This window comes from Chromatiales bacterium (assembly GCA_014323925.1).
In the GTDB taxonomy this organism is placed as follows: domain Bacteria; phylum Pseudomonadota; class Gammaproteobacteria; order Poriferisulfidales; family Oxydemutatoraceae; genus SP5GCR1.
In genome coordinates this window covers 1-57,671 of the sequence record JACONC010000006.1, presented here as the reverse complement: position 1 = coordinate 57,671, position 57,671 = coordinate 1, and the positions used below count along the sequence as shown (strand labels likewise).

The 57,671-nt window shown below is 43.4% G+C and carries 56 protein-coding genes and 3 tRNA genes (1 of these 59 running past the window's edge); 35 read left to right on the top strand and 24 right to left on the bottom strand.

All coding sequences use genetic code 11. The annotated features are described in order from the left end of the window. On the top strand, positions 1–705 hold the 3' portion of the coding sequence (gene xerD, locus GDA45_03950; protein MBC6414071.1) for a site-specific tyrosine recombinase XerD. It extends 195 nt beyond the left edge of the window; the window shows 705 of its 900 coding nt (coding positions 196–900); its start codon lies off the left edge, out of view; it ends in the stop codon at positions 703–705. A 2-nt stretch (positions 706–707) separates the two neighbouring features. Next, positions 708–1,424: a DsbC family protein gene (locus tag GDA45_03945; protein ID MBC6414070.1), complete on the top strand. Its 717-nt coding sequence runs from the start codon at positions 708–710 to the stop codon at positions 1,422–1,424. Here the strand turns inward: GDA45_03945 and GDA45_03940 are convergent. After that, on the bottom strand, positions 1,370–4,738 hold the full coding sequence (locus tag GDA45_03940) for a UvrD-helicase domain-containing protein (protein MBC6414069.1): 3,369 nt from the start codon (positions 4,736–4,738) through the stop codon (positions 1,370–1,372). The genes GDA45_03945 and GDA45_03940 overlap by 55 nt on opposite strands. 328 nt (positions 4,739–5,066) lie before the next feature. On the opposite strand from GDA45_03940, the gene GDA45_03935 reads away from it, so the two are divergent. After that, entirely contained in the window at positions 5,067–5,984 is a 918-nt protein-coding gene (locus tag GDA45_03935) for a haloacid dehalogenase-like hydrolase (protein MBC6414068.1), read from the top strand. A gap of 53 nt (positions 5,985–6,037) precedes the next feature. Here the strand turns inward: GDA45_03935 and GDA45_03930 are convergent, their stop codons facing one another. Further along, complete coding sequence (locus tag GDA45_03930; GenBank protein ID MBC6414067.1) at positions 6,038–7,897, bottom strand: TonB-dependent receptor; 1,860 nt, start codon at positions 7,895–7,897, stop codon at positions 6,038–6,040. 508 nt (positions 7,898–8,405) lie between these two features. Here GDA45_03930 and rpoZ point away from each other — a divergent pair. The 4 genes from rpoZ (at position 8,406) to recG (ending at position 13,616) form a co-directional block, all read left to right on the top strand. Beyond that, positions 8,406–8,804 carry a DNA-directed RNA polymerase subunit omega gene (gene rpoZ / locus GDA45_03925; GenBank protein MBC6414066.1) on the top strand — a complete coding sequence of 133 codons (399 nt, stop codon included), beginning with the start codon at positions 8,406–8,408 and terminating at the stop codon, positions 8,802–8,804. Between the two features lie 46 nt (positions 8,805–8,850). After that, on the top strand, positions 8,851–11,022 hold the full coding sequence (locus GDA45_03920) for a bifunctional (p)ppGpp synthetase/guanosine-3',5'-bis(diphosphate) 3'-pyrophosphohydrolase (GenBank protein MBC6414065.1): 2,172 nt from the start codon (positions 8,851–8,853) through the stop codon (positions 11,020–11,022). A gap of 106 nt (positions 11,023–11,128) precedes the next feature. After that, positions 11,129–11,512 (top strand): RidA family protein, encoded by a 384-nt coding sequence (locus GDA45_03915; protein ID MBC6414064.1) that lies wholly within the window; start codon positions 11,129–11,131, stop codon positions 11,510–11,512. Between the two features lie 31 nt (positions 11,513–11,543). Continuing rightward, a complete protein-coding gene (gene recG, locus GDA45_03910; GenBank protein ID MBC6414063.1) occupies positions 11,544–13,616 on the top strand; it encodes an ATP-dependent DNA helicase RecG in 2,073 nt (690 codons plus the stop codon). A gap of 379 nt (positions 13,617–13,995) precedes the next feature. On the opposite strand, the gene GDA45_03905 is transcribed toward recG, so the two are convergent. Further along, complete coding sequence (locus GDA45_03905) at positions 13,996–14,190, bottom strand: hypothetical protein (GenBank protein ID MBC6414062.1); 195 nt, start codon at positions 14,188–14,190, stop codon at positions 13,996–13,998. 313 nt (positions 14,191–14,503) lie between these two features. Between GDA45_03905 and GDA45_03900 the strand changes: the two genes are divergently transcribed. From GDA45_03900 to GDA45_03880, 5 genes are all read left to right on the top strand, one after another. Continuing rightward, positions 14,504–15,457 carry a hypothetical protein gene (locus tag GDA45_03900; protein ID MBC6414061.1) on the top strand — a complete coding sequence of 318 codons (954 nt, stop codon included), beginning with the start codon at positions 14,504–14,506 and terminating at the stop codon, positions 15,455–15,457. Positions 15,458–15,515: 58 nt separating this feature from the next. After that, a tRNA-Leu gene (locus GDA45_03895) sits at positions 15,516–15,602 on the top strand. A 473-nt stretch (positions 15,603–16,075) separates the two neighbouring features. Then, a tRNA-Ala gene (locus GDA45_03890) sits at positions 16,076–16,151 on the top strand. Between the two features lie 382 nt (positions 16,152–16,533). Further along, positions 16,534–17,892, top strand: coding sequence for a nucleotide sugar dehydrogenase (locus tag GDA45_03885; GenBank protein ID MBC6414060.1), 1,359 nt, complete (start codon positions 16,534–16,536; stop codon positions 17,890–17,892). Positions 17,893–17,949: 57 nt separating this feature from the next. Then, entirely contained in the window at positions 17,950–18,936 is a 987-nt protein-coding gene (locus tag GDA45_03880) for an SDR family NAD(P)-dependent oxidoreductase (protein ID MBC6414059.1), read from the top strand. A 73-nt stretch (positions 18,937–19,009) separates the two neighbouring features. Here GDA45_03880 and polA read toward each other — a convergent pair whose 3' ends face one another. The 7 genes from polA to GDA45_03845 form a co-directional block, all read right to left on the bottom strand. Next, on the bottom strand, positions 19,010–21,706 hold the full coding sequence (polA, locus tag GDA45_03875) for a DNA polymerase I (GenBank protein MBC6414058.1): 2,697 nt from the start codon (positions 21,704–21,706) through the stop codon (positions 19,010–19,012). 120 nt (positions 21,707–21,826) lie between these two features. Next, the gene (locus tag GDA45_03870) at positions 21,827–21,967 is read right to left on the bottom strand and encodes a hypothetical protein (GenBank protein MBC6414057.1); all 141 of its coding nucleotides are present in this window, start codon (positions 21,965–21,967) and stop codon (positions 21,827–21,829) included. Positions 21,968–22,177: 210 nt separating this feature from the next. Beyond that, a tRNA-Phe gene (locus GDA45_03865) sits at positions 22,178–22,253 on the bottom strand. 46 nt (positions 22,254–22,299) lie between these two features. Further along, a complete protein-coding gene (locus GDA45_03860; protein ID MBC6414056.1) occupies positions 22,300–22,572 on the bottom strand; it encodes an oxidative damage protection protein in 273 nt (90 codons plus the stop codon). Further along, positions 22,562–23,620 carry an A/G-specific adenine glycosylase gene (mutY, locus tag GDA45_03855; protein ID MBC6414055.1) on the bottom strand — a complete coding sequence of 353 codons (1,059 nt, stop codon included), beginning with the start codon at positions 23,618–23,620 and terminating at the stop codon, positions 22,562–22,564. Before mutY ends, GDA45_03860 begins: the two co-directional genes overlap by 11 nt. A 132-nt stretch (positions 23,621–23,752) precedes the next feature. Beyond that, on the bottom strand, positions 23,753–24,139 hold the full coding sequence (locus tag GDA45_03850) for a hypothetical protein (GenBank protein ID MBC6414054.1): 387 nt from the start codon (positions 24,137–24,139) through the stop codon (positions 23,753–23,755). Between the two features lie 29 nt (positions 24,140–24,168). Beyond that, the gene (locus GDA45_03845; GenBank protein MBC6414053.1) at positions 24,169–24,807 is read right to left on the bottom strand and encodes a ParA family protein; all 639 of its coding nucleotides are present in this window, start codon (positions 24,805–24,807) and stop codon (positions 24,169–24,171) included. 107 nt (positions 24,808–24,914) lie between these two features. Between GDA45_03845 and GDA45_03840 the strand changes: the two genes are divergently transcribed. The 8 genes from GDA45_03840 (at position 24,915) to GDA45_03805 (ending at position 33,288) form a co-directional block, all read left to right on the top strand. Continuing rightward, positions 24,915–25,493 (top strand): HNH endonuclease, encoded by a 579-nt coding sequence (locus tag GDA45_03840; GenBank protein MBC6414052.1) that lies wholly within the window; start codon positions 24,915–24,917, stop codon positions 25,491–25,493. Between the two features lie 13 nt (positions 25,494–25,506). Beyond that, the gene (locus GDA45_03835; protein ID MBC6414051.1) at positions 25,507–26,598 is read left to right on the top strand and encodes a ferrochelatase; all 1,092 of its coding nucleotides are present in this window, start codon (positions 25,507–25,509) and stop codon (positions 26,596–26,598) included. 33 nt (positions 26,599–26,631) lie between these two features. Further along, positions 26,632–27,639: a glycosyltransferase family 2 protein gene (locus GDA45_03830; protein ID MBC6414050.1), complete on the top strand. Its 1,008-nt coding sequence runs from the start codon at positions 26,632–26,634 to the stop codon at positions 27,637–27,639. Positions 27,640–27,724: 85 nt separating this feature from the next. After that, entirely contained in the window at positions 27,725–28,927 is a 1,203-nt protein-coding gene (locus GDA45_03825; protein ID MBC6414049.1) for a glycosyltransferase family 25 protein, read from the top strand. Then, positions 28,924–29,841: a glycosyltransferase family 2 protein gene (locus tag GDA45_03820; GenBank protein ID MBC6414048.1), complete on the top strand. Its 918-nt coding sequence runs from the start codon at positions 28,924–28,926 to the stop codon at positions 29,839–29,841. Before GDA45_03825 ends, GDA45_03820 begins: the two co-directional genes overlap by 4 nt. A gap of 56 nt (positions 29,842–29,897) precedes the next feature. Beyond that, on the top strand, positions 29,898–30,806 hold the full coding sequence (locus GDA45_03815) for a glycosyltransferase family 2 protein (GenBank protein MBC6414047.1): 909 nt from the start codon (positions 29,898–29,900) through the stop codon (positions 30,804–30,806). A 15-nt stretch (positions 30,807–30,821) separates the two neighbouring features. Then, complete coding sequence (locus tag GDA45_03810) at positions 30,822–32,672, top strand: ABC transporter ATP-binding protein/permease (GenBank protein MBC6414046.1); 1,851 nt, start codon at positions 30,822–30,824, stop codon at positions 32,670–32,672. Continuing rightward, on the top strand, positions 32,659–33,288 hold the full coding sequence (locus GDA45_03805; GenBank protein ID MBC6414045.1) for a DNA-3-methyladenine glycosylase 2 family protein: 630 nt from the start codon (positions 32,659–32,661) through the stop codon (positions 33,286–33,288). Before GDA45_03810 ends, GDA45_03805 begins: the two co-directional genes overlap by 14 nt. Positions 33,289–33,306: 18 nt before the next feature. Here GDA45_03805 and GDA45_03800 read toward each other — a convergent pair whose 3' ends face one another. Continuing rightward, positions 33,307–34,815, bottom strand: coding sequence for an FMN-binding glutamate synthase family protein (locus GDA45_03800; GenBank protein MBC6414044.1), 1,509 nt, complete (start codon positions 34,813–34,815; stop codon positions 33,307–33,309). 48 nt (positions 34,816–34,863) lie between these two features. Then, entirely contained in the window at positions 34,864–35,529 is a 666-nt protein-coding gene (gene rpiA, locus GDA45_03795; GenBank protein ID MBC6414043.1) for a ribose-5-phosphate isomerase RpiA, read from the bottom strand. Between the two features lie 68 nt (positions 35,530–35,597). Between rpiA and ilvA the strand changes: the two genes are divergently transcribed. Next, a complete protein-coding gene (gene ilvA / locus GDA45_03790) occupies positions 35,598–37,154 on the top strand; it encodes a threonine ammonia-lyase, biosynthetic (protein MBC6414042.1) in 1,557 nt (518 codons plus the stop codon). On the opposite strand, the gene GDA45_03785 is transcribed toward ilvA, so the two are convergent. Then, complete coding sequence (locus tag GDA45_03785; GenBank protein ID MBC6414041.1) at positions 37,151–37,438, bottom strand: hypothetical protein; 288 nt, start codon at positions 37,436–37,438, stop codon at positions 37,151–37,153. The two genes, ilvA and GDA45_03785, sit on opposite strands and share 4 nt — an antisense overlap. 331 nt (positions 37,439–37,769) lie before the next feature. On the opposite strand from GDA45_03785, the gene GDA45_03780 reads away from it, so the two are divergent. From GDA45_03780 to GDA45_03755, 6 genes are all read left to right on the top strand, one after another. Continuing rightward, the gene (locus GDA45_03780; GenBank protein ID MBC6414040.1) at positions 37,770–38,774 is read left to right on the top strand and encodes a glycosyltransferase family 25 protein; all 1,005 of its coding nucleotides are present in this window, start codon (positions 37,770–37,772) and stop codon (positions 38,772–38,774) included. 69 nt (positions 38,775–38,843) lie between these two features. Further along, on the top strand, positions 38,844–39,293 hold the full coding sequence (locus tag GDA45_03775) for a DUF2244 domain-containing protein (GenBank protein MBC6414039.1): 450 nt from the start codon (positions 38,844–38,846) through the stop codon (positions 39,291–39,293). Between the two features lie 13 nt (positions 39,294–39,306). Beyond that, positions 39,307–40,104, top strand: a complete 798-nt coding sequence (gene coxB / locus GDA45_03770; protein MBC6414038.1) for a cytochrome c oxidase subunit II — start codon at positions 39,307–39,309, stop codon at positions 40,102–40,104. 35 nt (positions 40,105–40,139) lie between these two features. Next, positions 40,140–41,714, top strand: coding sequence for a cytochrome c oxidase subunit I (gene ctaD, locus GDA45_03765; GenBank protein ID MBC6414037.1), 1,575 nt, complete (start codon positions 40,140–40,142; stop codon positions 41,712–41,714). A gap of 103 nt (positions 41,715–41,817) precedes the next feature. Further along, positions 41,818–42,384 (top strand): cytochrome c oxidase assembly protein, encoded by a 567-nt coding sequence (locus GDA45_03760; GenBank protein MBC6414036.1) that lies wholly within the window; start codon positions 41,818–41,820, stop codon positions 42,382–42,384. 14 nt (positions 42,385–42,398) lie between these two features. Further along, positions 42,399–43,268 carry a cytochrome c oxidase subunit 3 gene (locus GDA45_03755; GenBank protein ID MBC6414035.1) on the top strand — a complete coding sequence of 290 codons (870 nt, stop codon included), beginning with the start codon at positions 42,399–42,401 and terminating at the stop codon, positions 43,266–43,268. 25 nt (positions 43,269–43,293) lie between these two features. Here the strand turns inward: GDA45_03755 and GDA45_03750 are convergent, their stop codons facing one another. After that, positions 43,294–43,506 (bottom strand): twin transmembrane helix small protein, encoded by a 213-nt coding sequence (locus GDA45_03750; GenBank protein MBC6414034.1) that lies wholly within the window; start codon positions 43,504–43,506, stop codon positions 43,294–43,296. A gap of 49 nt (positions 43,507–43,555) precedes the next feature. Between GDA45_03750 and GDA45_03745 the strand changes: the two genes are divergently transcribed. The 4 genes from GDA45_03745 to GDA45_03730 are packed head-to-tail and all read left to right on the top strand — an operon-like array spanning position 43,556 to position 46,764. After that, a complete protein-coding gene (locus GDA45_03745) occupies positions 43,556–44,278 on the top strand; it encodes an SURF1 family protein (GenBank protein ID MBC6414033.1) in 723 nt (240 codons plus the stop codon). Then, positions 44,275–44,865: a hypothetical protein gene (locus tag GDA45_03740; GenBank protein ID MBC6414032.1), complete on the top strand. Its 591-nt coding sequence runs from the start codon at positions 44,275–44,277 to the stop codon at positions 44,863–44,865. Before GDA45_03745 ends, GDA45_03740 begins: the two co-directional genes overlap by 4 nt. 16 nt (positions 44,866–44,881) lie before the next feature. Further along, positions 44,882–45,865 (top strand): COX15/CtaA family protein, encoded by a 984-nt coding sequence (locus tag GDA45_03735; GenBank protein ID MBC6414031.1) that lies wholly within the window; start codon positions 44,882–44,884, stop codon positions 45,863–45,865. A 26-nt stretch (positions 45,866–45,891) separates the two neighbouring features. After that, the gene (locus GDA45_03730) at positions 45,892–46,764 is read left to right on the top strand and encodes a protoheme IX farnesyltransferase (protein ID MBC6414030.1); all 873 of its coding nucleotides are present in this window, start codon (positions 45,892–45,894) and stop codon (positions 46,762–46,764) included. Positions 46,765–46,768: 4 nt separating this feature from the next. On the opposite strand, the gene GDA45_03725 is transcribed toward GDA45_03730, so the two are convergent. Both GDA45_03725 and gmd read right to left on the bottom strand, forming a co-directional pair. Next, positions 46,769–47,740: a GDP-L-fucose synthase gene (locus GDA45_03725; GenBank protein MBC6414029.1), complete on the bottom strand. Its 972-nt coding sequence runs from the start codon at positions 47,738–47,740 to the stop codon at positions 46,769–46,771. Positions 47,741–47,764: 24 nt separating this feature from the next. Next, complete coding sequence (gene gmd, locus GDA45_03720) at positions 47,765–48,820, bottom strand: GDP-mannose 4,6-dehydratase (protein ID MBC6414028.1); 1,056 nt, start codon at positions 48,818–48,820, stop codon at positions 47,765–47,767. 438 nt (positions 48,821–49,258) lie between these two features. On the opposite strand from gmd, the gene GDA45_03715 reads away from it, so the two are divergent. Then, a complete protein-coding gene (locus GDA45_03715; GenBank protein ID MBC6414027.1) occupies positions 49,259–49,585 on the top strand; it encodes a S24 family peptidase in 327 nt (108 codons plus the stop codon). A gap of 14 nt (positions 49,586–49,599) precedes the next feature. Here the strand turns inward: GDA45_03715 and GDA45_03710 are convergent, their stop codons facing one another. Both GDA45_03710 and gmk read right to left on the bottom strand, forming a co-directional pair. Then, entirely contained in the window at positions 49,600–49,938 is a 339-nt protein-coding gene (locus tag GDA45_03710) for an iron-sulfur cluster assembly accessory protein (GenBank protein ID MBC6414026.1), read from the bottom strand. Then, on the bottom strand, positions 49,935–50,570 hold the full coding sequence (gene gmk, locus GDA45_03705; protein MBC6414025.1) for a guanylate kinase: 636 nt from the start codon (positions 50,568–50,570) through the stop codon (positions 49,935–49,937). The genes GDA45_03710 and gmk overlap by 4 nt, the downstream gene beginning before the upstream one ends. A 197-nt stretch (positions 50,571–50,767) precedes the next feature. Here gmk and GDA45_03700 point away from each other — a divergent pair, with 197 nt between their 5' ends. Next, complete coding sequence (locus tag GDA45_03700) at positions 50,768–51,415, top strand: OmpA family protein (GenBank protein MBC6414024.1); 648 nt, start codon at positions 50,768–50,770, stop codon at positions 51,413–51,415. Between the two features lie 142 nt (positions 51,416–51,557). On the opposite strand, the gene GDA45_03695 is transcribed toward GDA45_03700, so the two are convergent. The 3 genes from GDA45_03695 to GDA45_03685 all read right to left on the bottom strand — a co-directional run bounded on the left by GDA45_03695 (position 51,558) and on the right by GDA45_03685 (position 53,872). After that, complete coding sequence (locus tag GDA45_03695) at positions 51,558–52,061, bottom strand: hypothetical protein (GenBank protein ID MBC6414023.1); 504 nt, start codon at positions 52,059–52,061, stop codon at positions 51,558–51,560. A gap of 153 nt (positions 52,062–52,214) precedes the next feature. Continuing rightward, a complete protein-coding gene (locus GDA45_03690; GenBank protein ID MBC6414022.1) occupies positions 52,215–52,799 on the bottom strand; it encodes a 2OG-Fe(II) oxygenase in 585 nt (194 codons plus the stop codon). Positions 52,800–52,828: 29 nt separating this feature from the next. Next, positions 52,829–53,872: a hypothetical protein gene (locus GDA45_03685; protein MBC6414021.1), complete on the bottom strand. Its 1,044-nt coding sequence runs from the start codon at positions 53,870–53,872 to the stop codon at positions 52,829–52,831. 99 nt (positions 53,873–53,971) lie between these two features. Here GDA45_03685 and GDA45_03680 point away from each other — a divergent pair, with 99 nt between their 5' ends. Both GDA45_03680 and GDA45_03675 read left to right on the top strand, forming a co-directional pair. Beyond that, entirely contained in the window at positions 53,972–54,529 is a 558-nt protein-coding gene (locus tag GDA45_03680) for a hypothetical protein (GenBank protein ID MBC6414020.1), read from the top strand. A 5-nt stretch (positions 54,530–54,534) separates the two neighbouring features. Next, entirely contained in the window at positions 54,535–55,281 is a 747-nt protein-coding gene (locus GDA45_03675; GenBank protein ID MBC6414019.1) for a sulfotransferase family 2 domain-containing protein, read from the top strand. A 66-nt stretch (positions 55,282–55,347) separates the two neighbouring features. On the opposite strand, the gene GDA45_03670 is transcribed toward GDA45_03675, so the two are convergent. Genes GDA45_03670 through GDA45_03660 form a run of 3 tightly spaced genes read right to left on the bottom strand, consistent with a single transcriptional unit; the run spans position 55,348 to position 57,494 of the window. Further along, entirely contained in the window at positions 55,348–55,545 is a 198-nt protein-coding gene (locus tag GDA45_03670) for a hypothetical protein (GenBank protein ID MBC6414018.1), read from the bottom strand. Between the two features lie 29 nt (positions 55,546–55,574). Continuing rightward, positions 55,575–56,687, bottom strand: coding sequence for an anthranilate phosphoribosyltransferase (locus GDA45_03665; protein MBC6414017.1), 1,113 nt, complete (start codon positions 56,685–56,687; stop codon positions 55,575–55,577). 9 nt (positions 56,688–56,696) lie between these two features. Then, positions 56,697–57,494, bottom strand: a complete 798-nt coding sequence (locus GDA45_03660; protein MBC6414016.1) for an inositol monophosphatase — start codon at positions 57,492–57,494, stop codon at positions 56,697–56,699. Positions 57,495–57,671: the final 177 nt, after the last annotated feature.

The following is a 57,671-nucleotide window of genomic DNA, read 5'->3' as shown; positions in this document are numbered from 1 at the left end:
CAAAATTATGCTATGCGTTCCAATGCGAGGTTATTATCAACTCTGCGCAAGTTCTATAACTGGATGATACAAAACAAAATGATAACGGCTAATCCTTGTGAGCAAATCCATTCAACTCGCCCAGGACATTATTTACCCCAAGTACTCAATGAAGAGGAAATCAATAGCTTGCTAGAAGCACCCGATGTTTCATCACCCGAAGGACTACGCAACAAAGCGATGCTGGAAATACTCTATGCCTGTGGATTGCGGATTTCGGAACTTGTTAATTTAATGTTCTCACAACTCTCTCTGGATGCCGGATATTTGAGGATTACCGGCAAAGGTAACAAGGAACGTTTGGTACCCATCGGAGAGCACGCTTGTGAATGCTTAGCGCGCTATCTAAAACAAGCTCGACCGCAACTGCTCAAAAACAATAAACATTGCGATTATGTCTTTATATCTGCGCGCGGCACCGGCATTACTAGACAAACTTTCTGGTACGCCCTCAAAAAACTGGCAAATGCGGCCAAAATTAACAAATCCTTTTCACCACATACGCTCAGACACGCCTTCGCCACCCATCTGTTAAACCACGGTGCCGACCTACGTGTAGTACAATTACTGTTAGGACATAGCGATTTATCAACTACCCAAATATATACCCATGTTGCTAAACAACGCTTAAAAGATTTACATCAACAACATCACCCAAGGAGCTAACTATGTATCGCATATTTTTTATTATCATTACACTACTGCTTTATGCCACGCCGGCAGTAACCGAAGAAATGACTACTGAAGAAAAACTCAAACAATCTCTTAGTAATAGTTTTCCCGGTACACTGGAGATTAACGACACCCCGCTGAAGGGCATCTACGAAATAGTGCATAACAAACGCAATGTTTTTTATACCGACGCAAGCGCCCAGTTCATAATGCAAGGTCCGCTGATTGATATCAAACAACGAAAAGACTTAACCGAAGAGAGACTAAAACTAGTACGACAGCAAACAATTGCCGAAATGCCAGCAAATCGCTTTATAGAGTTCGGTGACCCTGAAGCCGAACACGAGATTGTCGTGTTCACTGATGTCAATTGCGGTTATTGCAGAAAGCTCCATGATCAACGCGATAAATACATTGAAGGCGATATAAAAATTCGTTATCTCTTAACCCCAGTATTAGGGCCTGACTCTACCGCTAAAGCAACCAGCGTCTGGTGTGCCGATAACCGTCAGACCGCAATGACCACAGCGAAGAGCGGACAAGATATACCGGCGATTAGTTGTAATACCGAGTTGGATGAAAATATGGATCTTATTAGAGACTTCAATATACGCGGTACGCCGGCTATTTTATTAAAAGACGGTACATTACTCAGAGGCTATGTAGCGCCCGAAGATTTACTCGAGCAAATAGAGTTTTCTAAAGAAGGATAGTCATACAAAAAGCCACTTTTGGTAAACAGTAGCGATAACCTGATTGTTTTATTCGGAAATAACTTGGCGACTCCTTCTCGGTAGCATTGCATTTGCGGCAGATAGCGTGCCGCTAACTGCTGATAAAAACTATCGCGATTATGTTCGGGTAGGCGGTTGGTCTTATAATCTATAAGCCACACCTGATCTTTGGATACACATAATTGATCAACTTTGCCGCAAACGATCTGCGCTTTATCGTCAGCATACAATAACGGCATTTCATAGTAGCTTTTGCTATAACGAGTCTCGTCAAACAACTCTTTGAGTGCAGGGTTTTGCATTAACAGCCAGGCTTCTTCGGTGCACGCATTCGACATCTCGTCGCTGACACCCGTGTAAGCTGTAAATGCTTGTTGGAATGATCGATAATCGGCGTAAGATTGTCGGTTCAATAGTTCTAATGCGCGATGTATTATCACACCGCGTAGCCGGGCATCGGCAGATGCTGATGCCAGTGTAGGTGTATTTACATTTTCCACCAGTTGACTGGGTTCTATTTGTCGTTGCTGTGTGTTTGCCAGCACCGCATCGCTAAATAATTTTAAGTCAACCGAAGATTCGGTGGCGGTAGCGGTTTGCCTGTTCGTCGTGTATTGGTCTTTTATTTGTTTTAGCGGGTCATCGCCGAAAGTCTTTTGAGCACAGCATAATTGTTCAATTAAGCTATACCAATGCCCGTCGGATTTGCTCTTGCCACTGCCCGAAATAAAAAGATATTGCTTGGCGCGTGTCAATGCAACATACAATAAATTAATCTCTTCTTTTTGATTCCGCAGACGACGGGTTGCGGTCAGCTCAGATAACAATTCACTACGCTCTGCGGTCGGTGGCATTAGGATAAAATGTTTGGGGTTGCGACTGTAAGCCGGCCAATCAACCAGTACATCGTAGGTCTCTTTATTCGGTAATTTGAACGCACAATCAACCATAAAAACAACCGCCGCCTCCAGTCCTTTGGCACCGTGTATTGACATCATTCGCACACAATTTTGCTCCTGAGGCAACGGTTCTTCACGACCCTGAGCGAGATGTACATGGTCTAAAAAACGAGCGATATCGGGATAACGTCCACTATCGTAATCCAGCACATACTCTAAAAAAGCTTCCAGATGAAGCTGTACTTGTTCGCGTTCTTCTGCATGCACTGATGCCCTATAGCGACTGATCAAATTTTGTTGCTCATAAATCGTATAAAGCAAATCGTGTATAGGTAGACGGGCGCATTGTGCGCTCCATTCCTTGATATCGTTATATATCCCAGACCATAGTTTACCTTGGCTCGCGGCGTGCATTAACTTAGTGAAATAGTGCGAACCCTCTTGACTACTTAACTCGAGCAGATGTTGATCGCTCAATGCATAAATCGGACTGCGTAGCACTTGAGCTAATGCTAGATCGTCATACGGGTTATTCAATGCCGCTAACAGCTGTAGCATATCAATAACCTCTAAACGGCTTAATAATCCAGCATTGTGCGTACTCATTACCGGAATTCGCCGTTGACGCAATGCTCGAGTAAATACATCAAAATGGGTTTTCTGCCGAGCAACAATCAATATATCGCTATACTCTATGGGTCTGTATCCATCAGTGCCGGCTATGGCTAATTGATGTTGGTGTAGTAGTGCAATCGTTTGCGCCACGGTGGCTGCTTCTGTAGCATGCGAATTGGTCGTTGACAGCAACGGCTTACGCAAAGGATTGCGCCATTCCTCAGTATTATTGCTACGGCCATCAGTAGTTGCTTCAAATAAATCAAATATCCGTATGCCACCGTTGATATCACGCTTGGTTTGGTGGCACTTAAAGTTCGGTAAGGCATTATTTTTTTCAAAAATGCGATTGACAAAATCAATAATCGGCGGAGCTGAACGATACGACATATCAGCACTAGCTTCGTGCCCGGACAAACGCCGCTTCAGCCATTGCCCAGCTTCGACTTGTAGCTCCGGATCAGCACGGCGAAAACCGTAGATCGATTGTTTGCTATCTCCTACGATAAAAACGCTACCACCTTTTTGCGATGCGATCTCCTCCATCAAAGGTTGCAGTAACTGCCACTGTGTCGGGTTGGTGTCTTGGAATTCATCTATTAAGATATGTTCTATACGCGAGGCTAACCGGTATTGTATCCAACGGCTTCCATAATCGTCGCGCGTCAACAACTTGCTCGCAATACCCTCCAGATCGTTGAAATCGAGCAATCTATGTTGCTGCTTTAGCTCAGTATATATGTCCAATAAATGATGGCCGGCAATATACCACGCTTCGTTCAGACGATAATTGCTATGGCGATTTTTGCTCTCGCGCATGCGCATCACTGCAGAACTAATTTTGGCACTGAGTGCAATCAGTTGCTGCCCTTCAGCTTCACCAATCGCCTTCACTAGAGTTTTGGTCAATTTGCGCTGCCTGGGTTGACCAGCAGTGGTATGAATACAATGATTGAGCTTAACAAAATCGTCGTCGCTAAGCTCGTCTAAAATAGTAAGTTCTTTCAAACATTCGGCGTGTGCGACATTCTTTGTCGTCGGGTGTTCAGCTAATAAGGCGCGATAATCTATCACCGAAGCCTTGATGTCCTGCCATATCGTGTTTACCGGCACCGTCTCACTGATAGCCAGCTGCTTATATAGACGCAAGGTAGCCTGGTCGGCACCATCTACCCTATCGGAGATATAGTTCAGCCAATCGTTGTGCCGGTCTAAAAATGCGCTGAGTATGGTGCGCACATTATTCAGACTGTGCGTTTGGGCATACAGTAAATCAAGGGCAGCAGCAATTTTCTTATCCGCTAAAGTTGTTCTACTAAACAATATATCTACCGCTTTACTTTGCCATTCGGTTGCATTTTCGGCGATTTGAAAATCTAATGGAACATTGCTCTGCAGTGGGCATAAAGAAATTAGTTTCTGACAAAAAGCATGAAAAGTGGTGATTTGCATCTGATCAGTTGCATGTAATAGTTGCTCGTATAGACCAGGCGCCACTACGCGATACTTCTGAACATCGGTTATGCCGATTTCTTTAAGACTAGCTTCCAGTTGTTTAGGGCTTTGTGTGCTCCACTCAAAAATACGCTCAGCCACGCGGTCGCGCATTTCATCGGCAGCCTTGTTGGTAAATGTAATCGCTAATATAGAACTAGGATTCACCTGATCAAGCAACAATCTCAATAAACGGGAGATTAATAACCAAGTCTTGCCGGTACCCGCCGACGCATAGACGATGCCGCTGACCTCAGGCGATAAAAGTTTAAGCGCAGATTTCATTTAAGACGAATGGAAAATACAAGTAGCTAAAGAATAACCAATGGACGATCAACCACTGCTATCAAAACCCGCGGTGAGCACAACTGCGCAGGTATCAGTGATATATTTTTGATATTTACAGAATGATTGGGTATCCGTTTGCGGTGGTTGTATTGTCATATTGATGTTGCTTGGTATAACAAGGCACATATAATGGATGCGGTCTTGTGCCATATTAAAATACTGTTAAGCTAAACTACCGTTAAGCAAATAGCTAAACTTTGCGACTATAACGCTCCAGTTCCATAGTCCCTAACTTTGAGCCGTTATCGTCTATTATAATAGTATTATGCAACATATATCTCCACCAGTATTTCCACAAAACATCATTGCCATCATCTGGGATTTCGATGAAACCATGACACCTGAGCCTATGCAGAAAGTCTTATTTGATGCTTATGGCTGCGACAGTAAAACTTTTTGGGACGAGGTTAACCAGTTGCCGGAACAATACAAGAAAAAGGGCTGCCATCAGGTTTCCGAAACATTGGTATACCTAAATCATATACTAGACTATGTTCAAGAAGGTAAATTTGACGGTTTATCCAACGATAAACTTAAAGAGTTAGGCAAAGGTATCCAATTTTATCCGGGTATTGTTGAACTGCTTGAACATCTAAAAGGGGTTACCAAAGAACCCAAATACGCAAAATACGAATTAAATGTTGAACACTATGTGGTCAGTACCGGGCTGAGAAAGTTGATTGAAGGAAGCAGTGTGGCACCTAGTTTAGCCGATATATGGGGTTGTGAGTTTATTGAAAACGAACGCGGATATATAGAACGCGTTGCCTATGTATTACACGATACCACCAAAACACGAGCAGTTTTTGAAATCAATAAAGGTGTCAATATAGACAACAACATTGAAGTCAACTCATCGATTAAGGAGGAGCATCGACGCGTACCTATAGACCACATGATCTATATTGCCGACGGACCTAGCGATGTGCCGGTATTTTCAGTTATCAACAAGCACGGCGGTAAAACACTGGGCGTCTATAACCCTAACAAAGAGAAAAAATTCGATGATGCACGGCGACTGCAATTAGATCAGCGTATTAACCAAATGGTAGAAGCCGACTACCGCGCAAATACGCTAGCGGCGCGGTGGTTAGAGAAGGTCGTCCGCGAGATTGCCGATGTCATTGTCAAAAAGCGCGAGCAAAGCCGCGAGCAAAATGTTTCCCCAGCCCCTAAGCACTGAGCCAACTATCACTGCGGTCGGCACAAAGCAACTTTGCACCACAACAATATAGTCTACCTCAGTGATAAACCGATATGCGCATCTAGTCCGTTGCCACTATAACCATCCACTGGCTCATACGACTTATCAAATAGGTTGTTGATGCCGGCGTATAATGTCAGGTGCTCGTTGACAGTGTAGTTCAGGTTAATATTAGCCAATGTGTAGCCACCTTTGTTAATTGGTACGAATGTAGTCCTACCAAAGTTTTCTCTTTGTGACCCACGATAGTTAAAAGTAACACCGAAGTTCCAACCGGCTAGCATGCCGTGGTCGGAGGCGTAATCGATAGTTAAAAGCGCTTGCCGTACCGGCCTTCTTTCTAGTCGCCTATTGTCTTGATCATGCGCACTCGTCAATGTGTAATCCAATCGCATGTTAAGGGTTTTATTCGGCTGAAAGAAAATAAAACTCTCCAAGCCGCGTATGTTCGCTTGCCTCTGGTTGATAAGCGTTGATCCTGATGGAACAATTAAATCATCAATGTCGTTATTAAAATATGTGAGTCCGTAACGCCACTGCGACCAAGTTTGTTCAATGCCCACTTCCCAACCACGGCTGGTCTCAGGCCTCAAGTCAGAATTGGCGTAGAAATTAAATGCCGGAAAATCCTCAAATCTATCAGTCAACGAGGGTGCTCTAAATGCAGTCGCATAATTGATATGTAACCGAGTATTGAGGCCTGCGTGTAACACGCTACCGAATTGATAACTACGCTCGCTTGCGAAATCGTCAGAGTCATCGTTGCGCCAACCGAAGTTAACATACCAATCAGATGTCAGCGCATAGCGTAGTTCGCCATAAAATGCATTGTTGCGCGCATCGGCATCAAAACCATCATCCCTTCGCAACTGCTCGAGTTCGGTCTCTATGCCGAATGCGGCATTCAGGTCGCGGTGTGGTTGCCACACATTATGCCAGTTGAGCTTAAAACGTTCACCTGTACGTTTAGCGGAACCAGTGTCGCGGCTGTCGCGCTGGTAATAATCCATACGCCAAGTTGGACTCCAGATACCACCGAAATAATCCCCAGACATGGCTATCGTGGTCCGTTTGGTATAAGACGATTGTCGCAAATTATTATTACAAGTGTTTGAATTATCGTATTCCAAATCGACTTGGCTGTACTGCGACTTCACCGTCATCTTGGTATTCGTTTCCGGTATTAACAACCAACCAGCATTGACTTTGGCATTGCTATTCCTATAGCCGTCACGCTCCTCATTACTGGTGCAAGGAGCAAGCCGGCGGATGCGCAACGGCGCAAAATCCTCACCCTCAGTGTCAAAGTGTCGACCACTCAACGAGAAATCAAACCGGTCGTAAACTGCATCTATATCTATCGTTGCCGCCTGTCTATCAAAAGAACCGGTTTCTATACGGGCAGCGATATTGCTTTCAGTCGGACTACGCGTAATGATATTGATAATACCGCCCAGTGCCTCAGACCCATACTCGGCACTATAGTTGCCGCGTAGAACCTCAATACGCTCAACACCGTTCAACGACAGTTGCGAAAACTCATAACGATTACCGGCTGCTGGGTCGGAGACTTCCACACCGTCTATTAGGATTAACACATGGTCAGATTCACTGCCGCGTATAAAGACGGATGTCTGTGCGCCTATACCGCCACTTACAACAGTCGCCACACCCGGTACATCTTTCAATGCATCGCCGAGTACTCGATATTGCCGCCGCTCTATTTGCTCGGCGGTAATCACACTAAAACTACCACTAAACCTATCGCTATCAGTAGGTAGTCGCTTTGCGCTCACCACCATCACTTCGGTCAACTCTTGTTCTGCCATTATCGGCAATACTGCCACCATCAGCAAGAACCCGACTAGGCAATGTTTAAGTAGGAATGCCATTATTCAAACACTCGGGCTTAGCAGGATAACCTATTGCAGTAAACCGCTTGAGTGATAAAACTCACCATCGCAGATATGTCAATCATTCACCAAAAGTTATGCGTTGCTCTTTTTAATCGACCCAGTTAGGCTCAGTGGACATATCTTTTATATCCGCCGGCGCCACTACATCCTTCTGCGAACTTGCAACTGATACCGCCGCTTGCTTTTGACTCGTTAAGCCAAAGATTCAGTCTCGTTAATACACTATATAAAACTATCTCTGACATCTCTCTCCGTAGGTGATAGGCAAGTAGTGGCACCATAGTATGGGTAGCATCGCTCGCGTGTTAATGTCGGCACAAGCGACACAAGTATATTTAGATCCGTGCGGCGATTGCCTCCCAGACTGTCCTATGTGTGGCAGTACCACAAACGAATCTTGAACTTGTCCGTTATTATAAGGTATAATTATGTAAATTTCGCTTCATAACAGCGATTAGGGTAACCCGCATTTAAGAGGAGTATTATGGCAAGAGTCACTATAGAAGATTGTATAGAAAAAATCGGTAGCCACTTCAAGGTAGTTCAAGTTGCTGCCCACCGCGCACATCAGCTGGAGTTAGGTACCAAGCCTCAGGTTGAAAAGGAAAACGATAAATCGGTGGTTATCGCATTACGAGAGATTGCCGAGGACAAGATCGACGAAAAGATCCTCAGAAAACCTTTAGCCGAAAAGGAAGATTGGCAACAAAAAGAAAAATTTCTGTTAGAGCCCGGCGATGTCGGACAATCGGTTACTGATGTTGAACATTACAGCGACATCAATGAAGTAGAGGACGATAATGCCACCGATGAAAATAACACCGCTGATATTTCGCAACAGAGCCTTGCTTCAGAGGCCGATGAGGAGTCTAGCAAAAGCTAATCGCTATATCATTGCGACGGACTTTGCACTGAGCTTATAGTCCGCTATGGAGGCTTCAAAAACCAACACCCAAGATTTTCCTAACCAGGCTGATATTGTCTCATCTTATAGCCCAGCATTGATAAATAGTCTGGACGATGTCTTGGATAGTTATATGACTGCCGATGAAATTAGCCGCGTCCACAATGCTTATTGGTTTGGCGCCAATGCGCATTTAGATCAAAAGCGAATGTCGGGCGAACCCTATATTTATCACCCCGTACAAGTTGCAAAAATAATGGCGGAACTGCGTTTGGATGCAGTCACTATTTCGGCCGGCTTGTTACACGATGTGTTGGAAGACACCAATATTACTAAAAAGAAACTGTCTGAGAAATTCGGTAGCGCGGTAGCAGAAGTCGTTGACGGGGTCAGCAAATTACCCAAACTGAAATATAAAAGTGCGGAGATCAGTCAAGCCAAAAACTTCCAAAAAATGCTACTGGCGATGGCCAAAGACCCACGAGTGATACTGGTGAAATTATCGGATCGCTTGCACAATATGCGCACGCTAGAGCATCTACCCATAGATAAACAAAAAAGAATAGCGCAAGAGACACTTGATATTTACGCACCGCTTGCGCAACGCTTAGGTATAGATCAGGTTCGCCTAGAGTTGGAAGACTTGGCATTCAAGGTGTTATATCCGATGCGCTACGAAGTGCTTGAAAGAGCAGTCCGCAAATACGACAAACGCAAAGAGATGGTTGATAAAATGTTAGATAACCTTCGCCGCCATCTGGACTCTACCGAACTTTCATATCACATCTACGGACGAAGCAAGCATCTCTACAGCATCTACCGAAAAATGAAAGAGCGCAAACATTGTCTCGTGCAAATCTTTGACATATATGCAGTACGCATTGTCGTCTCTACTATAGACCATTGTTATCGCATGCTCGGTATATTACATAACCTATTCAAACCTCTACCGGGGCGATTCAAAGATTATATTGCCTTACCTAAACCCAATGGCTACCAATCGCTACATACCATTGTCGTTGACACGCACGGCGTAAAACTGGAAATACAGATTAGAACAGAGGAAATGGAAGAAGTTGCGAACAGTGGTATTGCCGCCTATTCGCTTTACAAAACCGGTGAGACCAGCAAGTCATCCACGGCACATCTGTGGCTACAAAACCTGTTAGCACTGCAGCAAAAAACCGGCAATAATTCAGCTGAGTATATGGAAAATCTAAAAACTGAACTGTTCCCAGCTGAGGTCTATGTATTTACGCCGCAAGGTGAAATTATCGTATTGCCGCGTAAAGCAACCGCGCTTGATTTTGCCTTTGCCATCCATACTGATATAGGACTTTCTACCTCGCGGATACGCATCAACGGCAATATCGAAGCATTAAATTACAGGTTGCAAAGCGGGCAAGTCGTGGAAGTCATTACTGCGGACAATGCAGTTGCCGACTCCAGATGGCTGGAACTAGTCGTTACCACCAAAGCCCGTACTGCCATCGTCCAGCACTTAAAACATATAGAAGGACGCGAAGCTGTCACACTGGGCCGTTATCTGTTAAAAAAAGCTCTGCTGGGTTATCAACAACTATTATCGGATATACCCAAATATCGTTTCAAAGAAGTTTTGGGTTCTCTAGGGCTAAAAAGCCAAGCTGAGTTATTTAGAGAAATCGGCTTAGGGCGACAGCTACCGTCGCTGGTGGTGGCACTGTTAACCGATATTGCCCATACTGATGAATGGCCGAGCTTAGAAATAGAGCCTGAGGCCATCATCAAAGGCGTCAAAGGCATGATAGTAGTGTGTGCTAAATGTTGCTACCCTATTCCTGGGGACGCGATTGTCGGCACTATGCACCCCGGCAAGGGTCTGGTGATACATCGTGAGAAGTGCGCCAATGTTAATACCAAAAAAATTAAAAGAATTATGCTCAAATGGTCGGATAAACCCAACACCGTAGCCGAGTATTCAGCAGCTATCCGTATAGTAGTACCCCATCGTCGAGGTGTGTTGGCAATTTTAGCGTCAAAAATTGCCCAGACTGGTTCTAATATTGAGAATGTGTACTTAGACGAGCAAGGCATCGACAGTGCGGCGATTACTTTTGTGATTAGCGTGCGCGACACGCATCAGCTGAATAAACTAATGAGACGTATCAATCAAGTATTTGACAGTGTTCAAGTATCTAGAATAGGGCCGGGTTAAATATCTCGCTTTACTAAGCTAAAGCTACACCGTAGCGAGCGTAGACACTACATAAAAAAGAAGCGTCAGATGATGAGCCCCGTCACTTTTTAACAAGGAGAGCATTATGATTAGAGAAATTATAAAAACAGACCAAGCCCCCAAAGCGATAGGCACTTATACACAAGCGGTTAAAGTCGGACCCACCGTTTACTTGTCTGGGCAAATTCCGCTGTCACCCAAGACTATGGAAATTGTCGCAGGTGATATCACACTGCACACGCGCACTGTGTTTGATAATCTCGCTGCCGTCGCCGTTGCTGCTGGCGGTTCGTTGGCAGACATAGTGAAATTAAATGTATACCTGTGTGACTTAAGTAACTTTGCTGTGGTTAACGAAGTTATGGCAGAGTATTTCAACGAACCCTACCCAGCGCGGGCTGCGGTACAAGTTGCAGCATTACCTAAAGCAGCCGACATAGAAATTGACGCAATTATGCATTTGCCATAAACAACAATCCCCCCTTTCATCTATAGCTATCATGACCGATCTCAGTGTATTGCGGGGCATCGGCCCTGCCGCCGAGCAATCATTGAATAAGCTCGGCATCAACTCTATCAAAGATTTGTTATTACACTTTCCGTTGCGCTATAAAGACAAAACGCGCATCAAAAGCATTGCCTCATTGAATATAGGTGAAGAAGCGCTAATTGAAGGTGTTCTAGAATCGGCGCGTATTAGTTATGAAGGACGAAGGGTTTTGCTTGCCGTCGTCAAAGATGCAAGTGCTATGACTATACAATTTCGCTTTTTTCACTTCTCTAAACAACAAATGTTTTTTTTTAAGCCCGGCTCACGCCTCTATGCTTACGGCGAGGTGCGGGCTGCACGTCGCGGCGGTTATGAGATGGTACATCCTGAATACCGTTTTATAAAAGACCACCAGTCAGTGCCAGTACAATCTTTTTACACACCAGTCTATCCAACTACCGCTGATTTGAAACAAGCAAGACTCTACCGCTACATTGATAAAGCACTGCAATGGTTGGCTGACACACCCGATTCTTTAGAAGAACTACTACCGCAACAATACACTTATGGTATCAGCCTGTCCGCAGCGATACAATTGATACACCGGCCACCACCGGATACCAATTTAGAACTTTTGCTCAACGGTGATCATGTCGCACGCCGCCGTTTAGTATTTGAAGAACTACTCGCCAATATAGTAGGTCTAAAGAAACTGCGCCTGAAAAACCGCACTGAAAAAGCGATTAACTTGACTGGCGACAACCTTTTATTCGAAAATTTATTGTCTACCCTACCCTTTGATTTGACCGCCGCTCAACAGCGTGTGGTTGACGAAATAACCGACGATCTGTCTAAAGCGGAAGCAATGATGCGATTGGTACAGGGTGATGTCGGATCTGGCAAAACTATCGTTGCAGTTGCAGCCATGTTAAAAGCCGTGGCAGCAGGCCACCAAGCAGCTATGATGGTGCCTACTGAGATCTTAGCTGAACAGCATTACACAAATATCCACGACATGCTAGAACCGCTAGATTTGCGCATCAGCGTTTTGCTGGGTAGCCAAAAGGCAAGCGAAAAACGGGCGATATTGAGGCATATCAAACACGGGGTCTCACAAATAGTCATTGGCACCCATGCATTATTCCAAGAAGCCGTCCAGTTTGATAAATTAGCAGTTGTCGTCGTTGATGAGCAACATCGCTTTGGAGTGCATCAACGACTGCTACTCAAACAAAAAGGCGAACATGGCGACTACCAACCGCATCAACTCATTATGACCGCAACCCCTATCCCTCGCAGTTTGGCAATGACTATGTATGCTGACCTTGATTATTCGGTTATAGATAGCTTACCGCCGGGACGACAAGAAATCAAAACCATCGCAGTCTCCGACGAGCGTCGCAACGAAGTCGTAGACCGTGTATATCTAGCGTGCCAACAAGGTAGTCAAGTATATTGGGTATGCACCCTAATAGAAGAATCTAAAACACTGCGTTACCAAGCGGCTGAAAACAGCTTTGATTTTCTTAAAACAGCAATGCCCGAAATAGAAATAGGATTGATACACGGTGGTATGAAAGCAGCGAGCAAAGAACAAACTATGCGTGACTTCAGAGAGCAACGTATCCGCTTGCTGGTAGCGACCACTGTGATAGAAGTCGGTGTCGATGTGCCGAATGCGACTTTGATGATAATAGAAAACGCCGAACGACTAGGTTTAGCGCAACTACATCAGCTACGCGGGCGCATTGGCAGGGGAGCGAAACAAAGCACCTGCATACTGATCTACCATCCACCCCTATCCGAACACGCCGAAGCGCGCATCGCCGCCATGCGCCGCACCAACGACGGCTTTGAGATAGCCAAAGAGGATATGCGCCAACGCGGGCCAGGTGAGATACTCGGCACCCGTCAAACTGGACAGGCCTGCTTTAAGGTTGCTGACTTAACACGAGACCACGACCGTAAATTATTGCCAAAGACCTATACCGCCGCTAACGACTTTCTTGAACAGCCGACTGAGACCATAGATAAATTAACTAAACGGTGGCTTGGTCTGTCGACTCATTATGCCGATGTTTAAGCACCCTTCATCTTGTAGATGCTACCTCCATACTATAGCAAGCAGTTGTACGATGCCACAACTTATCAAATAGGTATATTTAGATTCGGCTTATTTACTGGATGTAAAGTTCTCTTTCAGGACAAAGAAACGGCACTCTAATTCGTACCAAAGTATTCCTCGAAGGCCCGCTGCGCTAATTGCTCAGTTTGGTAGAAAGGCACCCGCCAGCACCTTTTACAAGGACGAAGCCGCAGACAATACTTTAGCAGGAGGTGTATTCAATATTAACTAATATAATACAGTTAATCTATCCCTCAGTTTATAGAGTCTTTGTGGCACTACTATATTCATAATTCATTTTTTCTTATCCCTGCTGTTTAAACCCATAATATCGCATTTACAGATATTTAATGGCGCCAATAATCGCTAGACCAATACCGACCATCCACATAATAGTACGATTATTCATACGATACATTTCTGCCTTTAGTTCTGCTATATCAGTCTTGGTCGCCATATCTTTTATATCTGCCTTTGTCGCTACACCCTTTGAACTCGCAATACCTGCCACCGCTTCCTTATGCTTCTTCATCAGTAGTATCGGGTATCTTTTTCAATAAATTGTATAAAGCTATTTCCGACATTCGTATTTGCTCCCTTATTAATTAAAGTAATGTATCGTTCCATAGCATAGCATAAAACCAGCGACTTGCTACGATGTTGTACGATGCCACGACTTATCAGATAGGTATATTTAGATTCGGCTATTATTTTCTACATGAATAGCGGACCTTTGCCAAGCTGAATCTAAATATACCTGCTTACAATTCCCAAAAGATTTGACTTTGCATAAACTATGCTATGATACATTAATTACAATTTACTATAATGATGGAGGTACTGTTATGCCATTAAACTCAATTAGTCAACCTAGAACGCCCGCCAGCGGCCATCAACAGGCACCTATAGAGGCTACCACTGGTACTCATAACGATAGACAGGTCAGTAAAACTGCCGGGCAAAATGCTGATAGTTCTAGCAATTTTAGTATGAACATCCCACGAACAAGTATACGCAGAAGAAGTGCGCGTACACCGACGAATAGACAGCGTATCGGGATCTTTAGAACACTACAACTGTGCTTCCGAGGAGACCGACGAGACCGACAAAACTTAGATAGACAACAACCATCCAGACCCTCTAGCCCTAATATAACTTCGGGCTTTGTTAAGCCACCTAATTTTGCTACGCTTTTATTTGGTGCTGCCCAGAGTGGAATAAAGGTTGCTATGAAGACTTCCAGGGAAGGATTAGCCAGTGAAAACAGCCGCGAGGAAGTCGTTACATTTCTTACAAGCGCTGATAAAGGTATACGCCGCGCTACAACTGCAATAAAAAACATATCTAAAGAACTAACTTTTGCAGAGCTGTCGGATGAAGAGAAACAGAAACTACCAGCTGAGGCGTTAGGAACTTTGGAACAGCAGGCCACAAAAATTACAAATATGGCAAAAACTATCTGCGATTCGACTTTTTTAGACAGTAAGGACAATTTCTCTCAATCTGGTACTACACAGGATAATGGCTATGTCAAGATGATGGAAGCACACCCTGAAAAAGATCAAGAAATGCGACAATGGCTTAGAGACGGATTAGATCTGGGCTCAGAACTTATTGCTAAACAGGGACAAATATTGTTTGAAGGAAAAGTGCAGTCGGAAGCAGAACTCAGCGAGTTGCAGAGTCGGGTGAATGCTTTCTCAGGTCAACAAAGAGAGTCAGTAATAGGCGACTTCACCGACGAGGTGATGAAGGAAGTCGACGAGATGCTAAAAGACAAGGGACTCAACCAAGCATAAAATACTTTTTGCATAAAACATCGTATACGGATATATTAGCTACGCCATCATGCTGAAAGCCGGGGTGGCGGAATTGGTAGACGCGCTGGCTTCAGGTGCCAGTAGGGGAGACCCTGTGGAGGTTCAAGTCCTCTCCTCGGCACCATGTACCTCCAAAGCTGTAAAAGTATAAATATACCAGTACTTTTAAGAAAAACTTAGAATTTGTGCGATGCAAGTTGCATGCTTGCGACATTCGTAGCCAATGGTAGTAGCTGTTTTAGAGTTCTATCATAATCGTCCGTAGTTGCCATTGAGTAGACGGTAGGCCATCATAAAAGCACAGTCTGGGAAGGCTTGACGACGATACTTAAACAGGTAAATACGAGATCTCATAAGTTCTAAGCTGACTTTAGAGTCCTATAGTCAATAGCACTAGAGTTGTATCCATCAGAGTATAGAACTTTTAGTCCATAGACACATGGGTGTGTCACCTCTGACTGCCCGGGGACCGCATATGCCCAAGTGTTTAGCTTACAATCAATAAGCCGAATCTAAATATACTTGGTTTGACACTACATTGATGAAGAGGTAGACCTATACGACTACTCGTCATACAATACCAATTCTATAACGGATGGGGCCGTAGCTCAGTTGGGAGAGCGCGACATTCGCATTGTCGAGGTCAGGGGTTCAAATCCCCTCGGCTCCACCAAGTTTTGGTAGCACTAGCGACTGCCAATATACCTATCCCCCGAAAATCAGACCACATCGAAAGATATTTTTTCCGATAAACTAGTATTAAATATCTAAAAAGAGATATTGTATATGAGAGGAAAACATTTTAGCGAAGTATCGCTACACAGTTGAGCGAGTTTGAGATATGCGCTAAAAGTTCGCTCATATGTCAAAAACATCGTGGCATCGTACACTTATTTGAAATCAATGCTGAAAAAGCGTATATTATGAGTATCAAAGTCACAAAAACCTCTTATTTGGCAATTGCTTGATGAAGACTAGAGTATTGTGGTAGATACCACTCAGCAAAAGCCAGCCACTAGAGCAAGACAACTTTATCAATAATTTAGAGAAACACCGTGATTAAAAAGCAGGAAAATATATGCATTATAGGTATGGGCTATGTTGGTTTAACCCTAGCTGCGATTATGGCTGATAGAGGTTTTAATGTTTGGGGAATAGAAAAAAACGCCGACATACTCAAAATGCTGATGAAAGGCAAGCCTCACTTTTTAGAGAAAGGCTTGGAAGCTCGCCTTAAAGGTAATATGAGTGCAAACCGACTGCACTTTTTATCTAAATTATCGGAACTTAAACTTAACAATAATCACCAACCCCTAGTGTATATCATAACGGTCGGTACTCCTCTAGACGACGCCGGTCGGCCGCGTATGGATATGATTAAATCAGTGGCAGAAGAAATCGCAAATCACATGAACGAAGATGCTTTAGTCATTCTACGTTCAACCGTACAACTAGGCACCACCCGTAATGTTGTTAAAAAGGTATTTGAGAAAAGTGGTAAACGATTTGCGCTTGCCTATTGTCCGGAGAGAACTGCCGAGGGTAATGCTATGGCAGAACTCAGCGTTCTACCTCAGATTGTTGGGGGATTAACTGAGGCAGCGGCATTACAAGCGGAAGCCATCTTCAGAAGAATGACGCTGACCACTATAATGGTTTCTTCTGTAGAAGCTGCCGAAATTATTAAATTGTTGGATAACAGCTTCAGAGACTTAAATTTTGCTATAGGTAACGAGGTTGCGTTATTATGCGAAGCAGCTGGACTAGACGGCAAAGAAATTATTACGGCTGCTAACACGGGCTATGCAAGGACACAGATTGCGGTTCCTGGTTTTGTAGGTGGGCCTTGTTTGCATAAGGATCCGCATATCTTGCAAGAATCTCTAGCAGCTTACGGCTATGTGCCGAAGTTGATTAAACAGGGGAGATTACTCAATGAGTCGCTCCCTCTACATGTATGCGAGAGTCTTGCTGAAACTAAAATTATTCCACCCAAAGGCAAAGGCATAAAAATTAGTATTCTTGGTCTAACATTTAAAGGGCGCCCAGAAACTAGTGACACTCGAGCTTCACCAAGCCTCCATATCATCGCTCTTCTTAAACAAAGATACCCTGACGCTATAACTTGCGGACATGACTTTGCGCTTGATAATCAGGCTATTTCTAGTTTGGGAATAATACCAGCAAACATAGAACAAGCCTTTGAAGGCGCCTCAGTTATCATAGTTGCAAATAACAATAAAAAATATGAGTGGATAGATTTGGCTACTTTAGTTATGTCGATGGTGACACCTGCAGTTATTTATGATATTTGGTCTGTGCTTCCACCTTATCGAGGTCCGTATATGGAAAACCAATTGCTACAGTTTTTATATTTGGGAAATAGACTACAACCCAAACAAGATAAGCGGTAGGTTAATAGCTGCTAGTGATCATTTTGTGATGAAAACTGGTTACAGTAATGTAGGTTGATGTCAAGCGAACATGTTTTAGTGACTGGCGGTAGCGGTTTTTTAGGCAGTGCTCTGGTTAAAAAGTTGCTACACGAAGGCTGGCAAGTACGCGTGTTGGATAATAACTCTAGAGGGCATGCGAGACGTCTTGTCGATGTCATCGACGATATTGATTTCATTGTCGGGGATGTCCGCAACTACGATGTAGTGTATAAGGCATCCAAAGGGATGGATGTAGTCGCACACTTAGCGTATATAAACGGTACTGAGTTTTTTTACAGCATACCTGAACAGATTCTGGAAGTTGGCATAAAAGGAGCCATAAACACGATAGAGGCTTGTCTGGCGCATAAAATAGAGCGCTATTGGGTATTAAGTTCCTCGGAAGTTTACCAGAGCGCAGAGGTTGTTCCTACTGATGAGACTGCAAAACTCGTCATTCCTGATATTATGAATCCGCGTTATAGCTACGGTGGCGGCAAAATCGCGACGGAGTTATTAGCGGTGAATTACGGGCGTAAAGCGTTTCGTCAATTAGCAGTGGTTCGCCCTCACAATGTATACGGAGCAGATATGGGGTTTGAGCATGTTCTACCGCAACTCATTATGCGCACGGCACGTTTGGATAGAGAGACTCCTAAAGGAGAGGCCATAGATTTTCCGATTCGCGGCTCTGGCACACAGACCCGATCTTTCGTCTACATAGACGATTTTATAGAAGGATGCTACCTAGCTTGTACGAAAGCCGAAAAATGCTCCTTTTTCCATATCGGCACGATGGATGAGATGAAAATTAAGGATGTAGCTGCCATCGTATTGGCAGTATTCGGTCGGCGAGGCAATATAATTTCGTCAGAATCGCCGGCTGGAGAAACCAGCCGCCGTTGCCCTGATATTCGACGGGTACAGGCCTTGGGCTATAGACCTAAAATCAGCTTAACACAAGGTATTACAAAAATGTCACAATGGTATCTCGAAAACGAATCACTGTGGCCGTCAGCATAAAACAGCATGCGGGAGAGCATGGGCATTAAAAGCACCGTGCATCATTTTACCGTTATGGTTAACTTACAGTTTATCAATGTGCTTCATCCCAATTGTTGCCAATATCGGCGTTAACTTTTAGTGGCACTGAAAGTTCGGCCGCCGACTCCATGAGTTCGCAGCACGCCTGCTTAACATTTTCGGCGTGTTGTTCGGGAACTTCTATCACAAGTTCGTCGTGCACCTGCATAATCATCATTGCATCACTTGAATCTTTCTTAAAGTATTCGGAAATTAGTATCATAGCCCGCTTGATGATATCTGCGGCCGACCCCTGCATGGGTGCATTAATTGCAGTGCGTTCGGCATAATGTCGACGACGAGTATCTTTGGCATTAATATTCGGCAAATACAATCGCCGACCACTAACAGTCTCAACATAACCTTGCCGTCGTGCTTGCTCGCGCGTGCTATCCATATACGCACGCACTGTAGCGAAACGTTGGAAATAAGTCTTTACATATTGGGATGCTTCTGTGCGAGAGATATTAAGCTGTTTGGCAAGGCCGAATGCAGACATACCATATATCAACCCGAAGTTTATGGCCTTCGCTATGCGTCGCTGTTCGTCGTCCACTGCTTCTAAATCACAACCGAAAACTTCGGCAGCGGTTGCGCGGTGCATATCCATATCTTTATTGAAGATATCCAAAAGCCCAGCATCTTGAGATACATGCGCCATAATACGCATTTCTATTTGCGAGTAATCAGCGGCAACTAAGCTATAGCCGCGACGGGCGATAAAAGCACGGCGTATGCGCCGCCCCTCAACGGTTCTAATTGGGATATTCTGCAGATTCGGATCGGACGAAGATAGGCGTCCGGTTGATGTGACTGCTTGGTGATAAGAGGTGTGCACTCGTTTGCTTTTAGCGTTAATTAACCGAGGTAATTTATCAGTATAAGTTGATTTCAGTTTACTCAGTGAACGATGATGCAGTATCAATCGAGGAATTTCATGTTCGTAAGCAAGCTCTTGTAAAACATCTTCTGAGGTGGATGTTTGACCTTTGGGAGTTTTTTTGTCTGTCGTCAGTCCAGCTTCATCAAACAATACAGTTTGTATTTGTTTAGGTGATGCAATATTAAATTTATGTCCTGCCAACTCATAAATCTGTTGTTCGGTTTGCATAATTGCCTGCCGTAATTCCTGGCTTTGTTTGTCCAAAAGACTGGCATCGACCAAGACACCATTGCGCTCTATCTCGGCAATTACCGGCATTAACGGCATTTCTATCTCGCGGTAAACCTTGAGCAACGATTTTTCTTCTTTGAGCTTAGGATATAAGTAGTTATGCAACTGAAGACTAAAATCGGCATCTGCAGCAGCGTATTCGGCAGCGGTCGTCACCGCAATTTGTCCAAAAGGTCTTTGCTTAACCCCTTTGCCGGCAACATCTTGATAAGTTTTCATCTTAGCTTTTAGGTATTTATGAGCAAGTTCCTTTAAGTTATGTCTGCTGGCAACCGAATTATAGATATAAGACTCGAGCATAGAGTCGTGTTTGATGCCGCATAAGTGGATATCGTAGTTTAGCAACACTTCCATATCGTATTTAATGTTATGCCCCAATTTGGCGAGTTTCGGATCTTCCAATAAGGGGCGTAGTTGCTGTAATACTGATTGGGTATCTAATTGTTTAGGTGCACCGCAATAATCGTGTGCCAACGGCACATAAGCAGCATCGCCAGGTGCGACGGCAAAAGATAATCCGACAATCTGCGCCTGCATATAATCCAAGGTCGTAGTTTCTATATCCAAGGCAAAGCAATCTACCGACTGTAGTTTCTCTAACCACTTATCCAGAGTACTTTGCATCAAAATAAGTTGATATACTGGGTAAGCCACTGATGCCTCATCATTGAGTTCAGCAACTATATCCACTTGATCATCAAGCCATTGGGTGAAACCGTATTCTTTATAGAAAGTGACCAATCGTTCGTTCTTAGGCGGTGTAATTTTCAACTGATCAATTGTGCAGTCTAACTCTACATCGTCGCGTATTGTCACCAAATCTCTATAGAGCGGTAGCTGAGGCAACGCATTTTTTAATGCTTTGCCTCCTTTACCAGCGATACTATCAGCATGCGCTATAACTTCATCTAAAGTATGGTATTCACCCAACCATTTAGCTGCGGTTTTAGGTCCCACACCTACAACCCCGGGGATATTGTCAGCACTGTCCCCAGCTAAAGCCAAATAATCAATCATTTGTTCCGGCAAAACGCCGAATTTCTCCTTGATAGCATCGGCATCAATATGCCGATTTTTCATCGTATCAACTAAGGTAATATGTTTGGAGATTAGCTGCGCCATATCCTTATCGCCAGTAGAAATGAGCACATTCCATCCGGCTGCCTCAGCGTTGTGAGCCAAGGTACCGATTACATCGTCGGCTTCTACACCACCAACCTCCAATAGTGGGTAGCCGCTCTCTTTGATTAGATATTTCAATGTGCCTAGTTGAGAGACTAGGTCTTCCGGCATTGGCGGCCTTTGCGCTTTGTATTGAGGATACAATTCGTGTCTGAAAGTTTTGCCGTGTGCATCCAGCACAACCGCAAAGTAGTCCGGGTTTTCCTGCTTAATCAGAGCCTTCAACATTTTCCCGACACCGAATACCGCCCCAGTCGGCTGCCCGGCAGGTCCCGTTAAAGGTGGTAGTGCGTGGTATGCACGATAAAGATAAGCAGTGCCATCCACCAATACTAATTTTGTTGCCGTTGCCATTTTACTGTTCTGTGTTTGTATATCTGTACTGTCGCTGTGATAGGAACATGGATGTTTTAGTTGATAGATATGACAATCAAAGAAAAGCAACCAATGGGGAAAGTAGACACTTTCATCTAGCTACAGGTATACGAGTTCTTTATTGTATCCTTTAATGACTAAACCTACACCAATTGGGGCTTCAGACCCATACAGGATATCTCTAGATGTGCTATTTCCGCCTTGGTCGCTACTACCTTTGAAATGGTAAACTTTCTCCATCTCATAATGCATGGAATAAGTCTATTTATCATATCTCTATACACTTCTTTGTGTTGTTTAATCAACATTATAGCCTAGCACAGGGTTGTCTATCCAGTATCACATACTCATCCAGCTACAAGACTTGTATCACAATATTTTTCACAAAGCTGACATTGGCTTACCGAAACCAATTTACACTGAGCATTAAAATCAAGCTGAACCCACAACTGGTGGCCAGAGGTGGAATCGAACCACCGACACGAGGATTTTCAGTCCTCTGCTCTACCGACTGAGCTATCTGGCCGTGTCGTCATAAAATTACAGCGTATCTTACATAACGACTGAAATAATCATTTATTTGGGTCGACAAACTCTTCGGGTTTTGCGGAACCTTCACCGAACAAGAATTTCTCCATTTCTTCCTCAAGAAACTTACGCGCTTTCGGTTCGACAGGGGTTAAGCGATATTCGTTAATCAGCATCGTTTGATGGTTGACCCATTGCTGCCATACTTGTGCGCTAATATTATCGTAAATGCGTTGTCCTAAATCACCAGGATAAGGCACATAATCTAAACCTTCGGCTTCTTTACCAAGCTTCGAACAGTGTACTTTACGAGTCATCTTTGTCCCTACTATTTTGTAATTGCACTATCAATTTTTTAACGGGTGCAGGCACACCGCTGATTGAATATAAAAGTTTACACCAAACTAAACCATTTTCCTCACTTATACGCGGATAAATTTTTCCAATCTCTACTTTTAATGGGGTTATGGTCAACGAGAAATGAGTAAATTGATGCTTGAAAGACGGCAAACAATTTGTGTTGGTGATGTGCCCTATTTTCTGTCGACACCAGGCTTCAGCTTCAGCTTGACTCTGCATCTCTGGAAAGCTCGACAGACCACCCCATATCCCAGATGGAGGTCTGCGTTCTAACAAAATACTGTCTTTGTGCATAGCCATAAGCATAAATACATGACGGTGTGGCTTTTTCTTCGAGATAGCTAAGCAAGGTCGCTCGGCGATGCAACCAATCTTGCGAGCAAGACAATCTTCTGCCACTGGACAACGCTCGCATTGCGGGTTATTTTTTGTGCAGACCAGAGCCCCTAGATCCATCAACGCTTGTGTGTATTCGGCAATATTTTGGTGTGGTAGGTAGTCATCGGCTTGTTTCCATAGCTTGCGATTTGCCGTAGTATCGCCTGGACGAGCTGCAATGTCGGCGTGTCTGGCAAGCACGCGTTTAACATTGCCATCCAGAATAGCGTGTCTTTGCCTATATGCCAGAGCCAAAATGGCTGAAGCGGTTGATCGGCCAATACCAGGTAATGTCATTAAGATCTTTTTATCCTTGGGAAAACGACCACCATAGTGTGATCTTATAAGGCGCGCAGTGCGGTGCATGTTTCTAGCGCGAGCATAATAACCCAAGCCCGCCCACTGCACCATGACTTCCGACAATGGGCTCTCTGCGAGAGATTTAAGGCTGGGGAAGTAGCGCATGAAACGACGGTAATATGGAATAACCGTTTGTACTTGGGTCTGCTGTAGCATAATCTCGGAAACCCACACCCGATAAGCCGATACACTGCGCTGCCAGGGTAAATTTTTTCTACCGCTACACGCATACCACTTCAGCAAACGAGTGGAAAAAGGTGCGAGCATTGTAACTCTACGCGGATGTAGACGATGTCACTTTTTAGCGGATGTTAGCAACATACATAAAAGGCTGATAAGCGAAAGCATGGCTATTAAAATTATTGAACATCGCAGTTGCGGACTGAACTTCGGCAGTTTTTAATGCACCTGAGGAACAAAACGCATCGTTTGCTCGACTTGGTAACCGCGATTGAAAACGAGTTCTATAGAAACATGTCCGGCATCTTCTGTTTTAGCTTTAACCTGCCTGAGTTCGGGAATACGGTTTGCCAACCACGCACACGCAGCTGCCGTTACTTGGTCGTTGCCGATCTGTAGAGCTTTGACTAGAGCGCAACCGACAACTTCGGTGAACTGCAATGGATTAGGCTGCGGTAGAGACTGTCTATCTGTTTCAACATTCTGAGATAATTTCGCATCTATGCGGAATAAATCCTCTTTTTGTCGCTTGTTCAGCGGTTTTCGGCGATCGTATTCCAATACCACTTCACCGTCAATTTGTACTATCAGGTTTTGCTGTTTCACCGCAATCCGGTGCTTTGCACAGGGTTGTTTTAATATGGCATACTGCGTTGGCTGCCTAACCAGCGCAACAAAGGCATCCAGTCATCGCGTTCAGCGATAGTTGCGTAGCGAGACATCTCAAATATGCCAAGCCCTTTCTCAGCAGCGCGTATATAATTCATGCTGTCTCTGAGATGGGTGGGGAAAGAAAAACGTAACTTGAGTAAAAACTCGTCTAGTTGCCAGGCTACATTCGTTTGCATGCGCACCCGATTGCCGATAACGGCTATTTTGGCGCGTTTACCAATAATAGCAGGGAACGATCGTATCTCTTTGATAAACTCGCGCGCTGCGCGCATATCCAACATAGATGGGAGCACCGGAATGATAATAGTCTCGGCTCGCCTTATCATACTATTGAGATCTTTACCGTGTAGAGCTGCCGGGGTATCCATAATGCAGATATCTGCAGCTTTCTGGGAGGCACCGCGTCTCCTAACCCCGTCATATGCTCGGATAGGGGGCTTACTTGGAGACCGCGCTGACAGCCAACTCAGGCTACTCTTTTGGGGGTCGAAATCTGCTAAAACTACATTTAGGTTTTTGGTTGCGTAATAGCTCGCCAAATTGGTTGCAATAGTGGTTTTACCGGATCCTCCTTTAGCATTTAGTAACATAATTTTTCTCATGCCTTACTCCTCGTTAGTTGTTGTTGAGAGCTTTTATTATTGACATTATAAACAATTTCTATACTATACAAAACTAACTCACAGCTCCTGATATATAAGGTAGTATTATGCAAGAGAAATTAGGTCAACAAATTCTGAGAGTTGATGTGTCTGGTATGCCTGTTGACTGGATTGATTATCAAGCTGCGGTTAGGCTTTATCACGCCGATACCGTCGCCTATGAGGTAGGAACCACTCTGTTAAAAATCCGTGGTGGCATCAACGCAATAACCGGCAAGCGTAGTATTATCAATGTCAATTCGGTCATTGCCACCTACGGCAAAAATCCTCATTTAGACTTAAATTACATTCCGCCTTTGAATAACAATGCTCTGTTTAAGCGCGATGGATTTTTATGTCTTTATTGTGGAGAGTCGTTCAATCGTCGCTATTTATCTCGTGACCATGTAATCCCTTTCAAACAAGGAGGAAAAGATACCTGGAACAATGTGGTCGCCGCGTGCAAACGTTGCAATAATCAAAAAGCTGGGCGTACCCCTGAGCAAGCTGCTATGAAATTACTCGCTATTCCTTTCGTTCCAACCCATGCAGAATACATTTATTTAAGAGCCCGTGCTATATTGGCTGATCAGATGGATTTCCTAAAAGCACACTTCCCAAGACAGAGTCGCTTGCGATCTTCTTAGTCGTCAGTGTACATTGAATTATCTTGGTGATAAAGACTACCAGCATGGTAGCGTTGAGCTTACTGGTATTTTAGTCGTTAATCTAGGCACCCCTGAGGCTCCTACGACTGCTGCGGTTCGCCGTTATTTGGCAGATTTTTTATCTGATCCGAGAGTAGTAGAAATCCCTCGCCCGCTATGGTGGCTGATCTTACACCTACTGGTGTTGCCGTTGCGCCCGCGTAAAAGTGCCGCGGCTTATGAAAAAGTGTGGTTACCCGAAGGTTCGCCGCTACTGGTTCACTCTGAGCGTTTGAGCTCAAAAGTTCTGCACAGACTAAAAAATGAACACCAAAACTTAACTCTAAAACTTGCGATGCGCTACGACAAACCGTCGATTGAGGACATATTAAATGAGATGAAAGAAGAATCAGTTCGTCGATTGTTGATATTGCCACTGTTTCCACAGTACTCGGCAACCACTACGGCATCAGTGTTTGACAAGGTAGCTCAAATACTAAGTACTTGGCGATGGCAGCCTGAAGTGCGTTATGTTAACCACTATCATAAACATCCGCTTTATATCTCAGCCTGTAGCAATCAAATACGTGAGTTTCGTAAACAACATGGTGCCGGGGATAGATTAGTATTTTCATTTCACGGATTGCCTAAACGCAATCTACTGCAGGGGGATCCTTATCATTGTCAGTGTCATGCCACGGCACGATTAATTGCACAAGATTTATCCTTGAAAGAACATGAGTATAAACTTTGTTTCCAATCGCGTTTTGGGCGAGCCGAGTGGCTGCAGCCGTATACTGAACCGACCTTAGTTAAGCTGGCAGAACAGGGGGTAAGCACCGTCGATGTTTTTTGCCCAGGGTTTGCTGTCGATTGCTTAGAAACATTAGAGGAGATAGCTATGCAAGCAGGCGATGCTTTCAAGGGTGCTGGCGGCGCTCATTTACGCTACATCCCGGCACTCAACGACGGTGACTCGCATGTCGAATGTATAAAGGAACTTATATTAAAACATATAACTGGTTGGGGCATAGAAGATATTGAGGATGCGCAAATCAGCATGCAAGCTAAAGCAAAGGCTCTAGCTATGGGAGCACCCCAATAGCATCGAGTAGCACATAAAACTGGCAGTACTACATTGATTGCTACATCTCAATCATCCGATATTTTAGTCGTTATACCGGTAATGAACCGCCCTCGCTATATCGAAATAGCCCTTGATTCTATACTGAAGCAAACACACCACCCCGATCATTTAATTATCGTAGATGATTGCTCTAGCGATAATACTGTAGAAGTAGTCAGCGCGTGGTTTGACTCAAAATCACCTCCTTTTACAACACAGTTGATCGTTCATAATAAAAATAAAGGCGCATCGGCGGCTAGGAATTCTGGGCTTGCATGCGCTCAGGACCAGCATCACTATATCTACTTCTTAGACTCGGACGATGTTCCATCTCCTGCATTTTTAGAAAAAACACGAACCGCGTTAGAAATGCATCCTCAGGCAATTGCTGCGAGTGTTGACCGAGTCTTAAAGAACCAACGAGGTGATGTGCAATATCTTAATCAGAGACGGCTAAGTGTCAATCCGTATCACTGGTTTATAGATATGGGCGCCGGTGTTTCATCGTCTACATTGCTACGCACGGATATCATTAAACGGCTGGGTGGTTATAACGAGGTACTCTTAACCGGACACGACACTGAACTTTTTTTTCGTCTAGCTGGCCTAGGCGAGTGGTTGCATGTACGCGGCTGCCCAGTTGTTATGCACGAGCATAGCGTGCATCTACGCGACATGCATGCCGATCCATTAAGAAAATGGTGTCATATATTTGAGAATTGCGTTGCTAACTTTTCTGAGCAAAAGAAACTACAGCCGAGTATCTATCGCTGCCTGCTAGCAAGGAAATGGCGACACGCAGGGTTAGAACTGCTAAAACAACAACGCTGGCAGCAAGCTCAAGATTGTTTTCGCAGATCCATAGCTTGGCGGGCAAAAAACGGCATTAAACCCTTTATTTATTGGTTATTAGCTTTACCCACTGCGCTCTTATTTAAGGTGTTAAATAAATTCAATTTATACAATCGCTTTATAGATGCCGTTAAGCACATTCATGCACAGCATAAATTTCGCTTCTAATCGCTTCTGCTCTTGCTATCGTTTACAATGCTTAGCATTTATAATAGATATTTGAGCACTCCTACCCAATCGGCTAACAAAAAACATGAGCAACAGTCTTTTTCCTATTTTTGTCATCAACTTAAAAAAATCACCCGAACGTAAGGTTCAAATTAACCAGCAATTAAGTGATCTGGGGCTAGAATGCCAATATATAGAGGCGGTGGATGGCACTCAATACACACCATATCAGTTAGTAGAAAAATACGGACGGCAGATTTTCTATACTAATACATATAACAAACAGCGTATGACTTTAGGTGCAGTGGGATGTTTGTTAAGTCACATAAAATTCTATGAGCACATGATGGAAAATAATATCCCAGCTGCTTGTGTGCTTGAAGACGACGCCATATTATCACCTCACTTACCAGAAATATTACAATCTGATATTATACAAAAAGTGCCATGGGGTACCTTATTGCTCGGCCATTACTCAAAGTACAGAAAATCTTTTAATAAAGGCGCAGAACCCGTTTACTGGAAGACAGAGGTTTGCCGCGGACACTATATCGCTAAGCCTGCAGAATTTCCTTTTACGACCTTGGGTTATTTAATTAAACTTTCAACGGCAAAAAAACTACACCGCCTGTCGTTTCCGATACGAATGCCTGCCGATTGGGTGACTGGTAACACGGAGCTTGTCGGCGATACTTTGAGAATCATTACTCCCCCTTGTATCGTAGCCGATAAATACCATAGGGGAAAATCAACTGTTCGAGGTAGTGCTAATGCTGATTTGCCGATGGAACTGCAAAAAGAAATTCCCACACTTTCTCTGAGACGCTATATAACCGTTGGTTTGGCTAAATTTGTTTTAGGCTCCAGAAAACAGCGAGCACAAGCGGCTTATGACAGAGATAAAGAACCGTCCACCCATATGCTGAAGAATTGGCAGCAAAAATCCGCTAGTAGCAATAGAAAAGACAGACGACCAAAATCAAAAATAAAACAAGAGGCGCGCAAACGACGCAAACACGAATCGCTTACTAATATGGTAATACAAATAATAAAAATGCGCTATCATATACAGAAATCGCTATGGTGTAGAATGAGAAGAATCACTTCCATTCAAGGGGCCTTATATATAAGTCTGAGACTTATACTCAATATACCAGTTACGGTTTTATCTATATTAGCCTTTTTGATACAAGCCACTGCTCGCAATATTTATTACGGTAAAATGTTTACTACCATTAGGATTTATATAAAAAAGTTAGGGCTATTTAAGTACACAAGAGTTGTATGAATAACACACCTTCGGTGGCGACGGTATGTGCCTTAGATAACCAGAAAAATATTCCGCACGATACTATAGATTGTATATGTGCGCAAACTCTAGAACCTCACTCATTGATCATAATCTACGATGAAGCACTAGAAGTAGCCATTAAACCCCTACAAACCAGTATAAAAAAAGTTGCGCCGACCCTGCAAGTAAAATATATAAAACGCAATTCCAACGATATTGCAAGTACTAGAAATATCGGCTTGGATTATATAAGCGATTACCAATATGTACATTTTGCAGACGCAAACACTAGGCTACCTAGAGATTTCTATCAAAAAGCCACCTTAAGCCTCGCTAAGTCTTCGGATTATGTTGCGGCAGTGCCAGAACGATTGGAGTTAACGAGTAAAAAGAAGACAGATATTGATCTAAGTGGTTTGGCCGACAACCCCTGGTTATGGCTGATGCGTTCTAAACTAGAAATAGCAGGTATGGTCTTACTGCGCAAAGATGCCGTTGAAAAAGCAGGGAAGTTTAATCCTTTGATGACCATGGGAGCGGACACTGATTTTTACTCACGGATTTCCAATCAAGGTGCCTGGTACTGTATCCAACATTGCACGGCGACTAGATTGCAGTCCTCATCGGCAGCGGATTTACAAGATCAATTTTCCGATTACCATAGACAGTGGGCATTAATATACGAGAATTTGCTGGATACTTATGGGGCGCGCTACCACATAGCCAAGAGGGTTTATCGAGCCATACTGGCTGATGCATGGTGTCGAGCGGGGCAAGAATTATTAACTGGCAAGCGCATTGAAGAAGCACATGATTGTTTTACCCGTTCTTTAAGTTGGCGAGTAGTCAACCCATCTTGGAAGTATTTAATAAAGATTTCTCGTCTGAGAAGAGCGAAGCATAGACCTTAAAGACCCGCTATATATAGATGAAAAATGGTTCGAGTGTCTTAGTTATTATTCCGGTTATGAATAGATCGCAAGCGATTGTCGCATCACTAAATGCAGTGCTTCAACAAAAACTGCAACCTGATTGTCTGATAGTCGTGGACGATGGTTCAACCGACAATACAGCAGATGTCGTTCGCTCGTGGAAGGATAATTCATCCCCGACTTTTAATATGCAACTAATAGAACATGTTCACAACAAAGGAGCAGCTGAGGCGAGAAATAGTGCCTTGCAACAGGCCGCAAATAGATACGCATACATTTACTTTTTGGACTCCGACGATATTCCGCCGCCGAACTTTCTTGAGAAAACAGTGCCTACACTAGCCAGCAACCCTGATGCGGTTGCCGTCAGCAGCGACCGTATTATCAAGCATATATCCGATGGTAAAACCATCAAATATAGGCAAAAGAAAATATCTAAAAATCCCTGGTTATGGTTCCTCACTATGGGGGCAGGCATCGCTTCGTGCACTGTGTTTCGTAGCGAAGTGATATACAAACTCGGCGGCTATAACGAAACATTGCCGACCGGCCACGATGTTGAATTGTTCATGCGTATTGCCGATTCAGGAAAGTGGCTCCATATCGGTGATTGTCCGGTTACTTTCCACAGATTAGAATCACGACTGTCCGACCGCTATCACCACAGATATATAATGTGGTGTTTGATATTCGAAAATAGTACTTTAATATCAACCGCACTTAAACATATACCGCTTAAGGAATATCGTAGAATATTGGCGCACCGGTGGCGGCGCGCCGGGCTAATTATGCACGAGAACGGCTATCATAGAGAAGCGGAGGATTGCCTGCGTCGTTCATTGGCGTGGAGTTTGTCCAATAAAGCGATTATCGATTTACTCTGGTTTTATCATAAACAGAGCCTGCGCTTTTTTTTAAGAAAGCTGCGCCTCGCTAGACATTAAAAATATCTGTTTCTTATGTTCACCTCTTATGTGCGGCGTATTGTGGCACCTGAAAATAGCCACAACGACTGGTCTAACCTGAGGTGTATCACACCGTATATTTGGCAATATCGCGGTCGTGTCGTGCTTGCTTTAGTCAGCCTAGTGTTCGCCAAATTGGCGGTGATAGGCGTACCGTTGGTGTTAAAGGAAATTGTTGATAGGCTTGATGCATCAGATACGCAGTTGGTGGTGGTACCAATTGCTCTGTTACTCGGTTACGGAGGATTGCGGGCATTAACCAGTTTATTTAACGAGTTGCGAGATATTATCTTTGCGCGAGTGCGTTATCGCGCAATGCGCCAGCTGTCCACTCAAGTGCTACACCACTTACACGAACTGTCGCTACGATTTCATTTGACGCGCGAAACTGGGGCGATATTCAGAGACTTAGAGCGCGGCACACAGAGTATTGCTACGATACTGAATTATATGGTATTCCATATTTTGCCGGTTATCGTTGAATTTGTGCTGGTTGCGATTTACTTGTTTAGCTTGTACGAGCCGTGGTTCGGTGGTGTGGTTTTTACAACGGTCGGCATGTATATAGTATTCACTGTATTATTGACTAATTGGCGCATGCAATTTCGCTATAAGATGAACGAGCTTGACTCACAAGCCAATGGGCTTGCGGTAGACAGCGTCATCAACTATGAAACTGTTAAGTATTTTAATAAAGAGGCATTTGAATGTAGCCGCTACGCTGGCTTATTAAAGGATTGGGAACAGTTTGCAGTGCAAAGCCAAACAACTATGTCTTTGTTGAACTTCGGTCAAGGTCTTATTATCGCAATTGGCGTTAGCATCGTAATGCTATTTGCCGCACACGGTGTGCTAGACAACAATTTGAGTTTGGGTGATTTGATACTGATTAATACTATGATGCTGCAATTATTCATGCCGTTAAGCACACTGGGTATAGTCTATAGAGCGGTCCGTTATGCACTTGCCGATATGGATATGATACTGAAGTTGCTTGGACGTGAACAAGAGATCAAAGATAGCGTAGGGGCTATAGCAGTTTCTGAAAACGCTAAAACCAAAGATATTGTGTTCAATAATATTAGTTTTGCCTACTACCCGCAACGAACGATATTAAAAGATGTGTCTTTTGTCGTGCCAGCCGGAGCTAAAGTCGCAATCGTGGGACCTTCAGGATCTGGGAAATCTACCCTAGTTCGTCTGTTGTTTCGTTTTTACGATGTCACTAGCGGACACATTTTAGTAGGCGGCAGAGATGTACGCGACTATAAACAACAAAGCCTCAGATCTGTCATCGGCATCGTCCCGCAGGACACTGTGTTATTCAATCGTAGCCTCTACACTAATATTGCTTATGGTAGCCCTCACAAAGTAGGTCGAGAAGATGTTGTTGAAATTTCCCGGCAGGTCGGGTTGCATGATTTTATTACCGCCCTGCCACAAGGGTACGATACAGTAGTCGGCGAGCGAGGGCTGAAATTATCTGGCGGTGAGCGGCAAAAAATTGCTATTGCTAGAGCATTGTTAAAGAAACCTATGATACTGGTGTTTGATGAAGCAACTTCTAATCTAGATACTCATTCGGAAAAAGTTATACTCAAGTTATTGGATGAAATCGCACTCGGAATAACAACACTGGTTATTGCACACCGCTTGTCGACGGTGGTGAGTGCCGATAAAATTCTAGTGATGAGCAAAGCCTGCATAGTGGAACGTGGGACCCATCAAGCGTTACTTGACCAGGGTGGTTTATATGCATCGTTATGGCAAACTCAGCAAAAATACAAATCCGATGTAGGTATACCGCTTGAGCTAAAAGAACCTGCCGATAGTGACATCCGATAAATATCCTCAATACTGGCGACAGGCGTGCACGGAATTGTCTGCTCGTGACCCAGTGATGGCAAACCTGATAGCCTGCTTCAGAACTAGTTATTTAAGCGGGGGGCAAGATGCTTTTATAACACTGTGCCGTGCCATTGTCGGTCAACAAATATCAGTGCGGGCAGCGGATAGTATTTGGCTAAAGTTAGAAGCACATTTCGATAACCTGAAACCATCCGCTATCTACAATTGTCATTTTAAAACTTTACGACGGTGCGGATTGTCGGCACAAAAGGCACAATATCTCAAGAACATCGCATATTTCTTTGTCCATAAAAAGATAACCCCTGCATATTGGCATCGCTGTGAACCCGAAGAGTTGCAAAGCACCTTACTTGCTATTAAAGGCGTAGGGCAATGGACATTTGAGATGTTTGCCATTTTCTATATGAAATACCCTGATGTATTGCCGCTCGGAGATCTGGGATTGCTGCATGCAATCTACAAAGAGTACAACTGTGGCAAAAAAATTTCTACTAAGAGACTGTATAAAATTACTAGTCTCTGGCAACCTTGGCGGACGGTCGCAACCTGGTATCTATGGCGCAGTATAGACCCTGACACTGTAGTGTATTAGCCAAGCAAGAGCACTCAATCAAGCGGCAGGATATAGCTCGTTCAACGGAATAGATAAACCGTTCTCTGCTACAACGCGAGCATGAGAGCGGCATAATTGCCGAGGATTTGAAACACCGCAAGAATGGGCAATAACGCCAGTTTCGTAGACCAACCGTTTTGCGTAATTGCATACGCGTATCGCTTTATCCTCCGGCACCAACCCTTTCTGCAACTTATGGTCGTGTGTCGTAATCCCTGTTGGACAGGTGTTTTTATTACATTTCAATGCTTGTATGCAACCTAATGCAAACATAAAGCCACGCGCTGAGGTGACAAAATCAGCACCCACGCACAATGCCCAAGCTACATCAGGCGGTGTAATGAGTTTTCCCGATGCAATTACTTTAATGCGATTGCGCAAATTATATTTTTCAAGCGTATCTACGAGCATTGCCAGACTTTCTCGCAACGGCAAACCCATATCGTCAATCAATGGCATGGGAGCTGCCCCGCTGCCACCATCTGCACTATCAATGGTGATAAAGTCGGGTGCCGATTCAATACCGCGCTCGATAATCTCTTGACATAGTTCAGACAGCCAACCGTAGGCACCTAACACGGCCTTAAATCCAACTGGTTTGGCAGTAATTTCACGCATATGATTGATTACATTGAGCAAGTCCGAATTGCTATTTATATCAGGATGGCGGTTTGGACTAATGGCATCTTTCCCAATCTCTATGCCGCGTATCTCGGCAATCTCCGCAGTCACTTTGCTTGCCGGAAGCAAACCACCTTTACCGGGCTTCGCACCTTGACTCAGTTTAATTTCAAACATTTTGACCTGAGGATGTGACGCAACCTCGGCGAGCTTCTTATCATCTAGTTGACCATCATAAGTTCTGACACCGTTTTTTGCGGTACCAATTTGAAAAACAATGTCAGCTCCTCCCTCTAGATGATAAGGACTTAAACCTCCCTCACCAGTATTCATCCAGCATCCGGCCATTTTCGCACCTTTGGACAGAGCCAATACTGCTGGTTTGGAAATAGCGCCGTAACTCATACCGGAGATATTGACCAGAGCAGAGGTGCTATAAGGATTTAGACAATGCGGTCCGATGGTGATAGAGCTTACCTCGGCAGCATCTGCATCTAGAGTAGGATAGGGACAGTTGACGAACAAAATACTTCCGGCCGGACGTAAATCTTTAGTAGAACCAAACCCCACAGTGGTATCTTGCTGCTTGGCAGCACGATAAACCCAACTTCGTTGAGCTCTATTGAAAGGCAGTTCTTCACGATCTAAAGCAGAGAAATATTGTCTAAAAAACTCACCCCACCTTTCGAATAAATATCTAAACCGTCCTAATACTGGGTAGTTTTTTCTGATAGTATGCTGTGATTGGGTGGCATCAACGATATACATTACGATCACTGCTATTACGAGTGCTATGAATGCTACAAACACAACAGCTCCTAAATAGTAAGCAAAGGATACAATTGCTTGATGAAATTCTGTATCTATAAACGACGTAAACGACATGATTAAAAATTACTCTAATTAATTGCTTGTATAATACTACACTGCTGACTAATTTCCACGATGTATAGTTTGTATACCTTTGCAACCTGCTACGAGCAGTTCGTCAGCCGGTCTCTTGGCGAATAGACCGGATGCTACGACGCCAGTAATCTGATTAATATCACTCTCAAGTTTTAGAGGATTGCTCATATCCAGTGCCGCAACATCCAAAATAATATTGCCGTTGTCGGTCAAAAAGCCTTCTCGCCATTTGGGCACGCCACCTATTTTCACCAGTTCGCGAGCAACGAAACTACGTGCCATCGCAACCACTTCTATTGCTAACGGGAAAGTACCGAAAGGCTGGGCGATTTTAGACTCGTCTACAATGCACACAAAGCGAGTGCTTGCCGCGGCGATGATTTTCTCGCGAGTAAGCGCCCCGCCTCCACCTTTAATCAAATACAAATTTTTATCGGCTTGGTCGGCCCCGTCTATATATATAGGCAAAGTGCCAGCAGCATTTAAATCAATCACTGGTATACCTAATGCCTGTAGTTGTTTCTCAGTGCGCATTGAACTTGCGATTACGCCCTCTATGCGATTAGCTATACCGGCGAGTGCATTGATAAAATAATCTACTGTAGAACCTGTCCCTAAACCGATTAAATCACCAGAGCGGATGTAATTTATGGCCGCTTCGGCAACCATTTTTTTAAGCGTTACCGCAGACATTATCATTTACGAACATACGATTGTTGCATTAAGTTAGATTATACTATTATTCATTACGAATCAGTTTAATGACTAAAGATATTTCCAATAGCAAAGAAAACTATATATTCGACGACTATATAGCGGCGATAGAAAAATGCAAGGTATATGAAGTAGCTTGTGTTAGCGTATTGCAGCCCACTAATTATTTGTCGCACCGCTTTGGGCAACGCATTTTTCTAAAAAGAGAAGATCAACAGTCGGTATTCTCTTTTAAGTTACGTGGTGCATACAATAAAATTGCGCTATTATCCGATAGGCAAAAGCAAGCAGGTATCGTTGCCGCATCGGCAGGTAACCACGCTCAGGGTGTTGCTCTATCAGCTAGGAAATTAGGTGTCAACGCATCTATAGTGATGCCACTCACCACGCCACCAATTAAAGTCAAAGCGGTTGCGTTATTTAACCCTAATATTTTGCGCTACGGAGACACCTACGATGAAGCGTATGGATATGCAGTTGAGTTTGCCAAGCAAAATAATCATATCTTCGTACATCCATACGACGACCCCCAAGTCATCGCTGGGCAAGGTAGCATAGGCAAGGAAATACACGAACAATGCCGACAACCTATAGATGCTGTATTTGTGCCGGTAGGTGGCGGTGGATTGATTGCCGGTGTCGCCGTTTATTTGAAAAAGTTTCGTCCGCAAACAAAAATCATTGGTGTTGAACCTAGCGATGCGCCAACCTTGTATACCGCTTTACAACGCGGTCAGGCGACTACTCTGGATAAAGTGGGTTTATTCTCTGACGGCACTGCAGTTAGACGCGTAGGTGATGAGACTTTTAGGATTGCTAAAGCATTAGTAGATGAAGTTGTATTGGTGAGCACCGACGAGATATGCGCTGCTATCAAAGATAACTTTGATGAAAACCGCACCCTGTTGGAACCGGCTGGTGCACTGTCAATCGCTGGTATGAAGAATTATATAGAGCATCACCGATGCACCGACAATGTCCTGGTTGCTATCATCTCAGGAGCAAATATAAATTTTGATCGCTTAAAACATGTCGTTGAACGTTATGAAATCGGAGCCGGTAGCGAATCCTTGTTATCGGTGACAATACCGGAGCGGCCGGGGAGCTTCGTTGAGTTTTGTCGCACCATAGGTAAACAAAAACTCACTGAGTTTAATTATCGTTATTCCGATAAAGCCGAGGCTCGTGTGTTCGTCGGTTTAGAGTTTGAGAATCCCCAGAGTGACAAACCACAAACCATTGCTGCCTTGCTCGATAAAGGCTACGAAGTCATTGATCTATCTGACAACGAAATGGCAAAATTGCATATTCGGCACATGGTCGGAGGACATCTCAACGATAACCGACGCAACGAGCAACTATGCCGCTTTCAATTTCCCGAGAGACCTGGTGCTTTGTTGGAGTTTTTGGAATATTTTGCAACTCAAGACTTGAACATCAGCCTGTTCCATTACTCCAATCACGGAGCTGAATACGGGCGTATCCTCGCCGGGGTGCAAGTGCCGAAAAATAAAATCGGAGAATTCAAAAAGGCTATGCAACAGTCGCGCTACCAATACCAAGACGAATCGGGTAACCCTGCTTATCAGCTTTTCTTGCGTTAACGCTTAACTAAAGTCGTGCCAGTTACTGCTTTTTTAATGGCATAGATTAGGAAAGCTAATATCATAATAAGTAGGACACCAGAAAAAAAACTGAACGCATAATAATAAACAATAACGCCTATAGCTGCCAATAGCACTACCGTATTCACGCTACCCCAGAAACCTTGTATGACGCTACTTTGTATTTGGTCTATTAAATTATTGAAAAATAAGAATACCATCCAGGCGATTATTATTAATGCGCTACACAACACAAAATAAAACAAATGTCCCAATAACTCCATTCCGTTCTCCTTCAATGATACGATTTCTGTTAAGAGGCTTATCATACCACATCCAGTGTTATGCGGTATTCATTGTTATGCCATAACAATGTCAAACCATGTAGTCTTCCCTTTTTTGATGCCGTCTTGAAAGAGAGTTTTCATGCTCATTTCTCAGTAAATAAAGGTATATTTAGATTCACGAGGCGATTGATAGCTCAGGACACTTGATGCTGGTAGCATCTACAGAGGAAGCTACTTATAATAAAGTTATGATTTTAGCCACAACCCTATAACCGGGAAAGGATCAATTGGCGATCAATATAATCTATTGTAAGGTAAGCAATAAGTAATGCAAAACCCACCTATTTATATTATTAACCTTGCGCGTACTCCGGAGCGAAGGTTATACATGCAAAGACAGCTAGATGCGTTTTCGTTGAAGTATAGTTTCGTTGAGGGGATAGATAAACATGATCTGTGCTCAAAAAAGAATCGTGCACAGATTGCTAAGCAAGTGGATATAGAAGGTTCCTGCCTAGAGACCATATATAAAAAGTGCCGAGATACGGGAACGGTCGCTTGTCTATTAAGCCATCTGAAGGTTTATAATTTAATGATAAAAAACGGTATAGATATAGCCTGCGTATTAGAAGACGACGGCTATGTTTTGCCTACATTTCCGAAGGTTTTAGCCGCAAGTCATAAAGTGCCTTGGGATATATTTATGCTGTCTAGCCACTCTGGTATAGTTAGCCATATATGCAAAGTATTCTTGGCAGAAAAACATAAAGTATTAGGGCCTTTAATAGGTTATTATAAATTAATGCGCTATAAAAGATATTGGCCGCAGTTAAACCCATACACCATAAGTCAGATAGCCTTAAAAGCTCCCAAGCATGTATTTTTGAAATATCTGCAGACTACTAGACAGCGATTATACAAAAGAAACCGACGACCAAGGATAGCGGCGCGAAGCGCTACAACTTTTGCCGTTGAGATAGGTGCATTGCCCACCCACGATAAGTCAACATGGCACAAAATCACCGCCCGCCATTATGCAGCGAAACCGTATATCAGTCAACCAGGCCGCACCCGAATCAACATAATATCGTGCATGGCTTATATGTTAAAGCTCTCGGCAGCCCAAAGTTGGAAACAGGCGGTTATTCGCCTTTCTAAAGAATCGGAGAAGATGTCTAAGTATGCTATTCCTGGTTTTGCGAGCAAAAACTTAGAAATAGATCACATACCTAGATATCTATATTGCCGAGGTGAAGCAGAGCTCTATATTCTTGTTTCTCCCTGTGTTAAGGCAGAACCCAAATATATGACTTATTCGTCTAGGCGTTCCTAAATAAGTAAATAAATCATGGTATAATCAGTGCCTTTATACGAGACAACTGAGTACTGAAATTAGAGTCAAATGGCAAGATTTACTGTTTATCAGACCCCATCGTTGTCGGTGCGCGGGAACCAGATTTTTTTCTTGACAACGCTTTGTATTTCTTTTGCAATTACGTTTGTTTGTGTATGGCATGGATTATGGCTGGTTATTCCTTTTGCTGGCATTGAGATGTTGGCACTTGGACTGGCACTCTATTTTTGTCTGAACAAACTCTCGCGCGTGGAAACGATCACCATCGCCGACAAAAACATTGAAGTGTGTATTCGGCAACGCAATAAGATTGAGCAAAGCCGCCTTTTCCCTAAAGCGTGGTCAAGGGCATTTGTTTGTCCTTCACCTCGAACAAAGCACCGTCAGCAGTTATGGTTGGGGGTGCACCAGTTAAAAATGGAGATCGGCGAACCACTAGACGATAGCGAAAAATACCAGTTAGCTCGTGCAATAAATAAGGCAATACACCAAACCTGAGCAAGGCAAAAAAATGACACAAAAAAAACCGAAAATAGGAATAACCACTTGTTTGGTATTTTTATCACAGAGCGTCTTCGCCGACCTGCAACCTTACAACATGACAACTGGCGTGACCGATATTAGTGCTAAGGTATTCGATCTGCACATGCTAATCTTCTGGATCTGTGTTGTCATTGGGGTCGTCGTATTTGGTGTGATGATCATTTCAATGATTAAACATCGCAAATCAGTCGGTCACAAAGCAGCACAATTCCATGAAAGCACAACTGCCGAAATAGCCTGGACTTTAGTACCACTGGCTATTCTTATCGGCATGGCAATTCCAGCAACTAATGTTTTAATCGAGATGGAGGATACATCGGCCGCCGATTTAACAGTAAAAGTTACCGCATATCAGTGGATGTGGCACTATGAATATTTAGATGAAAAGGTTGATTTTTTTAGCAGGCTCGCTACACCACGAGAGCAAATATACAATGTTCAAGGAAAAGGTGAAAACTATTTGCTTGAAGTAGACAATGAACTGGTGTTGCCGGTAGGTAAAAAAGTCCGATTTTTAATTACATCGAACGATGTTCTACATGCGTGGTGGGTGCCAGATCTAGCGGTGAAAAAGGATGCGATACCCGGCTTTATCAATGAGTCTTGGGCCAAAATAGATAAACCTGGTGTGTATCGTGGTCAATGCGCAGAATTATGCGGGCGCGATCATGGATTTATGCCGATAGTGGTGCGCGCGGTTGATGAAAATGAGTACCAGCAGTGGTTACAATCACATAGCCAACCGCAACAAACAGCCCTACAATAAAGCCGACGAGTTAAATCAAACAGGAGTTTATAGATATGAGTACATTAGCTGCAGACGCGCATCATCAAGAAGGACCTGAATCAGGCATCAAACGTTGGTTGTTTACTACTAACCATAAAGATATAGGAACTTTGTATTTATGGTTTGCAATGATTATGTTCTTTATTGGTGGAGCAATGGCGATGATTATACGCGCCGAGTTGTTCGAGCCCGGTTTACAAATCGTCGACCCGCAATTTTTCAATTCTATGACCACAATGCATGCGCTGATTATGATTTTCGGTGTGGTGATGCCGGCCTTTACTGGCTTGGCAAACTGGCTGATTCCAATGATGGTCGGCGGCACCGACATGGCTTTGCCGCGTTTGAACAATTGGAGCTTTTGGATTTTACCGTTTGCGTTTTCAATGCTGCTTGCAACCCTGTTCGTGCCAGGCGGTGCGCCGGCTGGTGGGTGGACATTGTATCCTCCCCTAACACTGCAAACTGGTGCGGCACTACCGCTAGTGATTTTCGCAATACATCTTATGGGGATGTCCTCGATTATGGGTGCGATTAATGTCATCGCAACCATTCTTAATATGCGCGCGCCAGGTATGACCTTGATGAAGATGCCTTTGTTTGTTTGGACCTGGATGATCACCGCATACCTATTGATTGCGGTGATGCCGGTTCTAGCTGGGGGAGTCACCATGCTATTAACAGATAAGTTCTTCGGCACTAGTTTCTTTAATGCTGCCGGCGGTGGGGATCCGGTGATGTTTCAGCACATATTCTGGTTTTTCGGACATCCTGAGGTTTATATCTTAATTCTGCCATCTTTCGGGGTTATTTCAAGCATTCTGCCGACTTTTGCGAGGAAGCCTCTGTTCGGATATAGTTCAATGGTTTATGCTACGGCATCTATTGCATTTTTGTCGTTTATAGTTTGGGCACATCACATGTTCACGGTCGGGATGCCACTTGCTGGGCAATTGTTTTTTATGCTAGCAACGATGCTGATCGCGATACCGACTGGGGTTAAAATTTTCAACTGGGTTGCAACAATGTGGCGCGGTGCGATGACTTTTGAGACACCCATGTTATTTGCGATAGGCTTTATCGTTATGTTTACCATTGGTGGATTTTCCGGACTGATGTTGGCGATTACTCCGGCAGACTATCAATACCATGATACTTATTTTGTTGTTGCGCATTTCCATTATGTGTTAGTGCCGGGTTCTATCTTTGCGATTATGGCAGCGGTTTATTACTGGTTGCCAAAATGGACTGGCCATATGTATAACGAGACACTTGGAAAATGGCACTTCTGGTTGTCAACTATATTCGTCAACCTGACCTTCTTTCCGATGCACTTTGTCGGGCTTGCCGGCATGCCGCGTCGTATACCCGACTACAACCTACAATTCGCCGATTACAACATGCTAGCGAGTATTGGTGCATTCGGCTTCGGCTTGGCGCAGTTATTATTTTTATATATCGTCTGGGCCACTATACGCTCAGGCAAAAAAGCGACCAACGAAGTATGGGAAGGTGCCGAAGGACTTGAGTGGACACTTGCATCACCTCCTCCTTACCATAGCTTTACGACCCCGCCGGTTATCAAATAGTAATGCTTGTGTCTAAGCAGACGAATATTAAGCTGACTGCGATAACCGTCGCTTTGATAGCTGTAGCCATTTATATTGGATTTTATTTTATAGTTGCATACAGATGATTGAGCAACGGAGAAAAAATAGCGTAATCGGCTTTAAGCTTGCGATGGTCGCAGTAGCCATGTTCGGTTTCGGTTATTTGATGGTACCTTTATACGATGCTTTTTGCGAGTTAACTGGGTTAAATGGCAAGGTTGGCCGCACTGAGGTAGTGGAGATTGAGCCTATTACAGTGGATACTTCTCGTGAGGTCACAATTGAGTTTATCGCCAATAGAAATCTATCGATGAATTGGCGGTTTGAACCACAGACCGCAAAAATCTCAGTACATCCAGGTCAAACCTATACCACTCACTATCGAGTTAAAAACTTAACTACAAATGATATGGTCGGCCAAGCTGTGCCAAGTATTTCGCCGGTTGCAGCAACTGCGCATTTCAAGAAGATAGAATGCTTTTGTTTTGATAAACAAATGCTCCGTGCCGGCGAAACCCAAGATATGGAGGTACGCTTCCTGGTCTCCCCTGACTTGCCCGAACACTTATCAACCATATCGCTGTCCTACACATTCTTCGATGTTAGTGAACAAGCGATGCAACAAAACAATTTGAAAAAGAAGACATAGAAGAGAGGAAATTTATGGTTACACAAACCGCATATTACATCCCACATGGTAGCCATTGGCCGATCATTGGTTCAGTTGCTTTGGCGGCTATTTTCATTGGTGTATCGGCGATGCTCAACGAAGCATCTTTCGGATTGCCGTTGATGGGCTTAGGCTTTGCGATACTTTTAGTGATGCTATTCGGCTGGTTTGGCACAGTGATAAAAGAAAGTGAGACGGGTGCCTATAATAATCAAGTAGATATGTCATTTCGCTGGGGGATGCTATGGTTTATTTTCTCCGAAGTCATGTTCTTCGCAGCATTTTTTGGTGCACTATTCTATGCTCGTATGTTCTCACTGCCATGGCTGGGTGGCGACGCAACAGGGGCGGCGACTAACTTTTATCTATGGCCTTCATTTGAAGCGCTATGGCCGATGACAGCGAACGGGCCATCGACAATTGGTGGTGAGTTTCAGACTATAGGCGCCTGGGGGATTCCGGCACTCAATACTTTGATACTGCTGACTAGCGGCGGCACAGTGACATGGGCGCATCATGGTCTAAGAGCAAACAATCGCAGGGTTTTGATCCTTGGTTTATTCTTAACTGTTGCTTTGGGGTTCATCTTTGTAGTTCTACAGGGATACGAATATATGCACGCTTACAACGACTTAAACTTGACATTAAAATCAGGGATTTACGGATCGACCTTCTTTATGCTCACTGGCTTTCACGGACTACATGTCACACTAGGCGCTATAATATTACTCGTCATTCTGGTCCGTAGCATCTCCGGGCATTTCACCCCACAAAAACACTTTGCCTTTGAGGCTGCGGCCTGGTATTGGCATTTCGTTGATGTGGTATGGTTGGGCTTATTTGTATTTGTTTACTGGGTCTAAGAGGTTATGTGTCAAAGCACAGCTGTCACATAGGCACGAGACCGTGCGGTTGAATCCAACCCATAGCATAACCTACTATCAGCAAGACAAAAGTAATGATCGATAAGGCAACCCTCAGAGTTAGTGCATTGACGGTCTTATTGCTTTGCCCGTTATTTTTTATCATAGTAAAAAGGGCTGAACTCAGACTTGCGATGATTGCCAAGAACAATATTAAAACGATTATCTTTAACCACATAAGCATATAAATATAATAATACCAGCGGTTATATTACACTATATTCGTTATGAACTTAGGGCATTATCGTTTCTCTCCGCCGCTTTTGGCTATTTTAGCAACTGTATTGGTGTCCTCGTTGTTAGCCGGATTGGGGCGTTGGCAACTTGAGCGCATGTACCAAAAGAGGCAAATTTTAGAACAATACCAGCAAAGACAAGTAGCAGAACCGAGCAGTGGGTTACCATCGGTTGATGATGATTTAGAAAAATGGCGTTATCGTCGTGTCCGACTAAACGGGCGATTGTTGTCGGATCGGCAGTTTTTGTTGGATAACCAAGTGTTGGACGGGCGCGTCGGTTTCAATGTGTTGACGCCAATGGAATTGGACGACGGTCGTACGGTATTGATTGATCGCGGTTGGGTAGCAATGGGTGCGGTACGCAAGGATATACCCGATGTCCGCGTGACTACAGAGATCAACAACATCGTTGGTACAATCTACATACCGTTCGGCAAACCGTTTGCGCTTTCTGGTGCCACAGTCGGTGAAGTCGGTTGGCCGCGCATTGTCCAGTATCTAGACTTTATTGCCTTAGGTGATTTGTTAGGATCCTCGCTTATGCCTATGGTAGTGCGTATGTCTCCGCAGCAAAGCGGAGGCTATCAAAGAAAGTGGCAGATTATCCCGATGTCTGCTGACAAACATCTAGCGTATGCGGTTCAATGGTTTGCGCTCGCTGCAATGCCAATTATTTTGCTACTAGCACTGAACTTAAAGCGAAGAAGATGAAAGAGCAACAGCTATCTCGTTTGAAGTTAATTGGTGTGTTCTTTGCTTATGCGGGGCCTTTGCTAATTGCCTGCGTGCTCTATTTCGGGCAGCACTGGTTTGAATTTAAGTCGACCGCACGAGGAGATTTAGTGCCATCTGGGCAAGTGCTCGCTGCTACTGATTTTCGCCCGATTAAAACTGCTCAAGGGGACCATATAAATAGCACACCACTGTTGCTTGATGGCCGGTGGCTGTTATTTTTTAACGGGACTGCAGCCTGTGATCTGTACTGTCAAGCTAACTTGTTTAAGATACGGCAAGCTAGATTAGTTTTAGGGCGTGATGCGGCACGGGTGCACACCTTGTATTTAACTCCTGAGGCTACACTCTCTCCTCAATTAAGCGATTTATTGATTAAATATCCGGCATTTTCTGTCTATCAAATAAATGAAGCACTGCACTCATCCAGGTCAGCGTTAAAGCAAAATAAAATCTATATTGCAGACCCGAAAGGTAATTTGGTTCTGAACTATGCTGCGGATGTTTACTCGCGAGACATCATCAAGGACTTCAAGCGATTATTGAGGGCATCTAAAATTGGCTAATCAAGAGCGTTATTTCCTGAACGGTATAGGAATCGCCGCAATAGTGACTTTGCTGGTCATTGTGCTGGGCGCGTATGTACGTCTCACTGATGCCGGATTAGGGTGCCCTGATTGGCCTGGATGCTACGGACACTTGTGGGGCGTCCCTGAAGGACAGACCGAAATAGAAAAAGCACAGCAAATATACCCCGGTTGGCAGGTGGCAATAGATAAAGCATGGAATGAGATGGTGCACCGATATTTTGCCGGAGGCTTAGGTTTGATTATTTTGCTTTTAACAATTTTTGCGTTGATTGCACGCCTGCGTCACCGAAAAACTATGTTGGTCCTGCTGGGGCTGGTTGTTTTTCAAGCTGTGTTAGGTATGTGGACGGTTACTATGTTGTTACAGCCAGTCGTTGTTGTTGCTCATTTATTAGGCGGTTTTACGATACTTGCGCTGTTGTGGTGGCTATATTTAGCGCGCTGGTTCAATAGCGATACCGTGGTATCTGTACCATCGCCGTTTTATAAAACGACGGTTGTTGCGCTGATTTTACTGGTCATACAAATAACGCTTGGTGGCTGGACGAGTTCTAATTATGCAGCATTAGCCTGTATAGATTTTCCGCAATGTCAAGGGCAATGGTGGCCTGAGGCCAACTATAAAGAGGCGTTTCAGTTTTCCGGTGATGATCGCAATTATGAATACGGAGTGTTGGACAGCCCGCAACGCACTGCGATTCATTTTTCACATCGTTTGGGGGCATTGATTGTGACCGCTTTCTTTGTAGTCTTTTTAACGAAGTTATTTATTCATGGTTCACCTTTAATCAGACGAGTGGCATTGGGCATTAGCATATTGTTGGTTGGTCAAATCGCTTTGGGGATTTCAAATATTTTATTTTCATTACCGATAGTAGTTGCAGTTTCGCACAATGCAGTTGCCATACTATTGGTGCTATCATTATTGCTACTATTGCGCGTGTCACGATCACAATCACTGAGTCAGAGACAGTGATTTACTCTGCGCAACCAACGAATATTATGCTCGGCCGCGCTAAATATTACTTTGAGGTTTGTAAGCCTAGGGTCGTCGTGCTGATGCTGTTTACTGCACTGGTGGGTATGCTAATGGCTGCTCCGCTAACACTGTCTTTTAGTACGATGATTGCAGCAATGACAGGGATTGCATTAGTTTCGGCTGCCGCTGCTGCTATAAACCATGCTACAGATCGCAAAATAGATGCGTTAATGCAGCGCACCAAAGACCGTCCACTACCTAGCGGTGCATTGTCTACTCGCGAAGTACTTATTTTTGCTATCACAATAGGAATTATTGGCACTGTGATACTAATGTTTTGGGTTAATATGCTTACTGCTGTTTTAACCTTGCTATCACTAGTCGGCTATGCCGTCGTCTATACGCGCTTCTTAAAGTACGCCACTCCTCAGAATATAGTAATCGGCGGTGCTGCCGGTGCCACGCCGCCGATGCTGGGTTGGGTAGCTGCTACTGGACAGTTGGATTTTGGAGCATTTTTATTATTTTTAATTATTTTTGTTTGGACGCCGCCACACTTCTGGGCACTTGCAATGTATAGAAAAGAAGAATATGCCGCTGCTGGTGTGCCGATGTTGCCGGTCACTCACGGTGAAGACTTTACGCGTTTGCAGATATTACTATATATCGTTTTGCTCACACTGGTGACCATGCTCCCGTATGCAACTGCGCTATCCGGTTCGATTTATTTATTCTCGGCGATATTGCTTAATGCGGTCTTCATATACTACGGTATTATTTTACGGTACAGACGCGGACCTAAATACGCAATGGAGACCTTCGGCTTTTCCGTTGTTTATTTGATGCTACTGTTTGCTGCGCTACTTGTTGATCGTTATATATCTCTATTAATCTAAAGTTTTATTTACCGCGAAATTTGTCCTGGTTGTCGAGGAACCACTGGTAGAATGACGGCAGACCGTCGGCTAAACTTATACTGTGTCGCCAGCCGAGGCTATGTATTAACGAGACATCCATTAATTTTCGTGGTGTGCCATCTGGCTTGGATGTATCAAAGGCAATCTCTCCATCGAAGCCGACGATTTTCCCAATCAGCTTAGCGCAGTCGGCAATTGTGATCTCCTCTCCAGACCCGACATTGACATGCGACTGCTGTGCTGTAATCTTTTTTTGATAGACAGCTTTTTCTAGCTGCATAATATACAGACAAGCTGACGCCAAATCGTCTACATGAAGGAACTCACGCTTGACCTTACCCGTGCCCCAAATCTCAATTTTGCTCTTTCGCTCTTCTTTAGCCTCGTGGAAACGACGTACCAAAGCCGCTAAGACATGACTATTTTTTAAGTGAAAGTTATCGCCTGGTCCGTATAAATTAGGCGGCATCAGTGACCGGTAATCAGTACCATATTGACGGTTATACGATTCGCATAATTTGATACCGGCAATTTTCGCTACCGCATACGGTTCATTGGTAGCCTCTAAATATCCAGACAGCAACGCCGCTTCTCGCATAGGTTGTTCGCTTTTGTGTGGATAGATGCATGAACTTCCGAGAAACACAAGGTTTTCTACACCGCAACGCCACGCTTCATGAATTATATTCAGCTCGATCATCAGATTTTGATATATAAACTCAGCGGGGAAAGTGTTATTCGCATAAATGCCACCGACTCTCGCAGCTGCGACGATCACACAGTCAATTTTATTTGACTTAAAAAACTGGCGCACCGCATGCGTATCACATAAGTCTAATTGTTTGTGAGATGCTGTTATAGGTTGGTCGTAACCGTGTGTGTTCAGAGCCCTTACGATGGCTGATCCGACCATACCAGTATGCCCAGCAACATAAATAGTACTATTTTTATCAATCACAATCGGCAAAGATTAAAACATTTATTGAACTAGCTTTTCAAATTCTGCAAGTCTGATATCTTCTGCGATCATCTCATCGACGAGTTCATCAAAAGTAATTTTTGGCTGCCAACCCAACTCTGTGTGAGCAAGCGAAGCATCTCCTTTCAAAGCTGGCAGTTCAAAGGGGCGAAAGTAGCGTGGGTCTACTTTGATAACCATCTTCCCAGTTTTGCTATCAATACCCTGTTCGTCAATGCCGCTACCGTGCCACTCTATCGACATATCTAGACGTTGTGCGGCGGCCTCAGTGAACTCGCGGACCGACCGTTGTTCGCCCAGCGCAATTACATAATCTTTAGGTTTTTCTTGCTGTAGTATGAGCCATTGTGCTTCCACATAGTCGCTGGCGTGTCCCCAGTCGCGCAACGCATTGAGGTTGCCTAACGCGATATGATTTTGCAGACCACACTTAATTCGGGCAAGTCCGCGCGTTATTTTTCGAGTAACGAAAGTTTCTCCACGCTTCTTTGATTCGTGATTGAATAGAATGCCGTTGGCTGCATAAATACCGTAGGCTTCTCGATAAATCACCGTAATCCAATAGGCATATAACTTGGCTGCAGCGTATGGAGAGCAGGGGTGAAACGGAGTATCCTCGTTTTGCGGGCTTTGTGTAGTTCTACCGTACATCTCGGAAGTTGATGCTTGGTAGTAGCGTATTGAGTTATCGCTACTTAAAGTACGAATCGCTTCCAGCATACGAAGCGGCCCCAAAGCATCTGAGTTTGCAGTGTATTCAGGTTCTTCAAAAGAGACTTGGACATGCGACTGTGCAGCAATATTGTAAATCTCATCAGGTTGCGCTTTTTGTATGATATGAATCAAGCTACTAGCATCAGTCATATCGCCATGGTGCATGTGAAATCCATGACCATGCTCGTGAAACTTATTGTATAAGTGATCTACGCGTTGCGTATTGAATAAGGACGAGCGTCGTTTAATTCCGTGTACAGTATAGCCTTTCTCTAATAAAAGATCGGCAAGATAAGCACCATCTTGTCCTGTAATACCAGTTATTAAGGCACATTTACTCATTAGCTATATTATTTGGATTAGAAATAAAAAATGGGATTATAGCACAGGTATATTTAGGTTTGGCTTCTTTAGTGTAAGCTAAACGCCTCACATATGCAGAGCATGGAAAGTCAGAGGTGACATACTGATGTACCCATGAACTAAAAGATTCAATACTTCAATTGGTACACCCCTGGCATTATTGATTATAGAGTTTGAAAGGTAGCTTAGGACTTATGAGATCTTGTGTTTACTTGTTTAAGTTCTGTATACAAGATTTCCTAGTCTGTGCCTATGATGATATATCATCTACTCTATGACAACTATGCAGGATTCAACCATCGGATTATAGTGTCAGATACCTGTCGTGGCATCGTACACAATATTTGGAAATTAAGTATATAATAGATCACTTGATTTTTGCTATTAGTTCCTAAAATTGACTGGAAACTGAAAAATATGGATGACTTACTCGTTGACTCAGGTTGCAACGAAAACGAATCGTTTGCTTTGCGCGTACTAGGAGATAGTATGTCACCGGAGTTTCCTGACGGTTCAATCATCATCATAGACCCCTCTAACGATGCCAAGGACGGTGACTATATTATTGCCGAAGTGGATGGTGAGTTTATTTTCAGACAATTGCGTATAGAGGAAAAAAGATATTTAATCAAAGCATTAAACCCCGGTTATCCAGACATTGATATAACCGATATGAAAAATATTAAAGGTATAATCTCGCAACGCGCAGGTACCCGGCGCAAACACAGAAAACATTATTGCTAATTAGCTGATCTACCCTAGGTCGTATCAGTGGGTGGTATGTACGAAGGATCGTTAGGGTTTAAGAATATAAATTTGTATTGTTCTTTTTCCAGTTCTACATAATCTATGGTCATGCCTCTAAGCATACCAAGCATGGCACTATTGACAACTATATTGATATTATTACTCTGCAATTTGAGATCATCTTCATAGTTTTGGTCATCTAAACCCATTGCATAATGAAAGCTACCATCCGTATTGCGCATTATCGCCAATCTCAAGCTCATTGCTTTCATTTCTTGCGGTTTTAGCGATTGCTGTATTTGATGAGCCGCGGCATCAGTAATTTTTATCGTACTATCGTCTCTGCTCATAGATTTAATGCTCTAACTGTTTTATCAAGTAATTTCTCGGCTTTTTCTAGCACACTTTGTTCCCCTCTCTTTGCTAGAATACTAATTAACTCGGCACTCGCACGTTCAAAATCGTCGTTTATGACCGTGTAATTATATTCATTGTAATGTTTTGCCTCAAATCTCGCTTGCTTCATGCGAGAAGCGATTACTGCTCTAGAGTCCTGGGCACGTCTATGTAACCGTTCCTGTAACACCTCCAGTGAGGGTGGTAAAATAAAAATAGAAAAAGTGTCAGGGTAATAATTCCTTATCTGTCTAGCACCCTGCCAATCTATTTCCATTATAATGTCGTGTCCTTTTGCTAATTCGTGTTCTATCAATAACCTAGATGTGCCATAGTATGCGCCGAATACCATCGCATATTCCAAAAATTCGCCGTCCTCAATCATTGATTGAAAGGTACTTTCATCAACAAAAAAATAATCGCGCCCATCTCTTTCTCTAGGTCTGGGGAGGCGAGTAGTATGTGAGACTGACAACTTGAGGTTTTTTAATTCCGCTAAAGCTCTTTTAATCAGACTAGTTTTGCCGCTACCAGATGGTGCAGATACTATAAAAAGGCGATTATCGGTAGGAATTTGCAGTTTCATCAGTGCTAATCGTGTTATTGATTATAGCATGCTACCAGCACCTACCGTGCTATACGGTAAGGAATAGCTAGTCATCATATAACTTTCTACGGCATCGATTTAATTATTCAGTGCCCGTGTTATACTACTACTTATAACTATTTTAGAATAGTTTCATATAATGGATAAAAATACAATCTATTAAGGAAGGAATTAGCATGAAAATGAAGTTATTTTTGATCGGGTTGTCGACACTATTTGCCATGTCTGGATGTGCTAGTATGTCTAATACTTGGGATTGGTTCTTTGATGATGATGACGAGGTAGTTGAAATTAGTGCCGAAGAAGAAATAATGGAGGAGGAGTTTGACGAAGAGTTCGATATAGAATTTGATGAAGAGTTTAACGATGAGTTTGATGAAGAGTTTAGCGACGAGTTTGATGAAGAGTTTAGCGACGAGTTTGATGAAGAGTTTAGCGACGAGTTTGATGAAGAATACGGTGATGAACCGAGGCGAAGGCAGGTAACTGGGGCATCTTTGCCTCGTGCAATTGTTTACTTTGATTATAAAAGCACCGTAGTACCGGCAACAAGTATTAACTTATTGCAACTGCACTCTCAGTATCTTATCAACAATGGAGGCAGTGTAACTTTGGTGGGACATTCTGATGCAGTGGCATCTGCGCGTTATAACAAAGAACTAGCTTTGAAAAGAGCACAAGCCGTTGCCGAGATATTGGTGCAGATGGGTGTATCACCTTCTGCTATAAGGGTCGATAGTCGTGGTAAGGAAGAATTGGCCGTGGAAGGCAATAGCCCTTACGCAAATGCTATGAACAGAAGAGTGGAACTTCGCTACGAATAAAGCCTTCAATAAAGCGACAGCGACTTTAGCATAGCGCTAGACGATCTATAGGTACTTAATAAAAAAAATGCTGGTTAAGTGAACACTTAACCAGCATATGGTTCCGAAAAAATCTATATCAATGATTTTTCACGGATTGAGTTTACATCTTCTCGCCGCACTTACCCTCGCCGCACTTACCCTCGCCACACTTACCTTCCATCATCATGTCCTTCTTCATTTCTCCGCACTTACCCTCGCCACACTTACCTTCCATCATCATGTCCTTATGCATTTCTCCACACTTACCTTCCATACCTTTACTATGCATTTCCTCACCGCACATACCTTCCATGCTTTTGTGCATTTCCTCACCGCACTTAGCTTCCATACTTCTGTGCATAGCCTCACCACATTTACCGTCCATATCTTTATGCATCATTGAACCACACATGCCTTCTCTCATCATGCCTTTCTTCATTTCTCCGCACTTGCCTTCGCCACATTTACCGTCCATATGAGAACCGGCTATCATGTAATCTGAGGGCAGTTCCTGAATTGAAAAGATATCGCCTTCGGCAGATACAGCACCTGCCATGGTCAAACTACCTGCCAAGGTAGCGGTTACTAGCCTCATTGATTTTTTCAATTTAAAGTTCCTATTCATAATACTTGCCTCCTAAAAATTGTGGTGTATTAAAAAGCGACATTCTACCACTTTTTGAAAAACAATGTAAGAACCTGTACGATGCATGGTTTGACATAGACCGGAGAGACTAATCTTTACGGTATTTTCAAAAAGAATTTCCACACTTGATTGTTAAGCAAATACCACCCAGGTGGTGGCAATATATTTAACTCCTTTCTCTAGAGTTACACCCCTATGTTCGTGAGTCCAAAAGGGTGGAAATAATAATAATTTTCCTTGCTCGGGTTTGATGCGAACTTGTTGGATAAGAAATTCGGTTTCTCCGCCTGGCCCTGGCACATCGTTTAAGTACCAAATAGCAACCAATTGGCGATGGCTGAACTCGTGGCTTCCTCCGTCTATATGCCAATGGTAGTATTCATTACTGCGAGTACGCTGCATACCGTAACCCATATCCTTAAATTTACCGGAAAAATAAGGAAATACTGCTCTAAATTCCTGCATAGCAGAGGCAAGCGAACTAAATAAAGCCTTATCTATATCTTTCCACTTTTGTTTTCCGCTAATTAATAAGTCAGTTGAACGTTTAATCGCTAAATTTTCCACTGCCATCTGTCCAGCACGACCGATGAATTGTTCCTCCACACTCTCTTCAAAACGATTAATCATTTCTCTGCACAGTGTTGCCGAGAGAGCACTGTTTTTTTCAAAAATAAACGAGTGCGGTTTAACTTCCGATATAGACTGAAATGGCATTCTGATTTTGTTTATCACTGCATCAGGTATTAAAAGGCATATCGAGCTATCAGTGCTTCGTTATTTTGCTTATCCTCACATTCACCATTTCTAATCAACTCCGACAAGTCGCAGGCTTTTCTTTGCCAGTGTTGTTCGGCAGCCGGCAATAGCGATTCTAAAGCTACAAAATCTTTATGTTTCGTCCAATCCTGATAGGCTCTGACCAGCTTGGGAAATAATGCTTTGCGCATGGTACTCAGGTTTGCTATGTAAAAATGTATTGATGCTGATTTGCGCTGTGAGACTAGAGCCGGCAACAAAGCAATGCTATCGGCCAAGTTGTCTTTTATGGAACGAATTAATAACTCTATTTTTGTAGCGCCGGTGCGGTGTAATATTTGGCTCCAATCATCGGGCAGATACTTATGTGCCTCGATTTCTCCTATTTCGTGTAAAAGAATTGTCTCCACTTCAGTTTCAGTCATTCGCTGCAAAGAGCCTTCTATGTCGTTATCAAAATCATAATAAGAAAGTGCTATCGCCATCGCATTACGAGGACGGTTCCAATACCATTCATTGAGTTTTTCCCAGATCATTCTTTTTAACGACTCTTTTCTGATAAATATAGTCTTTGCTAGGTACATGCCTGGTGGCGCAGTTAAATCTCTTGCGTATTCCTTTGCCGATACTAATACTCGATAATTTTTATAGATACTTTGCGACTCGTATTCTGCGATAAAAAAATGTGGCACGCATTTTGCCCCTATGCCACCTGAATAAACATAACCATAAGACAGTAATTCATCATTGATGGTATCTGTATCAAAAGGATCAAAAGCCTTTTCGTTAATACATAACGGTTGAAAATCTTCGCATCTTATAGAATCCCAGTCGCGCTCCCGATGACAAAGCCAAGCACCTAGCTCAGCCTGGTCTAAAGGTACTCCAAACCCGTAACCTTTCTCCCAGCGAAAGTATTCGCGCATCTTAAGAAGGTAAACACACATTGAATAGTTGCCTGCATGACGAGCATCAGATATATTGCAATTATGCTGCACTGTAGTCTTTAGATCTTTAATAGAATATTTCATTACAGCAAAAATTAAAAAAGTTTATAATGTTTTATACCCAAAAAACTAGATATATATTCATTATACAAGCATAGATTAAGGTTTGATGACTCCGATACAATGGTTCGATTAAAAACTCGCTGGAATTTAGAAAAAGGTGCTAGAACTCACAGTGAAACTGCAAGTGTTATCAGCACCAATATATGGCGTATCATTACACAATCGTTGTTAGATATGGAAAACCAAGGTTTCTCTAGTGAGAGCAATGCACAGCGACTCGACATACTTGTGGAATTTGCAGCGTATGCCATTCATTTACTAGATAGATACATATATAATTCAACACTTATGCAGGAAAGGCAGAAGATCGTATTCGCAACAGCACGCCATTTAGCAGAGATTATCAGAGATAATCGCCATGATGCAAAAGACGGGATAAACGGAAGAGAGTCTTTCCCGATATTATTAAATCGGCGAAGTGATGAATATTCTGAATGCCATTATGACGGGGAACCAGGTTTTAATATGCGGCGTATACTAGGAGAATATGCAGGCAAAATAATCCGTTGCGAAAATCGCAAGTGGGCGGTAACATACATACTTGATATAGAATCATACAATATACACGATAATCTCATTAAAGTATTGGATAATTTCTTAACGCAACCAGAATCATAATCAGCATGGGTACACCGGCAAATAAATTACTATCCAAGTTTAAGCCTACGGCTAAATATAGATCTCCCACTGAGAAAGCGAAAATAGTGCATTACTCTGATAGATATAAAGTGATGTACTATTCTATTCCTAAGGTCGCTTGTACGACTATTAAAACCTGCCTTGCAAAATTAGAAAACATAGACATCAAAGGCTTAGGTGTGCACACAAAAAATAACGCGATGAAGCGCCTGACCATGAAAGAATCAAATATTGAGCAATATAAGGATTATTATCGATTTTCATTTGTCAGAGATCCGTGGGATAGGTTATTTTCCTGTTATAAAAATAAAATTTATGACCCACCAAGATTTTTTTCTAAAAGCAACTCGTACTATAACGAAAAAGGAGAGTTTAAGGATTTTATAAAACGCTACGGCGATCTAAATTTTAAGGATATGCAATTTGAAGATTTTGTCGATTTCGTAGTGCAGGTACCTGATCATCTATGTGACCCACACTTTTTACCCCAACATTATTACTTGGAAATGGAAAGAATCAATTTTCTAGGGCAGTTTGAAAATTTCCAGTCGGACATGTTCAAGGTTCTAAAAAGAATCTCCGTGGATTTAGACCTATCTGATATTATTTCGGAGAAAAAACAAAGCAGTAGTCCCGGCAGTTATAAAGATGCATATAAGGACAGAACGCGCGCGCTGGTAGCTGAAAAATATGCGAAAGACATAGAACTATTTAATTACACCTGGGATTAATGCAAAGATATAAGGATATCCTTGCCTGTCAAGCGATTTGTTAAAAATCAATATTGGTGATTCGAGTTAAGACTTTGCCCAGGCCGAAATGTTCTCTAAAGATTTTTCTGAACCGTCCTTATAACCAGCTGTATAGGCATCGCTTGCGCGTTGCTCTTCGCGCTCAGGATGTCCTAAATAACCACCTTGCCAGCCGATAATATAATCGGGTTGCACACCCGCCTGTTCCATCTTAGTTGTAGCTTCTCTATAAAACTTATCCATAAGTTTCTCCTTTTAGTATTACATCAATATTAATTCACTGCTGCCTTAAAACGGGCGTACGCTTCTCCGCTACTAATTTTTTTAGCAACTGTCTTTGCTGCTTCAGGCAGAGATAATTGTTTGCGTAAGTGAGACAATATAATAGCACCTCCGTAGATTAGGCTGTCAAGTGCCACACCCTTTTCTCCTTGCAGAGCTCTAATGCCGATATCCGCAGTAACCTCAGCCATGCTTTCAACATCGTGGGCAGGCCCGATGGCATCGCTTTTCACTGATGCTGCAGGTAAATCGTCCGGCACTGGCACCGCTCTCACGGCCTGTTTTAACCCGCAACTATCGGGATCTAGTTCACGCATTTGTGTTTCACTGTTGCCGTGGTATTCAAATAAACGCGATGCCTGCTTCAAAGAGGGAATTATGCCACCTTCGTTGCCTTTTACAACTGCTGCCGAGTCAAAAGATAAAAAGCGCGCTAGATCTAGGTAAATAGGTGGGTACGCTTTATGCACATATCCTGTTACATAGTGAGTATTCTTTTTACCTCTGATTGGGCTTGCTAAAACCTCCACTGTCGTTAGTATAGGACGTTTCACTATCCTGCTGCGTAATGACTCAAGTTTGTGCAACGCCGGACAAAATCGGCTTTGATCGACATAAGCCCAACCGACATCGCCTAATAATCCGGCAGCTTCCTCAGTCGTCTTTCCAGTATCACAACCGGCAGCTCTTAAAACCTTGGCGTATGTCAAGCCATATTTAGGGCCTAGCTGTTCTATGCCATGCGAAAATGTAGGAATTCCGCACGCTGCTAGTACCGTAGCTAAGAAAGGAGACATGGGAAGATGACGCAAGAAGCCGTCGTACGGGTCAGCGATGTCCAAAACCGTGTCAACGGGAGCTGTTACTATATCCATTGTTTCGCGTATAGCTTCCAAAGTGCCTCTGTTTTCATCTTCGGTTTCACGTTTCATCCTCAATGCGATTAAAAACACACCAGCTTGCACCGGGTCTACTGAACTATCTAGTATCTTCCGCATTGCTTCGCGTGCTTCTTTAAAACTCAAGTCCTTGCTATATTCCGGACCTGTAGCTACTTTTTGTATGCAGTGTCTTAGGGTTAAATCTGTATCGTGTTCCTTCATCTGCTTCTCTTATATAGTCTCATTACTTTTTAGTGAACTAATTTTCGCTAAAATAGTCTTAAATAGTTTAGCGTTAGCAGCTACTACATTCCCAGAACTTAAATGCTTCAAGCCACCGTTACTTTCTGCAACCAAGCCACCAGCTTCTCTAATGATAATTTCACCGGCCGCTATATCCCACGGCGCTAAACCAAACTCCCAAAAGCCGTCAAAACGTCCGCATGCAACATAAGCCAGATCCAATGCAGCCGCACCTTTGCGACGTATATGTACTTTCTCTTTCAGCAAAGAACTCAGTACTTTAACATCGTGCTTTATATTTTGATCCAATCTAAAGGGAAGCCCGGTTCCTAACATCGCTCCCGCCAGGTGCGTCTGTTCCGAGACTCTTATTTTACGCTGATTTAAGGTTGCTCCTTCTCCTTTTTCGGCTAAGAATAATTCATTCTTGAAAGGGTCATATATTACACCTAAAATCACAAATTCTTTGTGCTTTAGTGCAATAGACACTGCGCAGTGAGGAATTCCTCTGATAAAATTGGCGGTACCGTCTAAAGGATCTATTACCCACTGCCATTCGCGGTCATTTTCCAATAAACCGCTTTCCTCAGCTACAATTGAATGTTGCGGATAGGCCTTTTGTATAATCCTTATAATTTCTTGCTCGCAAGCAAGATCTACGCTGCTGACAGGGTTGTTTACTGCTTTATGTTTGATATTAATTTTACTTAAAAAATTGGCACTCTGGGCAATAATGCTACCGGCGGCAAGTGCTGCTCTTTTGGCAATATTGAGTTTTGAAGACATACAAACGGAATATAAGTTTATGAGACGGTATTATATACTTAAGTACCCACTAAATTAAAGATCGTGTACGATGCCAGGACAGGTATATTTAGATTCGGCTGATTTTATTGTAAGCTAAACGCTTGGGCATATGCAATGCCTGGGAAGCCAGAGGTGACACACTGATGCCAGATATGA

Excerpts from the sequence above, each read along its gene's own strand:
- GDA45_03685 (MBC6414021.1), bottom strand. The coding sequence starts at position 53,872 with ATGAAATATTCTATTAAAGATCTAAAGACTACAGTGCAGCATAATTGC.
- GDA45_03860 (MBC6414056.1), bottom strand. The coding sequence starts at position 22,572 with ATGACTCGTAAAGTACACTGTTCGAAGCTTGGTAAAGAAGCCGAAGGT.
- gmk (MBC6414025.1), bottom strand. The coding sequence starts at position 50,570 with ATGAAACTGCAAATTCCTACCGATAATCGCCTTTTTATAGTATCTGCA.
- GDA45_03785 (MBC6414041.1), bottom strand. The coding sequence starts at position 37,438 with ATGGAGTTATTGGGACATTTGTTTTATTTTGTGTTGTGTAGCGCATTA.
- gmd (MBC6414028.1), bottom strand. The coding sequence starts at position 48,820 with ATGAGTAAATGTGCCTTAATAACTGGTATTACAGGACAAGATGGTGCT.
- GDA45_03730 (MBC6414030.1), top strand. The coding sequence starts at position 45,892 with ATGCTCGGCCGCGCTAAATATTACTTTGAGGTTTGTAAGCCTAGGGTC.
- GDA45_03825 (MBC6414049.1), top strand. The coding sequence starts at position 27,725 with ATGAGCAACAGTCTTTTTCCTATTTTTGTCATCAACTTAAAAAAATCA.
- GDA45_03820 (MBC6414048.1), top strand. The coding sequence starts at position 28,924 with ATGAATAACACACCTTCGGTGGCGACGGTATGTGCCTTAGATAACCAG.
- GDA45_03915 (MBC6414064.1), top strand. The coding sequence starts at position 11,129 with ATGATTAGAGAAATTATAAAAACAGACCAAGCCCCCAAAGCGATAGGC.
- rpiA (MBC6414043.1), bottom strand. The coding sequence starts at position 35,529 with ATGTCTGCGGTAACGCTTAAAAAAATGGTTGCCGAAGCGGCCATAAAT.
- GDA45_03815 (MBC6414047.1), top strand. The coding sequence starts at position 29,898 with ATGAATAGATCGCAAGCGATTGTCGCATCACTAAATGCAGTGCTTCAA.
- GDA45_03700 (MBC6414024.1), top strand. The coding sequence starts at position 50,768 with ATGAAAATGAAGTTATTTTTGATCGGGTTGTCGACACTATTTGCCATG.
- GDA45_03930 (MBC6414067.1), bottom strand. The coding sequence starts at position 7,897 with ATGGCATTCCTACTTAAACATTGCCTAGTCGGGTTCTTGCTGATGGTG.
- GDA45_03905 (MBC6414062.1), bottom strand. The coding sequence starts at position 14,190 with ATGAAGAAGCATAAGGAAGCGGTGGCAGGTATTGCGAGTTCAAAGGGT.
- GDA45_03845 (MBC6414053.1), bottom strand. The coding sequence starts at position 24,807 with ATGAGAAAAATTATGTTACTAAATGCTAAAGGAGGATCCGGTAAAACC.
- GDA45_03740 (MBC6414032.1), top strand. The coding sequence starts at position 44,275 with ATGAAAGAGCAACAGCTATCTCGTTTGAAGTTAATTGGTGTGTTCTTT.
- GDA45_03680 (MBC6414020.1), top strand. The coding sequence starts at position 53,972 with ATGGTTCGATTAAAAACTCGCTGGAATTTAGAAAAAGGTGCTAGAACT.
- GDA45_03710 (MBC6414026.1), bottom strand. The coding sequence starts at position 49,938 with ATGAGCAGAGACGATAGTACGATAAAAATTACTGATGCCGCGGCTCAT.
- GDA45_03810 (MBC6414046.1), top strand. The coding sequence starts at position 30,822 with ATGTTCACCTCTTATGTGCGGCGTATTGTGGCACCTGAAAATAGCCAC.
- GDA45_03780 (MBC6414040.1), top strand. The coding sequence starts at position 37,770 with ATGCAAAACCCACCTATTTATATTATTAACCTTGCGCGTACTCCGGAG.
- GDA45_03690 (MBC6414022.1), bottom strand. The coding sequence starts at position 52,799 with ATGCCATTTCAGTCTATATCGGAAGTTAAACCGCACTCGTTTATTTTT.
- polA (MBC6414058.1), bottom strand. The coding sequence starts at position 21,706 with ATGGCAACGGCAACAAAATTAGTATTGGTGGATGGCACTGCTTATCTT.
- GDA45_03665 (MBC6414017.1), bottom strand. The coding sequence starts at position 56,687 with ATGAAGGAACACGATACAGATTTAACCCTAAGACACTGCATACAAAAA.
- GDA45_03745 (MBC6414033.1), top strand. The coding sequence starts at position 43,556 with ATGAACTTAGGGCATTATCGTTTCTCTCCGCCGCTTTTGGCTATTTTA.
- GDA45_03675 (MBC6414019.1), top strand. The coding sequence starts at position 54,535 with ATGGGTACACCGGCAAATAAATTACTATCCAAGTTTAAGCCTACGGCT.
- GDA45_03840 (MBC6414052.1), top strand. The coding sequence starts at position 24,915 with ATGCAAGAGAAATTAGGTCAACAAATTCTGAGAGTTGATGTGTCTGGT.
- mutY (MBC6414055.1), bottom strand. The coding sequence starts at position 23,620 with ATGCTCGCACCTTTTTCCACTCGTTTGCTGAAGTGGTATGCGTGTAGC.
- GDA45_03940 (MBC6414069.1), bottom strand. The coding sequence starts at position 4,738 with ATGAAATCTGCGCTTAAACTTTTATCGCCTGAGGTCAGCGGCATCGTC.
- ctaD (MBC6414037.1), top strand. The coding sequence starts at position 40,140 with ATGAGTACATTAGCTGCAGACGCGCATCATCAAGAAGGACCTGAATCA.
- GDA45_03660 (MBC6414016.1), bottom strand. The coding sequence starts at position 57,494 with ATGTCTTCAAAACTCAATATTGCCAAAAGAGCAGCACTTGCCGCCGGT.
- GDA45_03945 (MBC6414070.1), top strand. The coding sequence starts at position 708 with ATGTATCGCATATTTTTTATTATCATTACACTACTGCTTTATGCCACG.
- recG (MBC6414063.1), top strand. The coding sequence starts at position 11,544 with ATGACCGATCTCAGTGTATTGCGGGGCATCGGCCCTGCCGCCGAGCAA.
- GDA45_03755 (MBC6414035.1), top strand. The coding sequence starts at position 42,399 with ATGGTTACACAAACCGCATATTACATCCCACATGGTAGCCATTGGCCG.
- coxB (MBC6414038.1), top strand. The coding sequence starts at position 39,307 with ATGACACAAAAAAAACCGAAAATAGGAATAACCACTTGTTTGGTATTT.
- rpoZ (MBC6414066.1), top strand. The coding sequence starts at position 8,406 with ATGGCAAGAGTCACTATAGAAGATTGTATAGAAAAAATCGGTAGCCAC.
- ilvA (MBC6414042.1), top strand. The coding sequence starts at position 35,598 with ATGACTAAAGATATTTCCAATAGCAAAGAAAACTATATATTCGACGAC.
- GDA45_03750 (MBC6414034.1), bottom strand. The coding sequence starts at position 43,506 with ATGTGGTTAAAGATAATCGTTTTAATATTGTTCTTGGCAATCATCGCA.
- GDA45_03715 (MBC6414027.1), top strand. The coding sequence starts at position 49,259 with ATGGATGACTTACTCGTTGACTCAGGTTGCAACGAAAACGAATCGTTT.
- GDA45_03760 (MBC6414036.1), top strand. The coding sequence starts at position 41,818 with ATGATTGAGCAACGGAGAAAAAATAGCGTAATCGGCTTTAAGCTTGCG.
- GDA45_03695 (MBC6414023.1), bottom strand. The coding sequence starts at position 52,061 with ATGAATAGGAACTTTAAATTGAAAAAATCAATGAGGCTAGTAACCGCT.
- GDA45_03880 (MBC6414059.1), top strand. The coding sequence starts at position 17,950 with ATGTCAAGCGAACATGTTTTAGTGACTGGCGGTAGCGGTTTTTTAGGC.
- GDA45_03920 (MBC6414065.1), top strand. The coding sequence starts at position 8,851 with ATGGAGGCTTCAAAAACCAACACCCAAGATTTTCCTAACCAGGCTGAT.
- GDA45_03935 (MBC6414068.1), top strand. The coding sequence starts at position 5,067 with ATGCAACATATATCTCCACCAGTATTTCCACAAAACATCATTGCCATC.
- GDA45_03900 (MBC6414061.1), top strand. The coding sequence starts at position 14,504 with ATGCCATTAAACTCAATTAGTCAACCTAGAACGCCCGCCAGCGGCCAT.
- GDA45_03670 (MBC6414018.1), bottom strand. The coding sequence starts at position 55,545 with ATGGATAAGTTTTATAGAGAAGCTACAACTAAGATGGAACAGGCGGGT.
- GDA45_03775 (MBC6414039.1), top strand. The coding sequence starts at position 38,844 with ATGGCAAGATTTACTGTTTATCAGACCCCATCGTTGTCGGTGCGCGGG.
- GDA45_03870 (MBC6414057.1), bottom strand. The coding sequence starts at position 21,967 with ATGGAGAAAGTTTACCATTTCAAAGGTAGTAGCGACCAAGGCGGAAAT.
- GDA45_03800 (MBC6414044.1), bottom strand. The coding sequence starts at position 34,815 with ATGTCGTTTACGTCGTTTATAGATACAGAATTTCATCAAGCAATTGTA.